Consider the following 56777-nt stretch of genomic DNA (forward strand, 5'->3'; position numbering starts at 1 on the left):
ATCGGGCGGTTGACCTCAAGCCGAGCCCGCTGGAGCTCGGCGCGCTTCCGGCACTGAGCGAGATCGCGCGCCGAGCGGGCGTCGCGCCTGTCCAGGCGGAGCTTCACACGACGCCGCGGGGGGGCGGCCTGGACCTTGAAGCCGGCGTCGGGCGAGCCAGTCGTCGTGTCCGCCGCGACCGGCCGGCCGTTCGGACCGATGTCGGCCGCCGACGCCTCGGCCTTCGCCCAGGGCGCGTACAAGGGCGAGGCGCGGGTTTCCGGCGCGGTTCTTCTGGCGACGGCGCCCGAGGCGACGGGACGCACCGGCCCGCTGTGGCGGGTAGACTTCGCCGACCGCGAAAAGACGGCCTTCTACCTGTCGCCAGCGACAGGCGAAGTGGTGACGCGCCGCTCGGGCGTGTGGCGGATCTTCGACTTCTTCTGGCGACTGCACGTCATGGACTGGAACGACGGCGAGGACTTCAATCACCCCCTGATCATCATCACTACCGCCTTGACCCTGAGCATTGTGATTTCGGGCTTCATCCTGCTGTGGATACGGATCTCCCGCGACCTGAAAATGGCGCGTGCGGTTCGCAAGCGGGAGCCATGAGGCAGGCGACGGCTCGATCACAGGAAGCTCTGCCAAGAGACAACGACCGGACTTCACCACCGCGTCTCGCCGCCCTGACCACCGCCTGGCCGCCGCACATCCTGCGGCAAGAGGACGTCGCGGCCAACGGGGCCGAAATGTTCGCCACGACCCACGGCGGTTTCGAGCGGCTGGCGCCTATCTATCGAAACGCCTTGATCGACACACGGCATTCGTGCGTCCCAATGGACTGGTATCTGCAGCCGCACAGCTTCGCGGAGCGGAACGACCTGTTCCTGGAACACGCAGTCGCCCTGATGGCCGAGAGCACGACGAGCGCGCTGGAGCAAGCGGGGTGATCGCGACCTTGGCCGGTTTTGGACCACTCGGATCATCACCTGCCCGGCGCGCCGCTAGTCCGATCCGGCCCTTCCGGGTCATTCGTCATCCCAACTACTGGATCGCATCTCTTGAGATCGCCATCCTGCCGCTGGTTTTCGGCCAGGTCTGGATAGCAGTGGTGTTCACCGCGCTTAATGCCATGCTGATCACCTGGCGGGTGCGGCTGGAGGATCGCGCTCTTGCCTATCAGGCCTGTGAGCCAGAACGACCTGGATGCGAGGCGGGCCAGTCACCGACGATCAGGTCACGCGGTGCGAAATCTCGGTCAGAGCCCTGAGACCGGTTCCGAAGCGGGCGATTGATGCCCGGTGCCGTTCCAGTTCTCCGTAGGGCAGATAGCGCACATTGAGATCGGCGATCCGGCTGAAGGCCGGACGTTGCAACTGCGCCCGCACATCGTTTTCGCGGCTGTCGGGAGCGACCAGGAAAAGGCCGGCGGAGATGTTTAGTTCGCCTGACAGGGCGAGGTCCAGCATTCGCACGACACCGGAGTAGATCGTGGTGGAATGCTCGACCTCGAAGGCGGCCGCCACGCGGTCCGCGTCTCCCTCCAGCCAGAGTACGTCGATCAGCCGGATGGACTCGGCGCCTGGACCGTTCGCCAGCGACGGCGGTAGTTGTTCTAGGCAGCCCTCGCTCAGGCGTGCGCCCTCGTGCTGGCGCCCGCGGTCATTGGACGCGATCCAGACCCTGTAGCCCAGCGCGCGACCCAGATCACGGACCCAGGCCTGGATCTCTGTGTGGGTCCGGTCCGTCTCGCCCTGCTGGAGCGCGGTCTTCTCGAACTTGACCGCTTCGGCGCGCGCTTCGGCCAGCCGCGCGTCCCAGCCGCTGGCGGACAGACTCTCGTCGTCCAGGGGCGGCGCGGGATAACGGCCGGAGCCCACGTCGAACAGGAAGCCCGCGATCGCCCCGAGATCGTTGGACAGAAGATCGCTGTAGCGAGCGTTGAGGGCCAAAATTCCTTGCCGCATCGCAAGGTAGTGCTCCCAGCTCCCGAGCTTGACCTTTGATCCGGTGATCGCGTTGTAGCCGTTGACGATCGCGGTATTGAACGGCGAAACGTGGGTGGGATGGAGAAAATAGATCAGGTTGGCCACTGCAGGCCCGAGTCCCTTGATTCGGAGTTGGTCGATCGTGCGGATGCCCGCGAGAATTTCCGTTGCTGTCGAACAACAGCTGCAGTGATGCAGGAGCCGGCCGAAAGCGCGTTGATTGGCCGGGTTTTCGTAGATGTCCGGGATGCGAAGTTTGGGCTTCCAGAGGAAGGCATGGTCCGCGCCCTTGAAGATCTGCCGTTGTTCGGCCACCGAATGAACGATCGTCTCCAGCGACGACCCGCGATAGGCCACGCCGAACCGGCCTGCTTCGATCTCCTTGACGACCTGGCCGATGCCGCGACGGATGGAGCGGAAATTCTTCAGACGCTCGTCCCACAAGAACCAGGTCTGGTAGGTCGCAGCCGGGTCGCGCCGCCACTGTTCAATAAGATCACGAACTCGATCTGACACGGCGCGCCCCCTCAATTCTTGAGCAGTCTAGGCGGGTCCAGGTCGCTGGGCCAACGGCCATTCGCAGCCGGTCCCAAGAGCGCGTGCGACGCACCTGGCTCCAGCGCGTTCGGCGCGCGCCAACGGCTACATCGCCATTTCCATGGCCGAGACCGGAGCCAGGGTTCCCATGATGGACACCAGGGCCAGCAGCCCCAGGGCGAGGAGGGTCTCCATCACCAAGCTGCGTTTCAGCCGTGAAATGGCGGGGCCAAGATACTCGGGATCGTCCAGGGCGCTGCCGAGGTGGGGCGTCAGATAAAAGCGGTTCGCGGCCGCCAGAACCAGCATGAGCGCGAAGAGCACGAGCTTGCCCGTCAACAGCAGACCGTAGGGCGTGCTCAAGAGGCCAGCGATACGATCGGGTCCGACCATGAACCAGCTGTTCACCAGTCCGCTCAGAACCAGGACGGCGACCGATGCGGTTCCGACGCCGGCAAATCCGTGAAGCGCTCGATGAAGGATCCTGTCGCTATCAACCGTTTTTGACCGTCGCCCGAAGGTCAGGATAAGCAGCGCCGCGAGCGCGCCGAGCCACACCGCCGCCGCCCAGCTGTGCAAAATAGCGGCCGTCAGATGCACATAGCGCCCGGCGCCTTCGGTGGCCGCGCCGTGTCCCGTCCAGGCGAAGCTGGCGCCGACGATCAGACCGGCGACGGCGACGAATCCCCACAGGCCGCGGGACGGCTTGTCTTGGATGAGCGCAAGAAGCGCGAGCAACGCGGCCAGCGTCCGGACGAGAAAGGCGGGTCCGAGGCTCGTGCCCGTGAGCATGAAGCCGAGCGTCGCCGGCTTGAGACCTTCAGTCAGCGAGCCCGCCATCACAGCGGTCTGGGCCGCGAAGGCGGCGGCGGAGCCTATGGCGACCACGGCCGCCGCGCTGACCAGCAAGGATCTCGTCCAGCCGAGGGCCACCGCGTCCGACCCGCGCAACCCGTAGAGGAGGAACAGCGGCGTCCCGAGCAGGACGACAGCGCCGCCGTACTGCGCGAGCCGGAGCAGGATGACCAGAACGTCGAGCACGATGGGTCAGCGCACCGTGAAGGCGATGGCGCCGGTCATACGGTGGCCGTCTGCGGAGGCGGCGTGCCAGTTGAGGCTGTAGGCGCCGGCCGCGAGCGGTCGCGCCGTCCGTCCCGAAACGGTCATGCCGTCATCGGAGACGGTGGTCGCGACCGGGAATTTGGCACCGGCGGCGTTCACGACCTCGAGGCCCGAGAAAGCGGGAACGACGCGTTCGCTGAAGGTGACCGTCAGCGAACGCGGCGAGGCGATGCTCGCGCTCGCCGCCGGGTTGGAGGCGACGACGCGCGCGTGGGCGGCAGCCTGCGTCGCCCCCAACAGCAGGGCGCCGACGGCGCCGACGACGGAAAGGATTTTGCGAGTGGTCATAGGGAGGCTCCGAAACCAGAGGGGTTCAATGAGTTATACGGGCGCCGGGGTTGAATCCCTCGTTCGAACTGCGGGCGGGCGCGCGCTGATCCGGAGCATTGCGTTGCGCGCGCCCGACGCCAGCCCGTCGGTCGCTTGACACGGCCGGCCGACGGGCGTGGGATGACCGCGCATGTGGAACCTCGTCCGCACCCTTCTGTTCGCCCTGGCGGTGGCCGGCTTCGTCGGCCAGTCGTCCGCGCACGCCACGCCGTTCCAGGTATTCGAAGCGACGGGCGGCATGGCGGACATGGATTGCGCCGAGATGATGGTGATGGCGGACGGGCCTTCCGGCGGCGCTACTAGCCCTTGCGACGAGATGACGCCCGACTGCATCGCCAAGATGGGCTGCGCCGCCGTCGCGGCGCCCATGCCGCCGGCGCCGACCGTTCAACGGCCTTCGGCTCCGCGGGGACTCCGGTTCGCAGCCGTCGATGTCGTGCGAGAGGGCGCAGGCCCGCTTCCACTGAAGAATCCGCCGAAACGGCTGGCTTAGAACGCTTTCGCTGAACGGTAGGCCGTGCGCGACGTTACGCCGCGGTAACCGATCGATCTGAGCCCTTCGCCGGTGTCCTGCCCTCACGGCGGGTCCGATGGTTTCGAGGAATTTCATGACCATTCGTTTGAGGACGGCGACACGCGCGTCTGCTTGTCAGCCGCCCCGTGTCCGCCTGCCGCGCGTCACGACGCGGCGAGCCGAGGCTTCGGCGCCCACCCGGTGCCGTGAGCTAACCGCAAGCTGGGCGATCCTTCCCGCTTCCGTTCTGCTCCTGAGCGTCTGGACCGCGCCGGCCCAGGCTGACCCCCAGACGTTCGACGAGGCCCTGGCCCGCGCGGCGTTCAGCGCACCCAGTCTGCGCGCCAGCGCATTGGGTGTCGACGCCGCTCGTGCGGCCGTTCCGGCAGCGGGGCTTCTGCCGGACCCCCGGCTCTCCGTCGGTCTCGACGGATATCCGGTGACCGGGCCGTTCGCGGGGCAATTCGATGAAGACTTCACCATGCTCAGGATCGGCGTCGAGCAGGAGGTGCCCAGCCGCGCGCGTCGTCGCGCCGAGCGAGACATCGCCGAGGCGGCGATCGGCGTCGCCGGCGCTGAGGAGTCCGTCGCGCGACGAGAGGTCCGGGTCGCCGTGGGCCTTGCGTGGATCGACCTGTTCTATGCCGAACGCCGCTTTGCGGCGTTGGAAGAGCTGCTGGCGACGTTGCAACCCCTGTGGGACGCCGCCCCGGCCGGAGTCGCGTCCGGCGCCTATCGGCCCGCCAACGCTCTCGGGCCCGTTCAGCTCAAAGCCGATCTTGACGATCGCCGCAGCAGTCTCGCCGCCGACATCGAGAAGGCGCGAGCCGAACTCGCCCGGTGGACGGGCGACGCCGATCCCGAGACGGTTGGCCCGCCGCCGCAGGACGATCTCGACCTGACCGCCTTGCGGAACGGCATCGCCCAGCTGCCGACCGTGCGGGCCTATGGAGCCGCCGCGCGCCGCGCCGAAGCCGAGGTCGACCTGGCCCGCGCCGGACGTCGCCCGGACTGGTCGTTCCAAGCCAGCTACGCCCGCCGCGATGAGCGGTTCGGCGATCTGTTCTCCGTCGGAGCGAGCGTGCGGCTGCCGATCTTTCCCGGTCGAAGGCAGGATCCCGTCATCGCCGCGCGCGCCGCTGATGCGCTGCGGGTCACCGCCGAGCGTGAGGACGCTGAGCGCGTGTTGACCGCGTCGCTGCGAAGCGCCCTGGCCGAATACGCGACCGCTCACGATCAATGGGTCCGGTCGCGCGACGTCGTTCTGCCCAGTGTCCTTCAGCGTTCCGATCTCGAAACCGCGAGCTATGCGGCGGGTCGGGCGGGCATCGTTGAAGTTCTCGAAGCCTTCACCGCCGTGGCCAACGCCCGGCTCGACACGCTCGATCGCGAGGCCGCCGTGATGCGTCAAGTGGTCGAGATCACTCTCACCTATGGGAACGACGACCGATGAACGCCCTTCGCAACAAACGCCTGGGCATCGCCATGGGCGCGCTTCTTTTGGTCGGGGTCGGCGTCGGGGCCGGCATCGTCGTCGCTCCGCGGCTGGATGGGGCCGGCGGTGAGACCGCCGAGGGGGGAGGGGAGCGCGAGATCCTCTATTGGTACGATCCCATGGTTCCAAACGAACGCTACCCGGGGCCGGGGAAGTCGTCCATGAACATGGAGACCATCCCCAAATATGCCGATGAGGGGGGAACGACCGCCACCCCCGGCGTTCGAATCGATCCGGCGCTGGCCCAGAATTTGGGGGTCCGGTATGCCACGGCTCGCCGTGGCGACCTTGAGGGCGATCTGAGCGCCACGGCGGTGGTCGATTACAATGAACGCGACATCGCCGTGGTCCAGTCGCGGGCCGACGGCTTCGTGCAGCGAGTCTACAACCGCGCGCCGGGCGATGTCATCGCTGCGGGCGCGCCTCTGGTCGATTTGCTCATCCCGACCTGGGGCGGCGCCCAGACGGAATATCTGGCCGTACGGCGCACCGGCAACACGCCCCTGATCCAGGCGGCGCGGCAGCGACTGGTGCTGATGGGCATGTCCGAGAGCCTGATCGCCTCGGTGGAGCGCAGCGGGCGGGCGCGAAACACGATCACGATCTCAACGCCCACTGGCGGCGTGATCAAGACCCTGGGCGTGCGCGCCGGCATGAGCGTGACCCAAGGCATGACCTTGGCCGAGATCAACGGCCTGGCCACCGTCTGGGTCAATGCCGCCATCCCGGAGGCGCTGGGGAGCCGGCTAAGGGTCGGACAGTCCGTCGAGGTGGCTTTGACCGCGTTCCCGGGAGAGCGGTTCACGGGTCGTCTGACCGCCCTGTTGCCGGAACTCGTCGGCGACAGCCGCACGGTCACGGGACGGATCGAAATGGCCAATCGCGGGGGCCGTTTGCGCCCCGGCATGTTCGGCCGGATCACCTTCGGCGGCGGTTCGACGACGGCGTTGCTCGTGCCGACCGAGGCGGTGATCCGAACGGGTGAACGGGACATTGTCATGCTCGCCCGGCCGGAAGGCCGGTATCAACCGGCCGAGGTCCGTGTCGGGCGAGAAGCCGGGGGGCAAACCGAGATCCTCGCCGGTCTCAGGGAAGGCGAACGGATCGTCGCGTCGGGGCAGTTCCTGATCGATTCCGAAGCCAGCCTGTCAGGCGTAACGGCGCGGCCGATCGGCCCGACGTCCCGGCCCGCCACCGCCGCCCCAACGGGCGCATCCATGGCCGCGCCCGCCTCGCGCGGGAGGTCGAGCCAATGATCGCCGCGGTCATTCGCGCCTCGGTCAAGGGGCGCTTCCTCGTCCTTATGGCCGCCGTCGCCCTGCTCGCCGCCGGCCTGTTCGCGGTTCGCAGCACGCCGGTCGACGCCTTGCCGGACCTGTCGGACGTGCAGGTCATCATTCGCACCAGCTACCCGGGGCAGGCGCCCCAGATCGTCGAGAACCAGGTCACCTATCCTCTGGCGACCACCATGCTGTCCGTACCCGGCGCGCGAACGGTTCGAGGCTATTCCTTCTTCGGCGACAGCTTCGTCTATGTGCTGTTCGAAGATGGGACGGACCTCTACTGGGCGCGTTCCCGGGTCCTCGAATACCTCAGCCAGGTGCAGGCGCGGCTTCCCGCGACCGCCCAACCGGCACTTGGTCCGGACGCCACCGGCGTAGGCTGGGTCTATGAATACGCCCTGGTCGATCGCACAGGCCGCAACGATCTGGCGCAATTGCGAAGCCTGCAGGATTGGTTCCTCCGCTACGAGCTGAAGACCGTGCCGGGGGTCGCCGAGGTCGCCAGCCTGGGCGGCATGGTGCGGCAATACCAGGTGGTGCTCGACCCCGTCAGGCTCGCGTCCTACGGCGTCACCCATCAGGCGGTGGTGGACGCTCTCCAGCGCGCCAACGGCGAGACGGGCGGCTCGGTGCTCCAGCTCGCCGAAGCCGAATACATGATCCGCGCCAACGGCTATCTGACCGAGCTCGACGACTTCCGGGCCGTGCCGCTCCGCACGGCGGCTGGAGGCGTGCCGATCAGCCTCGGGGATGTCGCGACCATCCAGATCGGCCCGGAGATGAGACGCGGCATAGCCGAGCTCAACGGCGAAGGCGAGGTCGCGGGCGGCGTCGTCATCCTTCGATCCGGCGCAAACGCCCGCGCCACGATCGCGGCCGTGACCGAGAAACTCGAGACGCTCAAAGCCGGACTGCCCCCGGGAGTCGAAGTGGTGACGACCTACGATCGCTCGCAGCTCATCGACCGGGCGATCGACAATCTGAGCGGCAAGCTGATCGAGGAGTTCATAGTCGTCGCCCTGGTCTGCGGCCTGTTCCTCTGGCACGCCCGGTCGGCGCTGGTCGCCATCCTGACCCTGCCGCTGGGCGTCCTGGCGGCCTTCCTGATCATGAATCTTCAGGGCGTGAACGCCAACATCATGTCGCTGGGCGGCATCGCCATCGCCATCGGCGCCATGGTGGATGCGGCGGTGGTCATGATCGAGAACGCCCACAAACACATCGAACGATGGGAACACGATCACCCGGATGAAAAGCTGGCGGGCGAAGATCGCTGGAAGGTCATCACCGAGGCGGCCGTGGAGGTCGGCCCCGCGCTGTTCCTGAGCCTGCTGATCATCACCCTGTCGTTCATCCCGGTGTTCAGCCTGCAGGCCCAGGAGGGCCGGCTGTTCGCGCCCCTAGCCTTTACCAAGAGCTATGCGATGGCGGCGGCGGCGATCCTGTCCATCACTCTCGTGCCGGTTCTGATGGGCTATCTGATCCGCGGACGGATCCCGGCCGAACAGAGCAATCCGATCAATCGCTGGCTCACGCGCATCTATCGCGGGCCATTGGACTGGGTGCTGCATCATCCCAGAAAGACCTTGGTGGCAGCCTTGCTGATCTTCGCCACCACCGCCTGGCCTCTTAGCCAGCTCGGCGGCGAATTCATGCCGGCGATGGACGAGGGCGACCTGCTGTATATGCCTTCGGCCCAGCCGGGTCTCTCCCCGGCCAAGGCCGCGGAACTGCTGCAACAGACGGACCGGATGATCCGCACCGTGCCCGAAGTGGCGACCGTGTTCGGCAAGGCGGGCCGGGCGGAAACCGCCACGGATCCGGCTCCGCTGGAGATGTTCGAGACCACCATCCAGTTCAAGCCGCGCGATGAATGGCGGCCGGGCATGACCCCGGAAAAACTGATCGAAGAACTCGATCGCGCGGTTCAGGTCCCCGGACTGTCCAACGTCTGGGTCCCTCCCATCCGAAATCGCATCGACATGCTGGCGACGGGCATCAAGAGCCCCGTCGGCGTCAAGGTGTCCGGCTCTGACCTGGCCGCGATGGACCGTATCGCGGCCCAGGTGGCCGATGTCGCCAGGACCGTACCGGGCGTGACCTCCGCCTTGGCCGAACGCCTGACCGGCGGGCGTTATGTCGACATCGACATCGACCGGCGCGCGGCGGCCCGCTACGGCCTGAACATCGCCGATGTCCAATCGATCGTATCGGGCGCCGTGGGCGGCGAGACGATCGGACAGACGGTGGAGGGGCTCGCCCGCTATCCGATCAGCGTCCGTTACCCGAGAGAATTGCGCGACAGTCTGGAGCAACTGCGCGCCCTGCCGATGCTGACGCCGTCGGGCCAGCAGATCACCCTTGGCACGGTCACCAATATCCAGATCGCGGACGGCCCGCCGATGCTCAAGTCCGAGAACGGCAGGCTGACCACCTGGGTCTATGTCGACACTCGGGGGCGCGACCTCGCGTCTGTCGTCGCCGATCTGCGTCAGGCGGTCGCCAGCGAGGTGGATCTCGCGCCGGGCGTCAGCATCGCCTACTCCGGCCAGTTCGAATATCTGGAACGGGCGGCCGAGCGGCTAAAGATCGTGGTTCCGGCCACGCTCGTGATCATCTTCATCCTGCTCTATCTGACCTTCGGGCGCTTCGACGAAGCCCTCCTCATCATGGGCACCCTGCCATTCGCCCTGACCGGCGGCTTCTGGTTGCTCTATCTGATGGGCTTCGATCAGTCGGTCGCGACCGGGGTTGGCTTCATCGCCCTCGCTGGCCTGTCGGCGGAGTTCGGCGTCGTGATGCTGATCTATCTCAAACATGCGCTGAAGGATCGAGGACCTGATCCCGACCGGGAGCAGGTCGAGGAGGCCGTTCGCGAGGGCGCCCTTCTGCGGGTCCGGCCCAAGGCGATGACGGTCGCCGTGATCTTGGGCGGTCTGTTCCCGATCCTGATCGGCCACGGCGCGGGGTCGGAGATCATGACCCGGATCGCGGCGCCAGTCATTGGCGGCATGATCACCGCGCCCCTCCTGTCGATGCTCGTCATCCCAGCCGGCTATCTCCTCCTGAGACGCCGGAAATCACGTCCCACCCAAACCCCCACCCAAGGAGCTACCCTATGAAAAACCTGTTCGTGAAGTCGGCCAGGCTCGCCCTCGGCCTGAGCCTGTCAGCCGGGGCGGTCATTGCCCTGGCGGCCTGCAGTCAGCAGCCGGCGACGGAGACGGAAACCCCAGCCGCCACCGGTTCCGCCGTTGCCCCCGCGGCGCCGGCGGAGATGGACGCCATGTCGTCGGCGGCCGGAGAGGAGTCCGCGACCGCGCGCGGGGTGATTTCGGCCATCGACGCGGAGGGCGGCAAGATCACGATCGAGCACGAGCCGATCGCCAGTCTGGAATGGCCCGCGATGACCATGGGCTTCGCGGCGTCACCCGCCCTGATTGACCAGGCGAAGGTCGGCGACCGGGTCGAGTTTGATCTGGTCGTTACAGGCAGCGCGGGCGAAGTGAAGGCGATTCGGCCGCAGTAATCCCCTGCTGCCGGACTGTCGTCGCACGGGGCGGCGGCGTCCGGGTTGACGACGCGGCGGGGAACCTTTGGCTTCTCCGCCGCGTCGAGCCTTTATGGGTTCAGCAGACGGCTTCAAAGCGGCGTGAAGATGGACAGTGCCGACTGTCCGAGTTGTTTCGGTCCGAACCCGAATGGGCTTCGAGGCGGCGCTCGGCGCGGGGATGTCGTGCGAACAAGCCGAACCGTGGACTGAGGGACCGCAGCGTTGGAACTCGCCTTGGAGTACCCGAGTTCGATCTTGAAGGAGGTGGGTGACATGAGCGACATGAACGGAATGCCCTCAAGGTCGGGCGAGGCACGCCTGTCGTGCCTGCTGAGGTCCATCGATCTGACTCCTCAACGACGGGCGCCCGCGTCGGATCTTCTTGGGCGGTCCCGCCGGGGCTCGGTGGCCGCCGCCCTGCTGCTGGTGCTCCTGGTGGTCGCCGTCGTGAGCTGGCGAATCGGTCCCGCCGGCGTGGCGTCCGGGGCGCGGGAAGAGCGCCTCGAGGACGACGCCGACGAGCCCGCGCGATCCGACCGCCGCGACGAGCGAGATCGCCGCGGCCGATCCGGGGGCCGGGACCGTGACTGACCCCATCCGGCGTCGTTTCCCGCCTGTGGCGCGCCGGTGAGCCCTGACGGCGCCTGGCGCGGGGGTCTGCAGATCGGCCCGGGCTGGGCGCGGTGGCGCGGCGCGGTCGGCGACAACGCGCTTCACCGGCACCTCGCGGCGCAGGCGGTGTTCGCCGACCGGCCGATCGCCGTCGGGACTGCGGGCGGCCGCGTCCTTCGCGCCACGGCGTTTCTCGTCGATCCGCTCGTGGGCCATCGGCTCGGCGCCGCGGCGCAGGCCGAGATCCTGTTTTTCGAGCCGGGAAGTCTGGGCGTGGAGGCGCGCGCGGCGCTTCGGGCCGTGCTCGTCCGCGCGTCCAGCGCCCACGTGCTGGCGGCCGAGGGCCGTCGGCGGTTCTGGTCGGACCAGGCGGGCGGAGCCGGAGGCGAGCCGGCCGCGCCCGCGGTGTCCTGGATGGCCGGCGTCCTGACGTTCATCGACGCCGCGCTCTCGGAAGGCCCCGTGCGGCTCGATGCGGCTGCGGGCCGCGCGGGTTTGTCGGCCGACCGGTTCCGTCACGTCTTCGCCGAAGCGCAAGGCTTGTCGTTCAAGCGGTTCGTCCTCTGGCGGCGGCTGCAGCTTGCGGCGACACTGCTGGCGGGCGGGGTCGACGTGACCACCGCCGCCCATGAGGCCGGCTTCTCCGACGGCGCGCACCTCGCGCGGACGATGAAGGCGATGTTCGGGGTGCAGCCGCGGCGCCTGGTCCCCTCCGGCTGAGCAGCCGCTTCGTTCAAGCGGCGAGCCCGAATCCAGGCGATGCTCGTCGCCATGAACCAGGACAGAGACTTCGTCCCCGCGCTCGGTCGCCACGAGCTCACCGGCGCCTACGACAGGGTGCTGGCCGTCATGACCCGGGAGCGTCGCTGGCGGTGCGCCCTGCTGTCGGAAGCCGATCCGCAGCCTGGCGAGACAATCCTCGACGTCGGCTGCGGCACCGGGACCTTCGCGATCCAGCTCAAGACGGCGTCGCCGGGATCGCGCCTCATCGGCGTCGATCCCGACAAGGCGGTGCTGGAGATCGCGCGCGACAAGGCTCGCCGGGCCGGGGTCCACGTGGAATGGCGAGCCGGCTACGGGGACGCGCTGACCGCGATCCTGCCGGGCGCGGCCGCGGACAAGGTGGTCTCGAGCCTGGTGCTGCATCAATGCCCGATGCCCGTGAAGCGGGCGATCCTCGCCGCCTGCCTGGGCGCGCTTCGACCCGGCGGCCGGCTGCATATGGCCGACGCCGGCCGCCAGGCGAATCCCTTGATGCGCCTGCTCTTCCGGCAGGTTCAGATGCTGGACGGCTTCGAGCACACCGAGCCCAATGCGCTCGGCGTGCTCCCGGACCTCATGCGCGAAGCCGGCTTCGAGGCCGTGAGCGAGACGCGGCGGATTCCCACCCCGACCGGGTCGATCTCCCTCTACGCGGCCGTGCGGCCGTAGGCCGCCGTCGGGGGCGCCGCGACGCCCTCGACAGCGAGCTCCGCCTGCCCGCGATGACGGCGGGCCCGAGCTCGGGCGGCCGCGGCGCGCGACGGAGGGCGCAACTTGCCGGGCGCCGGGCCGCTCCTGTACCGGTCGACGCCAAAGGAGGCCGAGCGCATGAACTCTATTCCAACCGGGCGCAGGGGTTCGTGCGTGTGGCGGTTTGCACGCCGCGCATCGCCGTGGCCGATCCGGCGGCCAACCTCCTCGAGACCCTGAAACTGGCGCGGGAGGGACACGCCCGCGGCGCCGACCTCATGCTGTTTCCGGAGCTGGGCCTGTCCGCCTATGCGATCGACGACCTCCTGCTCCAGGACGCCCTCCTTCAGGCGGTGAACGCCGCGCTCGCCGAGCTCGTGCAGGCGAGCCGGGACCTGCAGCCGGTGCTGGTGGTGGGAGCGCCCCTCGTCCGCAACGGACGGCTCTACAATTGCGCCGTCGCCCTCGCCCGGGGCCGCGTCCTGGGGGTCGTGCCCAAGAGCTTCCTTCCGAACTATCGGGAGTATTACGAGAACCGCTGGTTCGCCCCCGGCGCCGGCGTGCGCGGCCTGGACATCGCCGTCGCCGGGCAGAGGGCGCCGTTCGGGACCGACCTGATCATCGAGGCCAGCGACGTCCCGGACTTCGTCTTCCACATGGAGCTCTGCGAGGACTTCTGGGCCGCCACCCCGCCCTCGACCCTGGCGGCGCTGGCGGGAGCCACCCTGCTCTGCAACCTGTCGGCGTCCAACATCGTGGTCGGCAAGGCCGACGAGCGCGCGCTGCTCTGCGCCTCGCAGTCGATGCGATGCCAGGCCGCCTACCTCTACGCCGCGGCCGGGCCCGGCGAGAGCACCACCGACCTGGCCTGGGACGGGCAGGCGACCATCCACGAGCTCGGCCGTCTGCTGGCCGCGACCCGCCGCTTCCCGGACGTCGCCCAGATGGCCGTGGCGGACGTGGACGTCGAACGCATGCGCCTCGAGCGGCTGCGGACGCCCACCTTCAACAACGCCGCCGCCGCCGCCGGCCACCCCGAGCACGCTTTCCGGCGGATCGCCTTCGAGCATGCGGCGGAGCACGTCGATATCGGGCTGCTGCGGCCGCACGACCGGTTTCCGTTCGTGCCGGACGATCCGGCCCGGCTGGACCAGGATTGCTATGAAGCCTTCAACATCCAGGTGCAGGGCCTCGCCAAGCGCCTCGACGCGGCGGGCGTCAGGCGCGTCGTGGTCGGCGTCTCCGGCGGCCTCGACTCCACCCACGCCCTGATGGTCGCGGCGAAGGCCTTCGACGCCCTGGGCCGTCCGCGCACGGACATCCTGGGCTTCACCATGCCCGGCTTCGCCACCAGCGAGGGCACCAAGCGCAACGCCTGGGCCCTGATGCGAAGCCTCGGGGTGACGGGCGAAGAGATCGACATCCGGCCCGCGGCGCGGACGATGCTGGAGGCGATCGGCCACCCGTTCGCCCGCGGCGAACCGGTCTACGACGTCACCTTCGAAAACGTCCAGGCCGGGCTGAGGAGCGACTTCCTGTTCCGGCTCGCCAACCAGCGCGAGGGCCTGGTGCTCGGCACAGGCAACCTGTCCGAGTCGGCGCTGGGCTGGCAGACCTACGGCGTCGGCGATCACATGAGCCACTACAACGTCAACGGCTCGGTCCCCAAGACCCTCATCCAGCACCTGATCCGCTGGGTCGCGGCCACCGGGCAGTTGGACGAGGCGGCCTCGGCGACCTTGCTTGGCGTGCTGGGCACGGAGATCTCGCCCGAGCTGGTGCCGCAGGCCGCCGCGGACGCGCTTCAGAGCACGCAGTCCAGGATCGGGCCCTACGAACTGCAGGATTTCAACCTGTTCTACCTGACGCGCTACGGCCTGCGTCCCTCCAAGGTCGCCTTCCTGGCCTGGCACGCTTGGCGGGATCTCGAGGCGGGGGCGTGGCCGGCCCACTTCCCGGCCGCCTCGCGCGCCGCCTATGATCTGCCGACGATCAAGCAATGGCTGGAGGTGTTTGTCACCCGGTTTTTCGCCCTCAGCCAGTTCAAGCGCTCCGCCATGCCGAACGGCCCCAAGGTGATTTCGGGCGGCAACCTTTCGCCGCGCGGCGACTGGCGGGCGCCCTCGGACGCGAGCGCCCGGGTCTGGCTGGACGACCTGAAGCGCAATGTCCCATAGTTCGCCCCGCACGACGCCCCGCCGGTTTTCGGGCCAGGGCGGTCTGCTCGCGTCCTGGGGGCGCCAGGCCTGACGGCGGCCCGCGACATCGTCAGCGTCGTCAACGCCCGGCGATCCGGCTAGGATCGTCGCCTCGCTCGCCAGGATGCCGTCATGCCCGCCTCTTCGCCCTCCCCCTCCCGACGCGCCCTTCTGACGGCGCTGCCGGCCCTCGCCTTCGCCGGCCCGGCCCTCGCCGCGCCGCCGAAGCGGATGACCGCCTACAAGACGCCCTGGTGCGGCTGCTGCGGCGGCTGGATCGCGCACATGCGCCAGGCCGGCTGGACCGTCGAGGTCGTCGAGCGCGAGGATCTGGCTCCGATCCGGGCGCAGCACGGCGTTCCGGACCGGCTGGCCTCGTGTCACACGGCGGTGGTCGGCGCCTACGCCATCGAAGGCCACGTCCCCGCCGGCGATGTCGATCGGCTGCTCAGCGAACGCCCCGCCGCCAGGGCCTTGAGCGCGCCCGGCATGCCGGCGGGCTCGCCGGGCATGGAGGCCGCCGGCCGCGAACCCTATACGACGGTGCTGATCCTCAACGACGGCTCGACCCGCGTGTTCGGCCGACACAACGGCACCTGACCGCCGACCCGCGGCCGGAGGGCGTCAGGCGACCGGTTCACGGCCTGTCGGGTTGGCCCGCCCCAGCCGCTTCCGCCGGGTCGTCGCCGCCATCGGCGCCTCGCGAAAAGTCAGCCTGATGCGGGTGACCGCCGTGCTGGGCGCGATACTCGGCCGGGCTGAGACCCCTGCCCGTCATATGGAGCTTCGGCGGCGTCGCGGGAGCGTCCGGATCAGTCTCGCCGCGGGTCCTCGCGGTGTCGGGGCGCTCGCCATCGACATCCGGTTGATCGCCAGTCTGTTCGCCCATGACACCCTGCGCTCCGCTCCGGCGTCGCTTGCCGTGTCGGGATGCAATCCGCGAGCGGAGGCAGGGTTGCGCGGCGCCGGATAATCCCTGACCTTCGCTGGCCAGGGGCTGACCCGGATCCCTCCCGGCGCGGCCCTTCGAGCCCGGCTCTCTCCCGTCAGGCCTGTCGACGCGGCGTCCAGCGCAGCAGGCGCATGGCGTTGGCCGTGACCAGGACCGTGGCTCCGGTGTCGGCGAGGATGGCGGGCCACAGGCCCGTCACTCCGATCACGGTGGTGACCAGGAAGACGGCCTTCAATCCCAAGGCGATGGTTATGTTTTGCCGGATATTGCCCATCACCCCGCGGGACAGGGCGATCATGTCGGGAATGTCCCTGACCCGGCCGCGCAGGACGGCGGCGTCCGCGGTCTCCAGGGCCACGTCGGTGCCGCCGCCCATGGCGATGCCGACATCCGCCTGGGCCAGGGCCGGGGCGTCGTTGATGCCGTCCCCGACCTTGGCGACCACCAGCCCCTCGGCCTGCAGCGCCTTGACGATGACTAGCTTGTCCTGCGGCAGCAGTTCGGCCCGGGGCTCGATGCCCAGGCCGGCGGCGACCGCCTCCGCCGTGCGGCGGTTGTCGCCCGTCAGCATGATGGTCCGGATGCCCCGCGCCTTCAGGTCGGCCAGACCCTGGACTGCGTCGGGCCGCGCCTCGTCGCGCATGGCGAGGAACCCGGCGACGCCATCCCCGACGACAAGGACGGAAACCGTCTTGCCCTCGGCGTTCAGGGCGGCGATGGCCGCGTCCTGGGCCGGCGTGATCGGGGCGCGTCGGGCCGCGGCCTGCGGCGAGCCGAGGAATATGCGTTCGCCGCCGACCTCGCCTTCCACGCCCTCCCCCGGAATGGCCTGGGTGGCCGAGGCCGGCGGCGCCGTGATCTTGTCCGCCTCAGCTCGGGCGAGGATGGCGAGGGCGAGCGGATGGCTCGATCCCGTTTCCAGCGCGGCCGCTAGGGTCAGCAGGGCGGAGGCATCCCGCGTTCCGGCGACGACGTCGGTGACGACGGGCTTGCCGGCGGTCAGGGTCCCCGTCTTGTCGAAGGCGATCGCCGTGATCTTGCCCAGCGTCTCCAGCACGGCCCCGCCCTTCATGAGCAGGCCGCGCCGGGCCCCCGCCGACAGGCCGGCGGCGATGGCGGCCGGCGTGGAGATGACGAGGGCGCAGGGGCAGCCGATCAGCAGCACGGCGAGGCCCTTGTAGACCCATTCGCTCCACGTCCCGCCGAACAGCAGCGGCGGCGTGACCGCGACGAGGGCGGCGAACACGAGCACGCCCGGCGTGTAGATTTTCGAGAAGCGGTCGATGAACCGTTCGGTCGGCGATTTCGATTCCTGCGCCTCCTCGACGAGACGCACCACCCGGGCGATGGTGTTGTCCGAGGCTGAGGCCGTCACGCGCACTCGCAGGACGCTGCCGCCGTTGATCGTGCCGGCGAACACAGGATCGCCCTCGACCTTGCGCTTGGGCACGCTCTCGCCCGTCACCGGGGCCTCGTCGAGGTCTCCCGCGCCCTCGATGATCTCGCCGTCCGCCGGAACGCGGTCTCCGGGCCGGACGAGGATGATCGCGCCCACCGCCACGGTCTCGGCGGCGACCTCCGTGGTCACGCCGTCCACCTCGACGAAGGCGGTCTTGGGCACGAGGGTGGCGAGCCCCTGGATGCTCTTGCGCGCGCGACCAGCCGCCACCCCTTCGAGCATCTCGCCGACGAGGAACAGCAAAACGACGGCGGCGGCCTCTTCCGCGGCCCCGATGAAGACGGCGCCGACGGCGGCGATGGTCATCAGCATTTCGATGGAGAAGGGCGTGCCGTGGCGCGCCGCCGAAAAAGCGCGCGACGCGATCGGAATGAGCCCCACGGCCAGGGCGGCGAGGAAGGCGTATCGTTCCAGGGAGGGGAACAGCGTGCCCAGTCCATAGGCGGACAACAGCGCCAGGCCGCAGAGCGCGGTGAGGCGGGCCTTGCCGGTCCACCACCACGGGGCGCCCCCGGCCCGGGCGGCCGCCGGAGGTGGGCCCGCCGCCGCAGCGACGGCTCCGGACGTCGGCGCGGCCGCTTCTCCGCTGTAGCCGAGGTTGCGCAGTTGCTGCAGGACCGCCTCGTCGGCGAGGTCTCCGCCATGCCGGATCTTGAGCACGCCGGTCTGCACCGCCACCGAGACGTCCTCGACGCCCGGCAGCCTGCGGATCGCCCTGTCGATCTTGCGGCCGCAGCTGGCGCAATCCATCCCGGTGACCCGGTATCGGCTTTCGAGAGTTTGCGCCGTCATGTCTGTTCCTTGTGATCTCTATAGGGCAAGGCTACCTCCTCCAGCGACTGTAGATGCAAGCTAAAAAATGAGCGCGCCGTTCGGTTGGAGTGGAGGGCGCCGTCCGACGAACCCCGGAGGCGAGCCCAGCCCCTTGATGACCTCGCCTTGTCCGCATGACCGGGAGACCGCGCCGCCGACGGCCGCACAGGTGGAACGCGCCCTGGACGCAGCCGCCGCCAGCGTCGCCGCCGCCGGGGACAGGCTGACGCGCCCCCGGCGCAGGGTGCTGGAGCTCCTGCACGTCGCGGGCGCTCCGGCCAAGGCCTATGATCTCGTGGCGACGTATCACCGGGAGGCCCGCGTCGCGACGCCGGCGACCGTCTATCGGGCGCTGCAGTTCCTCGAGACCCGCGGTCTGGTTCATCGTCTTTCCAGCCTTAAGGCCTATGTGGCCTGCGATCCCAAACGCCTCGGTTCGCCTGCGGTTTTTCTTCTGTGCGACTGTTGCGGCTTCTGTCGCGAGGTTCCCGCGCCCGACCTGGCTGCGCTGAACGCGGCCGCGACAGCGGCGGGCTACGAGATCGAACGGATCACGCTCGAAGGCCAGGGTCTGTGTTCGGCTTGCCGCCCGCCGCGCCCCGGCGCCGCCCGGGATCCGGTCCTCCAGACGGAGCCGGAGGCGGCCGCGGGGTCCGGGCCCGCAAGCATTGAGCCGCGCCCCTGATCAAGCCCGCGGCGGGTCGATGACGGCCTGGCCCGGGCGCCCGGCCGCGGCGACGCCGGGGCCCGCGGCCCATTCCATGGCCTGTTTGGTGGCGGCGGCCGACATTCGGGTCGCCCCCCCCCGTCGGGACGGACTAAGCCAGGTCTGGACCGGTCGGTCGAAGCCGTAGCGAAACACGGCGGCGGCCACGAACGCCCCGACCAAGCCGATCGCCCACAGGACCCAGCGAACGCCGGACGACCACGCCTCCTGTCCAAGGGCGTCGAGCAGGCCGAACCAGACGATGCGGCTCACCTCATTCGTGAGGAACATCGAGAACGACATTAGGGCCAGATGCTCGATCAGCCGTGAAGGACTGCGCACCGGCACGGCGCCGGCGGCCCAGATGATCACGGTCATCAGGCCGAGCGACACCAGGCTGAAGGCGCCGAAGGCCTGCAGCCCCACGAGCGCGAAGGCGGCGGCGAGGCCGATCGCCCTGGCCCGGTGCGGCGCGACACAGACCCGCGAACCGTAGAAGGCCGCCGCGACTCCGAGCAGGAAGAGCGGCAGGGCGCGCAGGATGCCGTAGCGCATCGGCAGGCGGTAGATCGGATCGCCGAGCCACAGCGAGGCGGCGATATCGGCGGCGACGACGAGGAGCGTCGCGCCGATCACCATTGCGACCGGCGGCCAGCGCCACAGGGCGCGGCAGATCCAGGGCAGCAGGAGATAGCAGCCGATCAGGGCCGAGAGGGTCCAGGTCGGGGCGTTCCACCCCTGCCCGCCCGGCACGCCATAGGCCTGGACCAGTAGCACCTGCGCGGGCAGTTGCGACCAGTCGAACCAGCGCGGATTGCTGGGCGCGATCCCGGCCAGGGCGGCGCCGCCGACGAGCAGCACCAGGACGAGGCTGACCGCCAGGTGGGCCGGAATGACCCGCAGCAGGCGCTGGCGCGCATAGGCGCGCAGCGAGGCCTGTCCGGACGCGAGGCGATCACCGTAGATGCGGGCCAGGACATAGCCGGAGTCGATGATGAAGAAGTCGGTGAGCAGATAGCCGCGCTCGAAGACTGGATGCAATTGTCCGAGAGGCACAGGCGCGGCCTCGCGGAAATGGTAGAGGATGATCAGCGCCCCTACGATAAAACGCAGCGCGTCCAGCCAGCCGCCGCGCGCGATCCGGACGGGGCGAGGCGATGGCTCGGTCAGCGCGGCTTCGGGCATTCAGTCAGCCTTCCGTGGCGCAGACTTGGCGGCGGCGCTGCGGTGCTCATGTGGACGCAGGACGATCTGGTCTCGCGAAGCGTAGAGGACGGCCGTTCCCAAAACCCAAACGACGACCAAGCCTCCGACGACCATCAGTCCGGGCCTATCGCGGGGTCCAAACACAAACGAGCAGCCGATCACGCCGCCCAGAATGGCCCCGTAACCAAAATGCAGCGGCACCTTGTGTGCGCCCAGCAGCAGAAGGGCCATGCAGAAGACCAGGCCTCCTGCGAACAGGCTGACCCCGATGGCGACGAGCGTATCGAGCACGGGCCGTGGCTTCAGCGGGCGCGCCTGGAGCCGCCGCCTACCTCGTTGGCGATAGCGGCCTTCCCGCCAACGAATGCTCCGGCCGCGCACGGTGAAGCGTTTGCCGGCCATGCGTCAGGGCCTTGCGTTGGGCGCGGGCGTGTCCTCATGGCGCGCAAGAAGGATTCTCATCCGGACAATTTCGGATTCCTGGGCCGCAATGATCTCATCGGCCAGATTACGCACGTCGCGGGCTTCGCCATGCTCGACGGCGACCTTGGCCATTGCGAGCGCACCCTCGTGGTGGGCGATCATTCCGCGCAGGAAGTCGATGTCGGCGTCGCCCGTGTAGTTGATGCTCATGGCCTGGTGCATCTTCGCGCTGGCCTCGCGATAGGCGCGAGTCGATGGGCTGTCCGTGGTCTCGCCAGCGTGGCTTGCCTCGGTGTCGCTCGGGCGAGAGTCAGCCGCCGACGGCGCCGCAGGGACCTCGCGGGTTTGCCGCGAGATCATCCCGAAGGCGAAGACCGACAGGGCGAGAAAGACGGCGATGACGGAAATCCATCCGAAACGCTTCATGACGATGTCCTCGAGAGAGCCGGCGGGGCCACGGGGGCGGCCGGGATTGCACTGGGAAGGATGGGCGCCGTTCGGTCGCGGTAGCCGAGCAGGCGCAGAGCGTTGAACACCACCAGCAGGGTCGACCCCTCGTGGAGCGCCACGGCAGGGCCGATGCCAAGGCCGAGGATCGTCGCCGGCACAAGGAAGGCGACGATTCCGAGACTGACGTAGAGATTCTGGAGAATGATGCGCCGCGTCTGTCGGCTGAGACCGACGGTGAAGGGCAGCTGCGACAGGTCGTCGGACATCAAGGCGACGTCGGCGGTCTCAAGCGCAACATCGGAGCCAGCCGCGCCCATCGCGATACCGACGGTCGCCGTGACCATGGCCGGGGCGTCGTTCACCCCGTCGCCGACCATGGCAATCTTGCCGTCAGCGCGAAGGCGTTTGATGGCGTCGACCTTGTCCTCGGGCATGAGGTCGCCCCAAGCCTCTGTCAGGCCGACCTGTCCGGCGATCGCCTGTGCGGCCTTCTGGTGATCGCCCGAGATCATGATCATTCGCCCGATGCCGAGGGCGCGAAGAGCGGTCAGCGTCGGCCGCGCTGCTGGGCGAGGCGTATCAAGAAGCCCAATGACACCGAGATCGCGCGTGCCGCGTCGCACCACCATCAGGGTTCGCCCCTGCAGTCGCAACTGAGCGACGACAGAGGTTGTTTCGTCGCCGAGCGGCGCTACGCCGTCGACGCCGAACATCTCCGGCTTCCCTATCCAGATCGTCTCGCCGTGCAGCTGGGCGGTCACGCCCTTGCCCGTCAGGCTCTTGAGGTCGATCGCGGCCGGGATGATCGTATCGCGCAAGCGTGCGCCACCGTCGCGCGCGATGGCCTCCGCCAACGGGTGGTCGCTGAGCCGTTCGACCGCCACAGCGACCGCCAGAAGATCGCCCTCCTTCGTCCCGCGCACCGTCATGACGTCGGTGATCCGCGGCCGTCCCTCGGTCAGGGTGCCGGTCTTGTCGAAGGCGATGGCGTTGAGCGAGCCGAGGTTCTCCAACGGCGCGCCGCCCTTGATCAGGACACCGGCGCGCGCCGCACGGGCGACGCCCGAGAGGACGGCGCTCGGGGTGGCGATGGCGAGCGCGCAAGGACTCGCGGCGACCAGCACGGCCATGGCGCGATAGAAGCTGTCGCGGAACGGCTCATCGACGACGACCCAGGCGAACAGCAGGACAAAAGCGAGCGCCAGCACCACAGGCACGAAGATGCGTTCGAACCTGTCCGTGAAGCGCTGGGTCGGCGACTTCTGCGTCTCGGCCTCACTCACCATCCGAACCACCTTGGCCAGGGTGGTGTCGCTCGATGTGCGGGTCGTCTCAATCTCGATGGCGCCTGAGCCATTGATGGTGCCCGCGAAGACGAGAGACGGCGATCCGACCTGGGCCGGTCTCGCCCGCGCCGCCTCGGGATCCGCGACGGGCTGCTTGTCGACAGGCATGCTTTCGCCGGTCACGGGGGCTTGGTTGATGCTTGTGGTGCCGACCACGACAAAGCCATCAGCGGGCAGTCGTTCGTTTGGACGCACCACCACGGTGTCGCCGACGACCAAATCTTCGACAGGCAATTCGACGACCTGCCCGTCGCGTCGCACATGGGCTGTCCGGGGGGCAAGCTCGGCCAGGGCCTCGATCGCGCGTTTGGCGCGGCCCATGGCGTAGTGTTCGAGCGCGTGGCCGATGCTGAACAGAAACAGCAGGAGAGCGCCTTCGGCCCAGGCCCCGAGCGCCGCCGCACCTGCGGCTGCGACGAGCATCAAGGTATCGATCTCGAAGCGCTTCTGGCGGAGGTTCTCGAACGCTTCTCGCACCGTAAAAAAGCCGCCGAAGATGTAGGCGATCAGGAAGAGGGCGAGGGGAATCCAAGCGGGAAGGCCCGTTGCGAGTTTCTCGAGGGCGAATCCAAGGCCCAGAGCAAGGCCACTTGTCAGGGCGAAGATCAGCTCCGTATTGGAGCCTAGAACGCCACCGTGATCGTGCTCCTCGGACTTGGTGTGGAGATGGTCCGGCAGTGTTGTGCTGGTCATAAATAGGGTCCCGTTGCGGGTTGGGAATCGCGGCTGCTTGCGGCGACCGCCGCGATCGAGGGGGCGGGATAGCGACACGGGCGAAGGCGCGCCGGGCCAGCGGGTTCCAGCGCGATCCGCTCGCAGGTGGTCATCCCGGTTCTCCCGACCTCAGGGCACGGGCACGACGGCATTAAAGCCCCCGAGCCGCTGGAGCTGCTCAATCGCTTCGAAAAGCGGAAGCGCTAGGAGAAAGACGAAGCCGTCGCGCACCGTGCGGACGAAGAATACCGGCCGGATCATGATTTCCGCCTCGTCGCGCCATAGGGAGAGCTTGGGCAGGAACCGAGGGGTGCGCTCACGGTAAGCTTGGTAGTCGTGTCCAAAGGCGTCGGAGAGGAAGCGTTCTTCGCGGCCGACCACGATGCGAAACACCACCCAGCAGGCTAATCCGAAGACCAAACCGACGCTAAGGCTGCCGGACTGGGCGCCGATGCCAAACGCGCCGATGAAGCTGAAGACGTACAGCGGATTGCGGCTGACCGAATACGGTCCTGCGGATATGATCTCCTGTTTCTTGCGGCCACCGATGTAAAGGGAACACCAAGCCCGACCGATGATGCAAACCATGATGGCGATCAGGCCCAGATGCTCGACAGGATGTTCGAGCAAGGGCCAGGATGTGACGAGCGCCGCGCAGACGACAAGAAGCAGGCCCCCGACGAGAATGCCCGCCTTGCGCCATCGTTGAACGGATTGGATATCGACCGCTGATCGACAGGCGTCATCAGGGGGCGAGGAGCCGGACAAAGCGGGGCTTGCGGGCTTGGAGACGCTGTCGGAGGGCTCGAGCGGCATCATTGCCCCTCCCCCTCAGCCGGACGATCCTTAGCCGCATCGCGCAGGATATCCACGCCGCCCTTCAACGCGATGGCGGCCACGAGGACGCCGACGACGAGGTCCGGCCACGCCTGGCCGAGCCAGAGCACCAGGGCCCCGGCGACGAGGATTCCCCCGTTGGAGGCGAAGTCGTTAAAGCTGAACGTCTCGGCAGCCTTCATGTTGACGTCGCCGCTGTGCTGACGGCGGATCAACTGCAGGCAGATCAGGTTGATGATCGCTGCGACGACCGAGAGTCCCATCATGGTCGGGCCGATCGGTTCGGTCCCGATGAGGAATCGACGACCCGCGTCCAGAAGGACGCCAGCGCCGAAGATAAGGAGCATGACGCCCGAGAGGCGCGCCGCCCCCCGCTTCCACGAACCAGGCCGACCGATCGCGAGAAAGCTGATCAGATAGACAGCAGCGTCCGAGGCGTTGTCCACTGCATTGGCCAGCAGAGCGCTGGAATCGGCGGACAAGCCGCCGATCCCGAGCGCTAATGCCAGGCCCGCGTTGAGCGCGAGAACCGTCAGCAACGTGCGTCGCTGCTGACGGTCATCCTGAGTGCGAGCAATCAATCCTCAACCCCCTCGTCCTTGCGATGACGCACCGCCTTGGCCGCGAAGGTCGGCAGGACCAGCAGGGTCAGGGCCGTCGCGGTCAGAAGGCCGCCGATGACGACCGTCGCCAGAGGCTTCTGAACCTCGGCCCCCGCGCCGTGGGCGAGCGCCATCGGGATGAAGCCGACAATGGCGACCAAGGCTGTCGTCAACACCGCACGCAATCGGCTGGACGCCCCTTCGATCGCCGCGTCCCGGGGCGCGAGCCCCGCCTGCAATCGCTCGCGAATGGCCTGCATCAAAACAAGTCCGTTCAGGGTCGCCACACCCGAGACGGCGATGAAGCCAACGGCCGCAGACACCGAGAACGGCATCCCTCGCATGAGAAGCGCCAAGGCGCCGCCGATCAAGGCCAAGGGCACGCAGGCGAAGACCAGCCCAGCCTCGGAGAACGACCCCAGAGCCATAAACAGCAGCACACCGATCAGGACGAAGACGATCGGAATAACCAGGCCCAGCCGTTGTTCGGCCCGTTTGAGGTTCTCGAACTGACCGCCCCAGGTCAGGCGGACGCCCGGCGGGAGCTGGATTTGGTCCACCTTGGTTTGTGCGTCGGTGACGAAGCCGCCCAGATCCCGGCCGCGAACGTTGGCCTGGACCACCATCCGTCGGCTACCGTCGTTGCGGCTGATCTGGTTCGGCCCCTCGGCGCTTTGGATACGGGCTACCGAAGACAGCGGCACGGTTACGCCTGTCGAAGAGACGATCGGCAGGGCCGCGAGCGCCGCCGGATCGTTGCGCGCATCGTCCGGAAGACGGACGACGACGTCGAAGCGACGGTCGCCCTCGAAAATCCGGCCGGCCTCCGCGCCGCCGATGGCGGCCGAGACCGCTTCAGAAACGTCGGCTGCGGACAGGCCGTAGCTGGCCGCCGCGAACCGATCGACGCTGACCGTGAGCGTCGGCAAGCCCGACGCTTGTTCGACGCGAACGTCGGCGGAGCCGGTGGTCTGCCGCAGTACGCCGGCCACCTCATCAGCGACCCGCTGCATGGTGTCGAAGTCATCGCCGTAGACCATGACCGCGAGGTCGGTCCGGACCCCGGAAATGAGTTCGTTGAAGCGGAGCTCGATGGGTTGGCTGAACTCGAAATTATTCCCGATCTGTTGGTTGGCGAGCTCTTCGAACCGCTCGAGCAAGGCTTCCTTCTCGAGACCTGAATCCGGCCAGTCCTTGCGGTCCTTCAGAACGATGACGCTGTCCGAAATGTTGGGCGGCATCGGGTCGACGGCAGCCTCGGCGGTGCCGGTCCTGGAGAACATGGTCTCGACTTCCGGCTGGGCGGTGATGACCCGTTCCAACGCCATCTGCATGGCGAGGGACTGTTCCAGCGACGCCGAGGGAACACGCAGCGCCTGCATGGCGATGTCGCCCTCGTCCAGAGTGGGGATGAACTCCCGTCCCAGGGACGAGAAGGCCAGACCACCGACAACAACCGCGCCGAGTGCCGAGATCAGCACGATCTTAGGACGATCGACGGCGGCGCGGATGGCCGGCTGGATCCAACGCCGCGCGTGGCGGAGCAGGAAGGTCTCATGTTCGTGGGCTTGGCCGTGTTCGTCGGTCTCGACCTTCTTGGGGTCCCGCACCAGCAGGGCCGTCATGGCCGGAACGAAGGTGAAGGAGAAGATGAAGGCGCCGACGAGCGCCAGCATGACCGTTGCGCCCATGGGGACGAACGTCTTGCCCTCGACGCCCTCGAGCATCAGCAAGGGGGTGAAGACGAGCAGGATAATCAGCTGACCGAAGGCGGCTGGCTTGACCATCTTGCGAGCTGCGGCCACGGCGACATCAAGGCGTTCCCGACGGGTCAGAGCCCGTCCCAGATCGATCCGCCGCTGCGACAGCATCAACAAGGTGCTTTCAACGACGATGACCGCCCCATCGACCAGAAGGCCGAAGTCCAGCGCGCCCAAGCTCATCAGGTTTCCACTGATGCCAAACCTATTCATGCCGATGACGGCGAACAGGAAGCTGATCGGGATCATCAAGGCCGTGATGCTGGCCGCACGAATGTTTCCGAGCAGCAGGAACAGCACGACGATGACCAGAAGGGCGCCCTCGGTGAGGTTGCGGGCCACGGTCGAGATGGTCGAGTTGACCAGGGCGCTACGGTCAAGGACCGTCACCGCCTCGATCCCTGCGGGCAGAGTCTTGCGAACCTCATCGAGTCGCTCCCCGGCCGCCTGGGCCACGGTGCGGCTGTTGCCGCCCGCGATCATCAGCGCCGTTCCGAGCACGGCCTCGTGGCCGTCACGGCTGGCGCCGCCCAGGCGCGGAGCCTGGCCGATCTCGACCGTGGCGACATCGGCGACCCGCACGATCAGGCCGTTCCGGTTGACGACCGGCGCCTGAGCCAGATCTTCCACGGTGGAGGCCAAGGCGTCGGTGCGGACCGTCAGAGCTTCGCCAGCGCGCTGGATATAGCCTGCGCCGGCCTGAGTGTTGGCGCGATCGAGGGCCTGGATAAGGTCGCCCATGCCCAGGCCGTAGGCGGAAAGGCGCGCCGCGTCCGGACGGACCGCATACTCCTTCACATAGCCGCCGACGGTGTCGACGCCGGCGAGACCGGGGGCGGTCCGCATTTGCGGCGCGACGATCCAGTCCTGCACGGTGCGCAGATAGGTGGCGCGCTGCTGCGGGGTCGAAAGCAGATCGCCTTCGGGCGTCAGATAGGCTCCGCCCGCCTGCCAGCCCGGCTCGCCAGGCTTGGCGAGGTTCTGACTGTTGAATGGCTTGTAGTCGATCGTCCACATCAGCACTTCACCGAGGCCCGTGGTGATCGGGGCCATGGTCGGCTCCACCCCGTCAGGCATGGCCTCCCGGGCGCCCGCGAGCCGTTCGGCGACCTGCTGGCGCGCGAAATAGATGTCGGTCTGGTCGGTAAAGATGACCGTGACCTGGCTGAAGCCGTTTCGGCTGAGGGATCGGGTCGTGGTCAGGCCGGGAATGCCGGCCATGGCGGTTTCAATCGGGTAGGTGACCTGTCGTTCGATCTGTTCAGGCGCGAGCGCCGGAGCGACCGTGGTCACCTGGACCTGGCGATTGGTGATATCCGGCACGGCGTCGATGGGAAGCCGTGTCAGCTCGAGGAGTCCGTAGGCCGCGACAAGCGCCGTGGCGAGAACCACGAACCATCGGAATTTGACCGAGAGTTCGATGATGAATTTGAACATGCGGTGCGCCCCTAGTGACCGTGCTCGGCCTCGCCCTTGGCGAGCTCGGCTTTGAGGAGGAAGGCGTTCGTGCCGGCGACCCGTTCAGCCCCGGTGAGGCCACGCAGGATTTCAGTCCGCCCCCCGGCCTGACGACCGGCGAGCACCGGACGGGCCTGGAAGCCGTTCGGGACCTGAACGAAGACGACGGTGTTGCCGTCGACGGTCTGGACGGACTCGGTCGGCACGGTGAGACCGCCGGTCGTCTCGCCCGTCACGATCGCCCCCGTGACGGCGGAACCGGCCGGCGGGAGGACAGAGCCCGTCGGCCGGGCCCGAATGACCGTGGCGCCGCTTTCGCCGCCCGCGCCTGCGGCAACGCCGGTGACGATGGCGTCGAAGTCGCCGCTGGGGCTGCTGACCCGCAGAGGCGCCCCGGCCCTTACATTGGCGGCCAAAGCAGGCGGCGCGTTGAAGACGAGCTCAACCCTGGCCGGGTTGGTGACCTCGGCGACAACGCCGCCAGGGGCGACGAAGCCGCCCGGTCCGACCTGGACGCTGGTCACGACTCCGGTGATGGGGCTGGTGACGCTGAGGCGGCCCGAAGCGTTGGGCGAGCCCGCCGCGCTGGACCGCGCGCGAGCCGCGCGGGCGCCGGCTTCGGCGCTGAGCAGTTGCGCGCGGGACGCCTCGACCTCCTGTCGGGCGACAACGCCCTGGTCCGCCAGATTGCGGTTGCGTTGATAAGCCTGGCGCGCCACTTCAGTTTCGGCGGCCGCCGCGTCTGCGTCCGCGCGGAACGTCGCCGCTTCACCGCTGACGACGCTCGCCAGGGGCTGACCGATCCGGACCGACTGGCCCGGAGCTACGAGAACCCGCTCGACCCGCCCGCCGACGGACGCCGCCACAGCGGCGCGCGCGTCGACCATGGGCTCGACCCGCCCGGAGAGCCGGGTTTCGGCGCCCCCTCCCCGACCGACGCCGACCACGATCAGGTTGGCGGCCTGGGCCTGGGCCGCGCTCAGAGCGACGAAGCCTTCCGGCGCTTCGGCCTCGCCTTCGTGGCCGGCTTCGCCCTCGGCATGAGCGCCCTCTTCTTCAGCGTGACCCGCCTCACCCTCGGCGGCGGCTGGAGCGGCGTCCGGCCCGCGCGTGAGCAGGAACAGCCCGCCTCCGCCAAGCAGAACGACGGCGGCGGCGCCGCCGATCAGCAACGTCTTGTTGGATGTGCGCTTGCGCATCATTGGGCTCCTTGGAAGGGGGCGCGGCCGTCCTGGCGCGCGAGTTCAATCTCGGCCTGGACACGTGCAAGGCGTGCATCGACGGCCGAAGTCCGAGCTGAGATCAGGGCGGTGCGTGTGACCCGCAGTTCGAGCTGGGAGATCCTCCCGGCTTCGGTTCCAATCCGCGACAGACGGTAGGCTTCCTCAGCGGACGCCACCCCTGCATCGGCGGCGGAGACCCGGCTGACGGAGGCGGCAAGCCGCGCCCGCGCCGCGGCGCGATCGGCCTGGGCTTCCTGACGGGCTCCAAGAAGCCGCGCGTCCGCAGCCCGGAAGTCGGCCTGCGCCGCGTCTATGTTCCCGCGGTTGCGGTCGAACAGGGGCAGCGGCATGCTGACGCCGAAAGTCAACGCCGTCGCGTCCTCCATCTCGTATCGACGGACACCGACGCTGGCGTTGATGTCCGGGCGCGAGCGGATTCGCTCCACGTCGATCCGGCGTTCGGCGGCCGCGCGGTGAGCCTCGGCGACGCGAACGGTCGGCGCATCCGCCGGGGCCGCGAAGGTGGCGGCAGGCGCGAGGTCCAGCAGGCTGGCGTCGATGGTCGTCACCGGAGCCGCCAGCATGGCGACTGCGGTCAGTCGCGCGAAGGCCGCGTCGCGCTCCGCGACGGCCTCATCGCGCGAGGCACGCGCCGCAGCCGCTTCGCTTTCACCCTGGATGCCGCGCAGCAGTGGCTCACGGCCTTCTTCGACAAGAACGAGGGCGGCCCTCGCATCGGCGATGGTCAAGGTAAGGCTTTCCTCGGCGAGCACGGCCCGCCGTTGAGCGGCTTCCGCATCGGCATAGACCTGTGCGAGTCGTCCGGCGGCGTCGATGATGGCGAGGTCCCGTTGCAGCGCCGCGGTTCCGGCTTCCGCGCGGGCGACATTCACCCGCGCGGTTCGGCGTCCCCAGAGCTCAAGGTCCTGACTGATCGACAAGGTGGTTTCTGCGTTGGCGTAGCCTGAGAAGGGCCCCGTGCCGAACGCGTTTTCGGCGTCGAGAGCGATCGTCGGATTAGGCCTGACACGGGCCTGGCGGACACGCGCTTCAGCGGCGTCGGACAGGGCGCCGGCTTCAAGGGTGGCCGGGGTTTGATCGAGCTGGGCGAGCAGCTCGGCGAACGACGGAGCGGGGTCAGCCCAAGCGGGACTGGCCAGCACGGCCGCAAATGCGGCCAGCGCGCAGCCGACCGCGAAACGCGGCGGCCTGCGATGTGAGGGAGGCATGATTCATCTTCCAGAAATTTGACACGAGATCGCGCGCACGGCGGCGCAGACGTCGTGTCAGACTCTGGGCGGACGCTTCAGGCCGTCGGGCGAGATCGACGACGGAAAATCACTCGAGGGGAAGGCGTGAACCGGCCTTGCGTGGATTTGCATCGCGATGTCGTCGGCGACATCCGCACGGGCGGTTCCGTTGTGGTGGCAGTGGCCGTGGGTGCAGACTCCGTGCCCACCGCCAAGGTCGCCCTGGTCGCTATCGCCTGCATCCTGAGCGACAATGGCGTGAGCCGAGGTCGTCTCTGGGGCGCAGGTCGCGGCGTCAGCGATCGGGGCGACGAAAAACACGGCGGAGACCAGGGTCACCGCCAGTATCAGTCTTGCCCATGTCGCAATTGGCCACGCCATCGCGTGGTGGATACTTTCATTCGGGCGATCAAGCAATCTGTTACAGTGTTCGGGGGCTGCGACTGTTTCGAGTGACCACCAATCCGCGGTGAGGGAGAGGGAAAGTCGACATGCAAGGCCGAGAGTGGCGCGTCGTCGGCCATCTCGACCTATTCAGCAACGTCGAGCGATCTTTAAGCGAGCGCACGCTGATCGCGTCCGATTCTTTCGCTGCGTCTGCAGGTGGATCGAGATTGCAGAATGCGCAATCTTCACCTGAGTAGCGCTCCCGCTATCAGGTCGGGCCATCGTGAACCGGTCAGCCAGACCGCTCCGCCGGTCGCCGCGACGCCAGGCTCTGGGTAAGGTCGTTGCGCGCGCATAGCCAGAGCGAGCGGACGTTGGCGTCGCCTGCGCAGTGGCTTACCAGCAGTAAGCCGGCCAGGGCGTTGGCGAAGAAGCCCAGAGGGCCCAGTCCGGTGATGCCACGGGACGGCGCCCCGGAGGTGGCTCGCGAGATCGCGTAGCTGAGGAATAACAGCACCAACGCAACGAGGCTGGCGCCTTGGCCATTGGCCGCCCCGGACTGCACGGCGACCGAACGTCCGATCACGGCCAGGCTGATGCCGTAGGTGGCGCGTCGGCCAGGAAGTTGAGCACATTGGCGCCCAGGGGGCGCCGAGCCTTGCAGGGACACGCCGCTGGCTATGGCCATAAAGGCGGCGCAGTTGACGGCGATCACCGCGATCATGATGCGCCGGTAGGCGGGGTGGCGCTGTCGAACCTGGAGGCCACGCCGCAACTGCAGCCGGGCGAGGAAGTGCACAGGACGAGAGGGGGTTCAGTCATCGGATTACCCTTTCGCGAGAAGCATGCATCTCCCAATGGCTAGACGATCATGCCGAGAATGCATGGCTTCCATGAAAGAAACGCCTGTCAGATAAAACCAGCTTGATCCTCTAGTAACTAGAGGGCCCAAAATCAGTTGAAATCCATTGGAGGCTTCATGATCACCATGCACCCGACGCGACGCGTTCCCGGCCGCCTGCAGACGATCGCCTTCGCGCTCGCGGCGCTGATCGCCGTCGTGGATCAGGCCGCCAAGGCCGCGGCGCGCGCTCAGCTGGACGCTCCGATCAACCTCACGCCGTTTCTCGCGCTGCGTCTCGGGTTCAACCCCGGCGTCACCTTCGGCCTGTTCGCCGGCTCAGGCGCCGTCGGCCGCTGGGCGCTGAGCGCCGTGGCCTCCCTGATCATCGGCGCCCTGCTGGCGTGGATCTGGCGCACGCGCAGCGCCGTGACGGCGGCCGCCGCAGGCCTCATCGCCGGTGGAGCGATCGGGAACCTCGTCGACCGGCTACGCTTTGGCGCGGTCACCGATTTTATCGATCTTCATTGGGGGGCGGCGCACTGGCCGACCTTCAACCTCGCCGATGCGGCCATTGTCTGCGGCGTCGCGCTGCTCCTCCTCACCGTCCGGGGCTCGGACAGCCGCGCGGCGTCCTCGACCCTGGGACGGGCGGCGCGATGAGGCTTCCCGCCGAACAGAGGGCGATCGCCGTCCGCTCGGCGCCGGCGATTCTCATCACCGCCTCAGCGGCGGCCTCCGCCTGGCTGCGGCTTTCCCCGCCCCTTCTCGGCGCGGCGCGCGACATGGCGACGGCCGATAGGCTGGCCTATGCCCTGCAGGCGAATCTCCCGGTCTTCCTGTGGCTCGCGGGGTGTTTGAGGGTGGTGGCCAGCATCCGGTTCCGGTCCGACGCCGACCGGCCGGGTCCGCCGATGCGGCGCCCGGCGCCAGGCTCGCCCTACCCGCCGCCGTGCTACAGAACTCGCTTGAACAGACCGTTCTGGCGGTGAGCGCCCACCTGGTGCTCGCCACCGTGCTGCGCGGCGAGGAGATGATCCTGCTGCCGGTGTTGGTCCCTCTTTATCTGGTTGGTCGGGGTTTCTTCGCCCTGGGTTACGCGCAGGGCGCGGCGGCCCCGGCCTTCGGCATGGCGCTCACCGGCGCCTCCACGATTGCCGCCTTCGGCATCGCCGTCGTCCTGATGGGGCTGGGCCGATGATCCCTCCCCGCCCCAGATGCCTTTCACCCGCCGTTACGAGCTGACGCGATGCCCCTCCCCTCTCCCGCCTCGTCCGGGTTGCGCCCCATCGGCAAACTGGCCGCCGCCACGGGCGTCAAGGTTCCGACCATCCGCTTCTATGAAGAAATCGGCTTGCTTCCGCCGCCGCCGCGCACCGCCAGCGACCGGCGCATGTATGACGACGCGGCGGAGCGCCGCCTGTCATTCATCCGGCATGCCCGCCAGCTGGGCTTCGATCTGGATTCGATCCGCTCCTTGCTTGATCTGTCGGATCACCCCGATCGGCCCTGCGCCGAGGCCAGCACCCTGGCCGAACGTCATCTCGCCGATGTGAAACAGAAGATCGCCCGGCTCCGCGCCCTCCAGCGCGAACTGTCGCGGATGACGACGGAATGCGCCGGGGGCCGGGTCTCCGCCTGCAAGGTGATCGAGGCGTTGCACGATCCATCCGCGCCGCTTTGACCCTGTGGAAGATCCGGAAGGCGCAAAGACCCCGGAGCCATTAGCCCACCGCGACGTTTGGAGGCGATTGGCGGCTCCCGTCGCGGACCGCCCGTCCTTCTGGAGGATTTCGATGACGCATCGGCCGACCTCGCGACACGGCGACCAGACCCTGGCCCTGCTGACAGACCCTTATCGGCGCCTTTCCCACCTGTTCGAGCAGGCCGGCGCCGACGTCGTCGAGACCCGCCTGGCGCTGAAGGAGACGACCTGTCTGAGAGGCCGCGAGGCGGCGCGGATCTTCTATGACGAGACCCGCATCGTGCGGGCGGGCGCCATGCCGGCGCCGGTCCGCCGCACGCTGCTCGGCGAGGGCGGCGTCCAGGGGCTGGACGGCGAGGCCCACCGCGCCCGCAAGGGCGTGTTCATGTCCCTGATGTCGCCAGCCCGTGTCGCGCGACTGGGCGAACTGTTCGAAGCGGAGTGGCGGCGCGCGGCCGTCGAATGGGCCGGCGAGGACGACATCGTGCTGTATGACGCCTTGCAGCCGGTGCTAACGCGGGCCGTCTGCGCCTGGGCCGGCGTGCCGCTCGAGCCGCACGAAGAGGCGAAACGGGTCCGTCACCTGAGGGCGCTGTTCGACGCGGCGGGATCGCGGGGCCCCCGGCATCTGTGGTCGAGGCACGCGCGTCGCCGCGTCGACGCCTGGCTGGGCTCGATCATTGAAGACATTCGCGCCGGCCGTCTGTCGCCGGATCCGGACACGGCCGCCCACGCCTGGGCCTGGACCCGCGCCGCGGACGGCGAACCGTTGCCGATCCACACGGCGGCGGTCGAACTGGCCAATGTATTGCGGCCGACTGTCGCGACCTCGGTCTACATCGTGTTTGTGGCGCACGCGATGCAGGCTCACCCGGATGCGGCCCGTCTGGCCGACGCCGACGCCGGACGTCGCCGCGCCTTCGTCCAGGAAGTCCGACGCTTCTATCCGTTCTTCCCGGCAGTGATCGGGCGTGTGCGCGCGCCGTTTCGCTGGCGCGACCTGGTCTTCCCGGAGGGCCGTCAGGTGGTCCTCGACCTCTATGGCTCCAATCACGATCCCGCACACTGGACTGATCCCGAGGCGTTCCGGCCGGAGCGGTTCAGCGACGGCTCCGGAGATCCGTTCGGTCTCATCCCCCAGGGCGGTGGGGATGCGGCGACCGGTCACCGTTGCCCTGGCGAAGGGATCGTCGTGGAGCTGATGGAGCGCGCCGTCGGCCTGCTCGCCGACCTGAACTACCGGCTGCCGGATCAGGATCTGGAGATCGACTTCCGCCGCCTGCCGGCCCTCCCCGGAAGCGGGTTCCGAATGGAGACGCGCGACGCGGCCCTCAATGAGGGGGGCGCCTGATGCCGCTTCCTCGGGCTGGCCGGGGCCCTTCTCTCCCATCCACTCGCAGCAAAGGCTGACGCCATGAGCCGTTCGACGACCTCCTACGACCTGGTGATCATCGGCGGCGGGCCGGGCGGATACCCGTGTGCGATCCGGGCGAGCCAGCTCGGCCTGTCGGTGGCGGTCATCGACGACCGCGAACTGCTCGGGGGGACCTGCCTGAACATCGGGTGCATTCCGTCCAAGGCGCTGCTCCAGGCCACCGAGCGGCTGGAGATGGCGCGCAATCTCGAAGCGTTCGGCGTCATGGTAGACAATGTGCGGGCCGATCTTGACGGTGTCATGCGGCACAAGGGCAAGGTGGTGACCGAGCTTGGCGAAGGGGTCGCCTACCTCCTGCGCAAGCACAAGGTCGCCCGCTTCCAGGGCCGCGGGCGGCTGCTGGCGCGCGACCGGGTGGAGGTGCGCGCCGCGGACGGCGCTTTCGAGGTGCAGGCCAGCAAGGCGGTGGTCATCGCCAGCGGATCGGAAGCGGCGACCTTGCCCGACCTGCCCATCGACGAGCGGCGAATCGTCACCTCCGCCGGCGCCCTGAGCCTGACGGCGGCGCCGCGCCATCTGGCGGTGATCGGCGGCGGCTACGTCGGACTGGAGCTGGGGTCGGTCTGGCGTCGGCTCGGCAGCGAGGTCACGGTCATCGAGGTGCTCGACCGGATCGCCTCCGGCGTCGACTCGGAGATGTCGGCGGCGCTGCACAAGGTGCTCGAGGCCCAGGGCTTCCAGTTCTGCCTTGGGCATAAGGTGGTCGGATCGCGGATGGAGGGCGACGACGTCGTCCTCGACGTCGAGCCCATGGGCGATGGCGCGCGAGGAACCATCAAGGCCGATGTCGTGCTGGTCTCCATCGGCCGACGGCCCGCAACCGCCAGGCTCGATCTGGAAACGGTCGGCATTGCGCCCGACCGCAGGGGCTTTATTCCGGTGGACGAAGGGTTCCGGACCAGCGCCGACGGGGTCTACGCCATCGGCGACGTCATCGGCGGCGCCATGCTGGCCCACAAGGCGGAGGAGGAAGGGATCGCCCTGGCCGAACGCCTGGCGGGGGGCGCGGGCCATGTGGACTACGGAACGATTCCGGCGGTCGTCTATACCTGGCCGGAACTGGCCTCAGTCGGGCGCACCGAGGACGACCTCAAGGCGGCCGGCGTGGCCTATCGCGTCGGGCGCTTTCCGTTCTCGGCAAACGCCATGGCCAAGGCGCGGTTGGAGAAGAACGGGTTGGTCAAGGTGTTGGCGGACGCCAGGACGGACAAGATTCTCGGCGTGCACATCCTGGGGCCGGACGCCGGCAGTCTGATCCATGAAGCGGTCGCCGTCATGCAATTCGGCGCGGCGGCCGAGGACGTGGCGCGGACGAGCCATGCGCATCCGACGCTTCCGGAAGCCTTGCGCGAGGCATGCCTGGCTGTGGCCGACCGCACGATCCACCTGTAACGAGCGCCGCGCCGCGTAGCTGCCCGGGCTGGCCACGCAGCGCCGTGGCGTCTCGGCGGACGGGGAGCCGTCGCCGCCTGCGAGCCCGGCCGCGTCGCGAATAAAGCGCGACAGTGCCGTCGCCTGAATGCTATTGCGAGCCGCTCACAACTAGGTCTCCCATGCGCCCTCTGCTCCGCCTTTTCGCCCTGATGCTTGCGATGGGGCTGTCCGCACCCGCCCTGGCCCAGGCGCCGTCCGCCTCCGAGGCCCAGGTCGCCTGGCGACTGCTCGACTATGTGGCGGTCGACTATGCCGGCGCGGTTGCCAATGGTCAGGTGACCAATCCGGCCGAATACGGCGAGATGATCGAGTTCGGCGGCCAAATCCGGACCCGCCTGGACGCCCTGCCGCCGAACCCGGCCAAGGCCGGCCTGATCCGTGACGCGGAGGCCCTGCAGGCGGCCATCCTCGACAAGGCCGACCCGGGGGTCGTCGGGGCCCGGGCCAAGGCGCTGGCCGGCGCGGTGCTGGCGGCCTATCCGAGCCCGCTCGCGCCTTCGTTCCCGCCTGATCTGGCCCGCGGCGCGACCCTCTATGCCGAGCAATGCTCGGTCTGCCATGGCGTGACCGGACGCGCCGACGGCCCGGGCGCCGAGGGGCTCGACCCGCCTGCGATCGCCTTCGCGGATGTGGAGCGCGCCCGTCAGCGCAGCGTGTTCGGCCTCTACCAGGTGATCGATCAGGGGCTCGAGGGCACGGCCATGGCCAGCTTCGCCCATCTGCCGGCCGAGGATCGCTGGGCCTTGGCCTTCTACGTGGGCCGGTTCGCCTTCACCGACGCCGAAGCCGCCGAAGGTCGACGCCTCTGGGAGAGCGACGCGGCGATCCGCGCCGCGTTCCCTGACCTGGCCGCCCTCACCCAGGCCACCCCGGCGGAGCTGGCGACAAGGATCGGCGAGACGAAGGCGCGGGCGGTCATCGCTCACCTGCGTCGCCATCCCGAGGCGACGGTTCGCGCCGAGGGATCGACCCTGACCCTGGCCCGGACGCGACTGGCCGAAAGCGAGGCCGCCTATCGCCGGGGCGACCGCAAGGCCGCGACCGACCTCGCCCTCTCGGCCTATCTCGACGGCGTCGAACCGGTGGAGCCGGCGCTCGGCGCTCGTGACGGCGCCTTGCTGCGGCGGGTCGAGACGGCCATGACCGACCTGCGCATCTCGATCAGCAGGCGCGCGCCGACCCAGGAGGTCGCGGACCGGGTCGCCCGCGCGAACGCCCTGCTGGACACGGCCGAACGCGCCCTCGCGCCCCAGGAGGCGGACAATCTCGCCAGCTTCCTCGGCGCTTTCACCATCCTGCTGCGCGAAGGGCTGGAAGCCATCCTCATCGTGGTGGCGATGATCGCCTTCCTGAGGAAGGCCGAACGGCCCGAGGTGCTGCGCTACGTCCACGGCGGCTGGGTGGCCGCGCTGGTCGCCGGCGGCGCCACCTGGGCGGCCGCGACCTTCTTCATCTCCATCAGCGGCGCCAGCCGGGAGCTCACCGAAGGATTCGGCTCGCTCCTGGCGGCCGTGGTGCTCGTCTCGGTCGGCATCTGGATGCATGGGAAGTCGCACGCCGACGCCTGGCAGACCTATATCCGCGACAAGCTCTCCCACGCGCTGTCGAAGCGGTCGGCCTGGTTCCTGTTCCTGCTGGCCTTCATCGTCGTCTATCGCGAGGTGTTCGAGACCATCCTCTTCTATGCGGCGATCTGGAGCCAGGGCGGCCATCTCGGCATGCTGGCCGGCGCCCTGACGGCGGTGGCCATCCTGGCCGTGGTGGCCTGGGCCTTGCTGGCCTACAGCATGCGCCTCCCGATCGGCCGGTTCTTCTCGCTGAGCTCGATCCTCATGGCCATCCTGTCGGTCGTCCTCGTCGGCAAGGGCGTGGCTGCGCTGCAGGAGGCGGGCTGGCTCGATGTCCATCCGCTGGAGTGGATCCCCCGCATCGAGATCCTCGGTCTTTATCCGACGGTCGAGGGCGTCGCCGTTCAGCTTCTGACGATTGCTATCCTCGTGGTCGGCTTCTCCCGGCATGCGGCGCCGAAGGGCGCGCGCCCAGCCTCTTGAGCGGGCGTCTCCGCCTGAGGCCCAACTGCGGCCCGCGGGTTTCGGAGCTCCTTGGGCGCCGATAGCCGCGCAGTCCGCGGATACCCAGGGTGCGGGGGCCGCCTATAGTGTGCGAGGCCTCCCTTGGTGCGGAGATTAGGCGTCCTATTCTCCGCACTTCACGCGGAGAACAGCCTTGCTCCTGCGGCGCATAACGCCCATATTCCCCGCAAGGAGTGCGGGGAATGGCGCAATACATCCATGAGATCGAAGGCTGGCCGCGTCTGGAATGGCGCGCTGACGCGCTTGCCGATCGCCTCCCAGCCGTCCGTCATCGCCAAGGCCTTCTGCTTGGCCGGATGCACACGCTCGGCTTCGACCTCCGCGCTGAAGCCGTCCTCGAGACCCTTACCGAAGATGTCCTGAAATCCAGCGAAATCGAAGGCGAGCTGCTCGACAAGGATCAGGTGCGATCCTCCATCGCCCGCCGCCTCGGCATGGATATCGGGGCCCTCGCCCCCGCGGATCGCAACGTCGAAGGCGTCGTCGAAATGATGCTCGACGCGACCCAGAACTTTGCGTCTCCGCTCACCGAGGAACGGCTGTTCGGCTGGCACGCCGCCCTGTTTCCGACCGGACGCAGCGGCATGACGAAGATCGTCGTCGGCGCCTGGCGCAACGAGAGCTCCGGCCCGATGCAGGTCGTCTCGGGCCCCTTCGGACGAGAGCGCGTGCACTATGAAGCGCCGCCCGCCGCCCGTCTGCAGGACGAGATGCGCGCGTTCCTCGACTGGTTCACTGACGAGCCGCGGACGGATCCGGTCCTCAAGGCCGCGATCGCCCACCTGTGGTTCGTGACCATCCACCCGTTCGACGACGGGAACGGCCGGATCGCCCGGGCGATCGCCGACATGGCGCTCGCCCGTTCCGAGAAAAGCGCCCAGCGGTTCTACAGCATGTCCGCCCAGATCCGGCTGGAGCGCAAGGACTACTACGCGACCCTGGAGACGACCCAGAAAGGCGCGCTGGACGTGACCCTCTGGCTGGACTGGTTCCTCGGCTGCCTCGATCGCGCATTCGACGGCGCGGAAACCACCCTGACCCATGTGATGCGCAAGGCGCGCTTCTGGGAGGCGCTCGCAGGTCAGACGTTGAGCGAGCGCCAGAGCACGGTCATCAACCGGCTGCTCGACGGCTTCGAAGGCAAGCTCACCTCGACCAAATGGGCGGCGCTGACGAAGTCCTCGCCCGACACGGCCTTGCGCGACATCAAAGATCTGGTGGACCGGGGCATCCTCGTGAAGGATGACGGCGGGGGACGCAGCACAAGCTATTCTCTGGTCGATCGAGGATAAGCGCCTCCCCATGGCGCCGGCGAGGCTCTGCGCCGTGCGGCTCCACTGAAGACCCTGCCTCGACAGGGAGGATCGCAATTCGCCAGTTCTGGCGCGTTACCGCCAAAAACGCAGCCTCAGGCCTGGCGTGCGATAGCAATGGCCGAGAGGTCGGACGCGGCATCCACCAAAACTCCGGCCGCCTTGCGCTCCGAATAGCGGTCCACGAGCTGAACGGCGTGGGGCCGGACCAGGATGGTGAAGCGCACCAGTTCCTCCATCACATCGACAATCCGCTCATAGTAGGCCGAGGGTTTCATCCGGCCGGCCTCGTCGAATTCCTGGAAGGCCTTGGCCACGCTCGACTGGTTGGGGATGGTGACCATCCGCATCCAGCGGCCCAGAAGGCGCAGAGTGTTGACGGCGTTGAAGCTCTGGGACCCGCCCGACACCTGCATGACGGCGAGCGTCCGGCCCTGGGTCGGGCGCATGCCGCCCAGGCTCAACGGCAGGTGATCGATCTGCAGCTTCATCAGTCCGGAGACCTGGCCGTGCCGCTCCGGGCTGCACCAGACCATGCCCTCCGACCACAAGGCGTGTTCGCGCAACTCGCGCACCGCCGGGTGGTCGTCGTCGCCGGGCGCGCCCGGCAGGGGCAGGTCGGTGGGGTCGAAGATGCGGGTCTCGCATCCCATTTGCTGCAGCAGGCGGGCCGCTTCCTCGACGCAGAACCGCGAATACGACCGCTCGCGCAGCGATCCGTACAGGAGAAGGATACGCGGCGCCGGCTCGGTCGGGCCCAGTCCACGGGCGGGATCGGCGGACAGATAGGCCGCGTCCAGAGCCGGCAGATGATCCGGGTCCGGCAGCGAGCGCAGGCGGGTGAAGGTCATCACAGGTCCTTGGTCAGACAGGCGGCCGACGCCGGCCAGACGTCCGCGAAGTCCGACGTGCGGACGAGCGATAGACCGGGCCGGTCCTATTAAGGTCACTACAGGACGGTGAACAGCAATCGCTCGGGACCGCGCCGAGACCGCGACACCCTGACCGTCGCCAAACCCCGCGGGATCCTTCAGAGAGTCAAAGGCGGCGGTTGACGGATACGAGGCAAGAAGCTGCGGGCAACAACATTCCAAGGCACTATTTTCCCGTGACCTGCTCGCGGGTCGATCTCCGCAAAAATTAGTTCGGTGTTTTCAGCAGATTTCAGGGGCCTTCACCGCAATGCGCCATGCCAATGGACAGGCGAGCGCTCGCCAGCAAAAGATTTTTGGTAGCGGTGTGGTAGCGGCGTAAAAAATAGGGTGGGCGATCCCGTTGGGATCGCCCTGCCATAACCTATTGATTGCCTTGGCAATCTCGACTGGAGCGGGCGAAGAGATTCGAACTCTCGACCCCAACCTTGGCAAGGTTGTGCTCTACCACTGAGCTACGCCCGCACTCCGTAGGAGCTAGGTGCGCTCCCCGTCGAGGAGGGGGCGTATAGCGGAGGGTTGAGCGGTCCTGCAAGAGTGAATTTGCAAAAAGCGACCAAGCCCTGCCCACGCCCCCCGCGCGTCAGCGCGGCGCCAGCCTGATCGCCCCGTCCAGGCGGATGCATTCGCCGTTGATATAGACGTTGCGGGCCAGTTCCAGCACCAGCGACGCATAGTCGGCGGGCGTGCCCAGGCGGCTGGGGAAGGGGATGGCGGCGGCCAGGGCGTCCTGGATCTTCTGGTCCATGCCGGCCATCATCGGCGTCCACATGATGCCGGGCAGGATGGTGTTGCAGCGCACCCCTTCCTGGGCCAGGTCGCGCGCCACCGGCAAGGTCATGGCGTAGACGCCGCCCTTGGACGCCGAATAGGCCGCCTGACCGATCTGGCCGTCCTGGGCCGCCACAGAGGCGGTGTTGACGATCAGACCGCGCTCGCCGTCCGCCATGGGCTCCAGCGTCACCATGCCCGCCGCCGACTGCGACAGGACGCGGAAGGTGCCGAACAGATTGACCCGCACGGTGCGCTCGAACTGGGCCATGTCATGGGCGCGGATCTCGCCGGTGTCCTTCTTGCGCGAGACGGTCTTCTGGCCCGTGGCGATACCGGCGCAGTTGACGGTCAGCCGCTCCTGGCCGTGGGCGGCGCGGGCTTTTTCGAAGGCCGCGGCGACCGAGGCGTCGTCGGTGACATCGACCTGGCAGAAGACTCCCCCGATTTCCCTGGCGATTTCCTCGCCCCGCTCGGCGTTCAGGTCGAACAGGGCGACCCGTGCGCCCGTGGCGGCGATGGCGCGCGCGGTGCCTTCGCCGAGGCCGGACGCCCCGCCCGTGACCACGGCGGCGATGGTGTTGTCGAGTTTCATCCTGGTCGTTCCTATGTATTGTTTGAACCTGAGTTTCTTTTGAGGATTTAGCGGCCATGACCGCCAAAGCCAAACCCGCCGATCCGTCTGACGCCCTGGACCCGAAAAAGGCCCTCGTCCCTTCCGTCGTGAAGGTCAACGAGGCGCGCGTGACCAGGGGCTTCTGGCCCAAGATCACCCGCACGGCCGCCCGCATCCCCTTCGCCGACCAGGCCCTGGCCGCCTGGTACGCCGCGCGCGATCCCGAGACGCCGATGGCGGCCAAGGGCATGATCTTCGCCGGCCTGGCCTATTTCGTCCTGCCGGTGGACGCCATCCCCGACATCTTCGCGGGCATCGGCTACACCGACGACGCCGCCGTGATCACGGCGGTGCTGGCCATGGTCGGCGCCAGCATCAAACGCCGCCACCGCGACAAGGCCGAGGATGCGGTGCAGCGGTTGAAGTCGAAATAATGATCCTCCCCCGAGAAGCGTAGCGGAACGGGGGAGGATTAGCTCTCCACCGTCACCACGATCTTGCCCAGCGCCTGACGGTCGCCCAGCGCCTTGATCGCCTCGCCCGCCTTTTCCAGCGGGAAGGTCTTCGACACGCGCGGCTTGATCTTGCCGTCGGCGTACATCTGCATCAGTTCGGCCATGTTGGCGGCGTGGCCCTTGGGATCGCGCGCGACGGCGGCGCCCCAGAAGACCCCGATCACCGACACCGACTTCAGCAGGGTCAGGTTCAGCGGCAATGACGGAATGCCCGCCGGGAAGCCGACCACAAGATAGCGTCCGTTCCAATCCATGGCCCGCAACGCCGGATCGGCATAATCGCCGCCTACCGCGTCATAGACCACGTCGGCGCCGTCACGGCCGGTCGCCAGCTTGAACTCGCCCGACAGTTCCTTCTGCGCGGCCTTGTCCATCGGCCCGCTCGGATAGATCAGGCCGTTGTCGGCCCCCAGGTCCAGGGCGAACTGGACCTTGTCGTTGGTCGAGGCGGCCGCCACGACCCGCGCCCCCATGGCCTTGCCCAGTTCGACGGCGGCGGCGCCTACGCCCCCCGCCGCGCCCAGAACCAGCAGGGTCTCGCCCGGCTGCAGTTTCGCCCTGTCCTTCAGCGCATAATAGCTGGTGCCATAGGTCATGATCAGGGCCGCCGCCTCCTCGAAGCTCATCGCTTCGGGGATCGGAATGACCGTCTCGGCCCGCACCGCCAGCCGTTCGACCAGACCGCCCCAGCCCGGCACGGCGATGACGCGGTCGCCCTTGCGCACGCCCTTGACGCCCTCGCCCACCGCCTCGATCACGCCCGCAACCTCGGCGCCGGGCGAGAAGGGCCGTTCGGGCCGGAACTGGTATTTGTCCTCGATGATCAACGTGTCGGGATAGTTGATCCCCACCGCCTTGACCTCGATGATCACCTCGCCCGCCTTGGGCGTCGGATCGAGCACGTCCTCCACGACCAATGTTTCAGGACCGCCGGGAGCCTTGGACAAAACAGCGCGCATCAAGATTTCCTTTCTTGGCCTATCGCGCTTCGCGCTGCTTGAGGCCGTTTCCCATCGACCGACATGGCGCGGCCTTCATCGCGACGCTAAACAGCGCCACGCCCGATTGAAAGAGGCGACGAAAACCAGGCTCAGGAAGACCCCATGACCGCCCTCATCCTTCACGGCGGCGCCGGCGCCCGGCGCGAACGCAACTACGACGCCGAGGTCGTGCACATGCGCCAGGTGGTCGAGGCCATGAAGGCGCGGCTGGACGCGGGCGACTGCGCCCTGGACGTCGCCACCGCCGCCGTCGTCATGCTGGAGGATTCCGGCCTCTACGTCGCCGGCAAGGGCGCTTCGCCGAACCTGGCCGGCGCCTATGAGCTGGACGCCAGCATCATGGAGGGATCGACGAAACGCGCCGGCGCCGTCGCCGCCCTTCAGGGTTTCAGAAACCCCGTCGTCGCCGCTCGCGCCGTGATGGACCGCACGCCCCACGTCATGCTGGTGGGCGAGGGCGCGGCCCTGTTCGCTCACGACCAGGGGCTGGAGCCAATCGCCGACGAGGCCGCCTGGTTCACCGGCGCCGGCCAGGGCGAAGACAACCACCCGCCCGGAACCCTCAGCCACGGCACAGTCGGCGTCTGCGTGCTGGACAGCCAGGGCCGTCTCGCCGCCGCCACCTCGACCGCCGGGGTCTTCGGCAAGATGCCGGGCCGCGTCGGCGACACCCCCATCCCCGCCGCCGGAACCTGGGCCGACGCCAAGGCCGCGACCTCCTGCACTGGCCAGGGCGAATACTTCATCCGCGTCGCCGCCGCCGCCCAGGTCGCCTGGCGCGTCGCCGCCGGACAGACTCTGGCCGAGGCGACCCAGGCCGTCATCGATGAGATTGGATCCATGGGCGGCGACGGCGGCATGATCGCCCTGGACGCCGCCGGAAACATCGCCGCACCCTTCAACAGCCAGGGCATGAAACACGCCTGGCTGACGCCCGCCGGCGAGATCGGCGTCGAGGTCTTCAGGGACTAGGTTTTCGCCGACATCACGTCGGAGATGGTGGTCAGCAGCACCTTGAAATCGATGGGCTTGCTGACCACCGCATCCATGCCCGCCGCCAGATAGGCCTCGACCTGCTCCACCATCGCATTGGCGGTCAGGGCGATGATCGGCGTCCGCGCCCGCGCCTCGTCGGCCTCGCGTTTGCGAATGATCTTCGTCGCCGTCGGCCCGTCCATGTTCGGCATCTGCACGTCCATCAGGATCAGGTCCCAGACGCGCGCTTGCGTCGCCTTCACCGCCTCAAGGCCGTCATCGACGATCTCGACCTTCATCCCGACCTGGCCCAGCAGGCCGCGGATCACCTGCTGATTGACCGGATGGTCCTCGGCGACCAGCACCCGCAGCGCGGTCTGCGGCGGGGCGTCCAGCGCATCCTCGCCGACCTGCACAGGCTCCACCCGCTTCAGCGGCAGGGTGACGACGAAGGTCGCCCCCTCGCCCGCCTCGCTCTCGACCTCGATCCGGCCGCCCAGCAGATCCACCAGCGCAGCCACGATCGACAGCCCCAGCCCCGCCCCGTCGCGGCGATCGACCGCCGCCGCCTCGATCTGGGCGAAGCGCGTGAACAGATGTTCGATCTGGTCGGCCGGTATGCCCCGCCCGGTGTCCGAGACCCGCAACACCACACCGGCGTCCGTGCGCGCGACATCCAGCGTCACCTCGCCCTCGGCCGTGAACTTGATGGCGTTGGACAGCAGGTTGAACAGAATCTGGCGCAACCGCACCGGATCGGCGCTGACCCAGTCCAGACCCGCCGAGCGCACGTGGAAGGCCAGTCCCTTGCTGTCCGCCAGCGGCCTCAGCGTCTCGGTCACCTCATGGATCAGGACGTCGGCATCGATGGCCTGATCCACGATCTCCAGCCGCCCTTCCTCGATCCGCGACAGGTCCAGAATCTGGTTGATCAGGTCCAGCAGGGTGTGGGCCGACCGGTCCAGGATCTCCAGCCGCCGCTTCTGCCGGTCCTCCAACCCATCGCCGGCCATGATCTGCGCCATGCCGATGACGCCGTTCAGGGGGGTGCGGATCTCGTGGCTCATATTGGCCAGGAAGCGGGACTTGGCGGCGTTGGCCTCGTCCGCCTCCCGCCGCGCATCCTGGGCCGCGTCGCGGTCCAGAAGCGCCGCTGCATGCGCCGCCTTGACCTCGGCCAGCAGGCCCTTGTTGCGTTGATCGGCCGCGAACAGATCGCACCACAGGGCGTGCATGGCCCGCGAGATGATGACCAGGATGATCGCCAGCATGACGAAGGCGGCCGCGACCGCCAGCCCGTGCGGCCCCAGCAACGCCGGATAGATCACCACCAGCACGGCGACGCCGATCGGCGCCGCCGCCAGGCCCAGCAGCCTCGGCGCCGCGCTGAACTGGACGAAGGCCACGCCGATCGACCAAACCTGGATCAGGATGACCACGAGCCGGACATCGGGGGTCGGGCTCGACAGCCAGGCGATCATGGGGCCCGACACCCCCAGGGCGAACCTCGTCGTCACGATCGTCATCAGCACCGGGGGCCAGCCGGACGCCGGGGCCTCTTCGCGCTGGTAGCGTTTCACCCGTCTCTGCGCCCAGGCGTCGAAGCCCATGCCGACGGCGGCGAATCCCAACCCCAGCCAGGGCTGCCCCAGGGCTGCCAGGATCAGCCCCGCCGCCGCCCAACTGCCGTAGAGCACGGCCGGCGGAGTAACCATATTCTCCAGGACGAAGGCCCAGACCGCGATTTTTTCGTCGGAGACAGAAGTCGCTTTCGCTCGTCTCGGCACGCGTCCTCGGCATGGGGTGGCCGCTGGAATGCGGCATTCGGCGAATAGATCGCCGTCATGAACTTGTCCACCAACGACCTGGCCGACGATGCGGTTCATTACATCTCGGTAAGGTGCAAGTCGGCCAATCGCTGATACGGTCGGCCCCGCCCGGCGTTCCGGGCCTGGGAGCCCCGCATGAAATTCCGCCTGACCGCCACACTCAAAGTCGGGGCAGCCGCCTCGGCCCTGATGCTGGGCCTCGCCGCCCCCGCCTTCGCAGAGGGCGCCGCCGCCCCCGCCGCCGCCGTCCAGGCGCCCCAGGGCGTCACCGTCCCGCCGCTGGGCTTCGCCAAACGCGTCCTGCCGAACGGGCTTGAAGTCTACACCTCGCGCGACGCCGACACGTCCAACGTCACGGTCCAGGTCTGGTACAAGGTCGGCTCAAAGGACGATCCGGCGGGCCGGTCGGGCTTCGCCCACCTGTTCGAACATCTGATGTTCAAGTCCACCAGGAACCTGCCGCCCGAGACCTTCGACCGGCTGACCGAGGATGTGGGCGGCTCCAACAACGCCTTCACCGCCGACGACACCACCGCCTATTTCGAAACCGTGCCCGCCAACCACCTGGAGCGGATGCTGTTCGCCGAGGCCGACCGCATGGGCTCGCTGGTCGTGGACGAGCCGACCTTCGTCGCCGAGCGCGACGTGGTGAAGGAGGAATACCGCCAGCGTATCCTGGCCAACCCCTATGGCCGCCTGTTCGGCCTGTTCGTGCCCGAGACCATCTATCAGGAAAGCCCCTATCGCCGCCCCGGCATCGGCTCGATCGAGGAGCTTGAGGCCTCGTCGCTGGAGGACGTGCGCCGCTTCCACGCCACCTACTACCGGCCCGACGCTGCCTATCTGATCGTGGCGGGCAACTTCGACCAGGCCCAGCTGGACCGCTGGATCGACCAGTATTTCGGCCCGCTGAAGAACCCGACCACGCCGATCCCGGTCAACAATGTGGTCGAGCCCGAGCCGACAGGCCCGCGCAACGTCACCTATTATGCGCCGAACGTGCCGCTGCCGGCCGCCGTCGTCGCCTGGCCGACCGTCAAATACGCCGACGCCGACCGCGCCGCCCTGACCGTGCTGGACGGCATCCTGTCCACCGGCGAGTCGAGCCGCCTCTATCGCTCGCTGGTCTATGACAAGCAGATCGCCGCCCAGATCGGCTCGACCCCCGACTTCTCGCAACAGGCCGGCAACCTGTCGGCCCTGGCCATCATGGCCCAGGGCCATACGGCCGAGGAGGGCGTCGCCGCCCTGAACGAAGAAATCGCCAAGCTGCGCGACGCCCCCGTCACCGCCGAGGAACTGTCCGAAGCCAAGAACGAGATCGTCGCCGATGCGCTGCGCAGCCGCGAGACGGTGGACGACCGCGCGACCGCCCTCGGTTTCGCCCTGATCAACACCGGCTCGGCCGCCGCCGCCGACGACGAGGTCGCCCAGATCCAGGCCGTCACCGTCGCCGACGTCCAGCGCGTGGCCCGCAAATATCTGACGCCGCAACGCCAGTCGACGATCACCTTCCTGACCGCCGACGACCAGAACCCCGCCTCGGTCCAGAAGATGAATGTCGGCGCCCCCGTCACCGTCGCCGACCTGGCGCCGGCCGGTCCGCCCGCCGTCCTCCTGCCCGAGGCCGAGCGCACCCCCCTGCCCCAACCGGGCGCAGAGGTCGCGCCCGTGACGCCCGCCGTCGCGGACTTCCGCCTGGACAACGGCCTGCGGGTCCTGGTCGCCCCGACCGACGGCGTGCCGCTGGTCTCGGCCCGCCTCAGCTTCGACGCCGGCTCGTCCGACGATCCGACGGGCAAGGCCGGCATCGCCGCCATGACCGCCGCCCTGCTGACGCAAGGCACCAAGACCAAGACCGCCCCCGAAATCGCCACCCAGATCGAGCAGCTGGGCGCTTCGATCGGCGCCGGGGCAGGCGTGGACTTCTCCAACGTCTACGCCAACGCCCCGTCCAACGCCTTCCCTGCGACCGTCGCCCTGATGGCCGACCTGGTGAAGAACCCGACCTTCGCCGGCGAGGAACTTGAGCGTCAGCAGGCCCAGACCCTGGATGGCCTGCGCGTCGCCCTCAGCCAGCCGGCCGCCATCGCCGGCATGACCGTGGGCCGCGTCATCTATGGCGACGCCCCCTATGGCGCGACTATCACGCAACAGACGGTGCCGACCATCACCCCGGCCGACGTCGCCGCATTCCACGCCGCCCGCTATCGGCCGTCGGACGCGACCCTGGTCTTCTCGGGCGACATCACGCCTGACGCCGCCCGCGCCCTGGCGCAACAGGCGTTCGGCGACTGGAACCCGGCCGGCGCCGCGCCCGCCGCCACCGCCAACCCCGCCGGTGAGGCCCTAGCGCCCCGCATCGTCGTGGTGAACCAGCCCGGCGCGGGCCAGGCCGCCGTGGTCGCCGCCGTTCGCGGCGTCTCGCGCACCGACGCCGACTTCTTCCCGCTGACGGTCGGCAACACCCTGCTGGGCGGCGGCTTCTCGTCGCGGCTGAACCAGGAAATCCGCATCAAGCGCGGCCTGTCCTACGGCGCCTCGTCGTCGCTGGGCGTGCGGGCGGATGCGGGCCTGTTCACCGCCTCGACCCAGACCAAGAACGAGACCGCCGACGAGGTCGCCTACCTGATCCTGGCCGAGATCGCCAAACTGGGCGCCGAGACCCCGAGCCAGGCCGACCTGGCCCCGCGCCGCGCCACCCTGATCGGCGGCTTCGGCCGCTCTCTGGAGACGGTGGACGGCCTGGGGACGCTGGTCGCCAACCTGGCGCTCTATGATCTGCCGATGAGCGATCTCGCCGACTACGCCGGCCGGGTCCGCGCCGTGACCCCCGAACAGGTCCAGGCCGCCTTCGCCGAACACCTGCCGGTCAATCGCGCCAGCCTGGTCATCGTCGGCGACGGCTCGCTGTTCCTCGACGCCCTGCGCGCCAAACATCCGAACCTCGAAGTCATCGAGGCCGGGGCCCTGAACCTGAACAACGGCGCGCTGAAGTAAGGGCCGCACAAACCCCTCTCCCTCCCCGTTCCGGGGAGGGTGGTCGCGCAGCGACCGGGTGGGGGCGGCCCGGCAAGGCCGCATTCCCTAAAAGCCAGACAGGGTCTGTGAACGGTCGCCCTGCCGCCCCCACCCGACCTCGCTCCGCTCGGCCACCCTCCCCCGCTGGGGGAGGGAGATGCGCCGGCTCATATTCGCCAGCCATCGTACTTCGGCCGGCGCCGCCCAATCTTTTCAATACCTTGAAGACCCGCAGCGTCTTTCACCCATACGCGGTCCCGACCGGGGTTATGATCCATCCCCCGGTCTTTGACATCGCGATCCCGCCGACTTGGACTCGTTGGACGACTTGGACTGTTTTTTTCGCAGTCCAACTTCGAGTCCAACTCGCCTTCAAATTGCACAGCGCAATTCGAGTGCAACTTTTTCTTTCAACGATTACAGTTTCTTGACGAAGAATTGCACTTCGTTGCACTGCTTTTCGCCGAGTGCAATTTCGTCGCCTAGACCGACAGGCAGACCACCTGGGCCACGCGCAGATCGCGCCTCAGCTGGTTGGACACCCGGCCATAATCCTCGGTCGTCACGGCCTGGCCCCGCGCATCCTCGCCCGCCGTCTGTTCGCCCCGGATCGCCGGACCGAAGGTTTCGGGCGCCGTCGTATAGATCCGCCCCCGTCGCGGCGCCTCGGCGATGGTGACGCCTACGACCCGGCCTTCAGGGTCCAGCGCAGGCGCCCCCGACAGGCCCGACAGCGTGCCCTCCAGCCCATTGGTGCGCCCGACCTCGGCCCAGGCCAGGACCGGCTCGTCGCGCGCCCCGCGTCCGAACACCTTCAGCGTCTCGCGGCCCAAGAGGCGCGACGTGACCTCGCCCGGACGCCCTTGCGGGAAGCCGGGATGGAAGGCCCGCTGTCCCTTCCTCAACGGCGCTTCGGCCGCGACCGGCAAGGCGGGCGGCCCCCCGTCGGTGATCAGCAGGGCGATGTCCGCGCGGGGCGCCAGACGCACGTCGGCGGCGACGGCGCGGCCCTGGCCCACGACCAGCGCCGGCTTGCGACACCCCTCCACCACATGGCGCGCGGTGATCCAGCGGCCCCGGCCGGCGATGGAGAAGGCGGTCCCTGACGAGGGCTTGAATGGGGCATCGCCCGCATCGACGGTCACGGCGGCGTCGAAGGGAGTGATCGGTCCCAGCAGCGGCCCTTCGGCCTCGGACACGGGCGCCGAGGCGGGCGGCGCATCCGCATTCTCGCGCCGCCCCAGCGACACCGCCAGAAACACGGCCGCCACCGCTCCGTAGATGGCCCAGTCGGGCAGGCGGGGAAATTGCATGACCCCGGCCGATCAGCCGGTGAGCGCAGCGGACAGGATCACGGCCGTCGCCAGCTTGGCGCCCAGCAGCACCACCGCCGCCGAAATCTCGCCATGCCTGATCCGCTCGGGCAAGCCCGTCAGCAGCAGATCCACCACCCGGAAGGCCAGAAGTTGCAGCACCACCGTCGCCACGCCCCAGATGGCGATGTCGCGCACCGACGTCGAGACCGACAGGGACACCGCCAGCGGAATGGCCAGCCCCACCAGGATACCTGAAAAGGCGATGGCGGCGGCCGTATTGCCCTGACGGATCAGGGCCACCTCCTTCCACGGCGTCAGCAGGGCATAGACCGTCGCCCCCGCCGCAAGCAGCAGAAGGGTGACGATCAGGTGCATGACCATGACCGGGAAGCCCGAGGCGAAAGCCTGCACCTCGGCGCTGGAAAGGACGTTCGACAGAGACGGGTCCATACCCAGACGCCTTGCCCGATTGTCGCCCCAATCCGCAAGCGCGGCCGGGACACAGTGCGTGACATTATGTGTCGGAAGAACAGCAGTCTCCTCCCTATCGCGCAGCGATGGGGAGGTGGCTCGAAGCGAAGCGGAGACACGGAGGGGCTCTTCACCACATCACAGGGGCCTGTGGGACTTCAACAATCCCTCCACCACGCTACGCGCGGTCCCCCTCCCCACGATGCGGGGAGGATAAACGGATCAGGCCGCCTCAGCCCCCGCCGCCTGCTCCGCCTTCCTGAGCGTGCTGGCGCGGACCTTTTCGCTTTCGGACTTCAGCTGACCGCAGGCGGCCAGGATGTCGCGGCCGCGGGGGGTGCGGATAGGCGAGGCGTAGCCGGCCTTGTTCAGGATGGCGGCGAACCGCTCTATCGTCTTCCAGTCCGAGCATTCGTATTCGACGCCCGGCCAGGGGTTGAACGGGATCAGGTTGATCTTGGCCGGGATGCCTTCGATCAGCTTCAGCAGGGCCCGCGCCTCTTCCGGACTGTCGTTGACGCCCTTCAGCATCACATATTCGAACGTCACCCGGCGCGCATTGGACAGGCCCGGATAGGCCCGGATGCCGGCCATCAGCTGTTCCAGCGGATATTTCTTGTTCAGCGGCACCAGGACGTCGCGCAAGGCGTCGTTGGTGGCGTGCAGGCTGATGGCCAGCATGGCCGCCGTGCGCGTGCCCAGCGCGTCCAGTTGCGGCACGACGCCCGAGGTCGAGACGGTGATGCGGCGACGCGACAGGGCGATGCCCTCGTTGTCCGAGATGATGTCGATGGCGTCGGCGACATGGTCCAGATTGTAGAGCGGCTCGCCCATGCCCATGAAGACGATGTTGGACAGGCGACGGTCTTCTTTCGGAGACGGCCATTCGTCCAGGTCGTCGCGGGCCACCTGGACCTGGGCCACGATCTCGGCGGCGGTCAGGTTGCGGACCAGCTTCTGGGTGCCGGTGTGGCAGAAGGTGCAGTTCAGGGTGCAGCCGACCTGGCTGGACACGCAAAGCGCCCCGGCCCGGCCCACGTCGGGGATATAGACGGTCTCGATCTCGATGCCGGGCGCCGTGCGGATCAGCCATTTGCGGGTGCCGTCCTTCGACACCTGGCGTTCGACGATCTCGGGACGGGCCAGGGTGAAATGCTCGGCCAGTTTGGCCTGCATGTCCTTGGCGACGTTGCTCATGGCCGAAAACTCGGTCACGCCATAATGGTGGATCCAGCCCCACACCTGACTGGCGCGCATCTTGGCCTTTTCGGGCGGGCAGACGTCGGCGTCGATCAGGGCCTGTCGCAGGCCCGCGCGCGTCAGACCGCTGAGGTTGACGGGGGCCTTGACGGCGGCGGCGTTCGAGACGCGCGAAAGGTCGAGCGTGATGCTCAAGGCGGCGATCCTGCGTGAGGTTGACCCGACCTATATAGCACGGATCCCGGCGATTGCATGGCCGGGGCGGATTCGACGACTTTAGAGGCCGACGTCCCAGACGCCGGCGTCGCGCATCCGGGTCTCTCGCGCCTCTTCGGCCCGGCCGCCCATCTCGCCCGCCATGCCCCGGATCGCGGTCGAGACGGTGGTCTTGTGCACGCCCGGCACGACCGCGTGGGCGAAGGCGGCGCCCGCCAGACGCAGCAGCTTGAAGCCGAAGGCGGCCGAGGCGGCCATATGTTCGAAATAGGTCTCGCCCACTTCGCGCGGATGATCGCGGAACAGCCGGGCGAAGGGCGTGAAGCCTGAACGGGCCCGGTCGATCGTCGTCTGGCTCATGGCGCGGGCTCCCTGCTTCGGCGCCCTTATGGTCACGCCTGACGGCGCCGGACGCAACCCCTGTCGCGATCCGTTCATTCCGTCCGTCCATCGCCCATCAGGGCCATCGTCAGAAGCGAAAACTCGGGCTAGGGTCGTCGTTCGCTCAAGGGAATGCTCATGCCGATCCGCCTCAAGGCCGTCTCCTCCGTGACCGTCGCGCTGGTCCTGCTGGCCTCGGCGTCGCCGGTTCTGGCCCAGTCGGGCGCCGCCGGACTGCCCTATGACGCCCGCCGCGGCGTGTTCAGCTTCTCGTCGGGGCTGGAGGGTTCGCTTCCGGCGGTGGTGCAGGTGACGACCCTGGGCCAATCGCGCGGCCCCAGTTCGGACGCCGCCGATCCCAAACCCTACGCCTCCGGCTCCGGCGTCATCGTCGATGCGGCCGAGGGCCTGCTGATCACCAACAATCACGTGGTCGAGGGCGGGCGAAAGTTCACCGTGGACCTGACCGACGGCCGCCTGTTCGACGCGGTTCTGGTCGGAGCGGACAAGGCCACCGACATCGCCGTGCTGCGCATCGTGCCGGACGGACGGCCGCTGAACCTGAAACAGGTCCAGACGGTGGATTCCGACACATTGCGCACCGGCGACCTGGCCTTCGCGGTCGGCTATCCGTTGGGACTGGACCAGACCCTGACCATGGGCGTGATCTCGGGCCTGAACCGCTCGGGCCTGGGCGATGCGGTCGAGGACTATATCCAGACCGACGCGGCCGTGAACTCGGGCAACTCCGGCGGACCGCTGCTGGACAGCCGGGGCCGGCTGATCGGCATCAACACCTCGATCCTGTCGGGCGGCCTGGGCGGGGGCAACGACGGGATCGCCTTCGCCGTGCCGACGCGGATCATGCTGTATGTCGCCGACCAGCTGAAGAAGAACGGCGAGGTCAAGCGGGGCCAAACCGGGGCCATCTTTGGCTCGCTGAACGCAGAGCGGGCGCGCGAACTGCACCTGGGCATCGTGCGCGGGGCGGTCGTCGCCGATGTCGCGCCGGGATCGCCGGCCGAGCGCGCAGGCCTGCGCCACAACGACGTCATCACACGCATCGAGGGCCGTCCCGTCGCCAACGCCGGCTCGGTCAACGCCACCATCGGCATCGCCGCGCCCGGCTCCGACCTCAGCGTCGCCTATCTGCGCGGCGGCCGCGAGGCTGCGACGTCAATGTCGGTCGAAACGCCGGTGGATCAGCCTGTGGTCGTCGGCGCCCAGTCAGTGCTGGCCTATGGCGCGACCCTGCGCAATCAGGACGGCGGCGCCCAGGTCGTCGCCGTCACCGCCGGATCGCCCGCCGCCCAGGCCGAGCTGACGGCCGGAGACCTGATCACCGCCATCGGCGGCGCAGCCGTGGCCGACGCCCAGGCGGCTGCGACCGCCCTGCAGGGCGCGACGGGCTCGGTCGAGGCGACCGTGCTGCGGAATGGAGAGACCCTGAGCCTGACCCTGGCGCTTTAGGCGGGGTCCAGACAGCGAAACGCCCGCCTTGCCAGGGAGGGGGAGGGGAAAGGCAGGGCGGGCGCTCGCTTGGAGGAAGCATCGGCCGCCGGAGCCCTTCGTGGAAACATCCAGGGGGGCTGGGGGGGCTGTTCAGGATCCGGGACGCTTCCGAACTCCGACGAGCCGATGATCGACATTTCGTCGCCCAACCGGGCGGGCGAAGGACCGAAACGGGGCCATTTCGTGTCTGCGCCGTTTTCTGTGCGCCCACTGGCGTCGGGCCGCCGTGTCCTTAAGTTGAGGGGCATGAGCATCAACCCTCACGAGGCGGCGCCCACCGCCGGCCCCGTCTTCTTCGACCGCCGCGAACTGGACCCCATCCTGCGCGTCTATGGCCGCATGGTCGCCCAGGGCGAATGGCGCGACTACGCCATGGTCGGACACAAGGATTTCGCCGAGTTCGCCGTCTTCCGTCGCTCCGGCGACGCCCCCCTCTACCGCATCGAAAAACGCCCCGCCCTCCAGACCCGCCAGGGCCAATGGGCCGTTATCGGCGAAGGCGGCCAAATCCTGAAACGCGGTCGCGACCTGGCCCAGGTGCTTCGGATCTTCGACGGCCGCAAGTTCCAGGTGGTGGATTAGGTCATCGGCGAGCGGGCGGCGTCACTTCACGAATGCGCGCGCCTTGAACTTCCCACAGCTTGTCGCCGGCCATCGCATAGATCGGCAGCCGGTTGAGCAGGGACAGGAAGACGTGAACCTCCAGCGGCTGTGGTGCGACCAGAATGCTGGTGACCAGGCCGACGGTCTGGCCGCCCTGCTGGGCCTGACGCCTGTCCATGTCCAGGCAGCCGCCGGAAAGCTGCTCGCGCTTCTCCACGGTCTTGCCGTCGGCGCTGACGTGGAAGCGGTAGTGGCCGCCCATCGGCACCACATTGGCCTGGGTCGTCGACGCCAGCAGCCAGACCAGCCAACCCTCGCCCTCCGGGTCTTTCAGCATCACCGCATTGTATCGCGCCGCGCAGCGCAGGGGACCAATGGCCTGGGCCGCCGTGTTCCGCGCCGCAAACTGTGCCCGCTCGTCAGGTGAAAGCTCAGGATCGGCGGCGTCGACGACCGCGCCGGCCTTCAGCTGCGCATCCACGACCACGTCCTTGAACGCACGCGGCGCATCGGGTTCGCCGGCCAGGAAGCGCACGCGCTGTGTGTCGCCTTCGGACGTCACGATCCAGCCGATCAGCCCTTGCGGCGCCTGACCGTCAGACTGGGCCAGTAGGGCGTCCGTGGCCCGAGCGGCGGCGACGTCCTGACGCCATATCGCCTGGCCCAGCCGTCCCGTCTCGGCGATTGAAAAGGCCTGAACGGGGGCTGGCCGCTCCTGAGCAGCGACAGGTCCGCCCATGACACAGAGCGCGATGACTAAGGACAGAATTCGACGGTTCATGCAGCGCCCTAATCCGATACGACCAATCCAGCACAACCCTGACGTATCCACATCGTCGCCCAAAAAGAAAGGGCCCCGCAAGGGGCCCTTTCCGTATCCGTCTTGCGACAGACCTTAGTTCCGGTTGCCGCCCATGAAGGCCAGCAGGAATTGGAACAGGTTCACGAAGTTGATGAACAGGCTCAGCGCGCCGAAGCCCGTGGCCACGCCCATTGCGTTCTGGTCGCCGCCCAGGGCGTAGTAGGTCATCTTCAGACGCTGGGTGTCGTAGGCGATCAGGCCTGCGAAGATCAGCACGCCCAGACCCGAGATGATCAGGTAGAAGGTCCCCGACTGCAGGAACATGTTGACCACCGAGGCGATGATCAGGCCGATCACGCCGAAGATCAGGAAGGTGCCCATGCCGGTCAGGTCCTTCTTGGTGGTGTAACCCACCAGGCTGAGACCGCCGAAGGCCGCCGCCGTGACCAGGAAGGTCGAGGCCAGCGAGGCGCCGGTGTAGCGCAGGAACACGATGCCCAGGCCCGCGCCGATGGTGGCGACCACGGCCCAGTAGAGCAGGTTCACGCCCTTGGCGGACGGGTTCTTCATGAAGAACATCGAACCGAACAGCATCACCAGCGGCGAAAACTGCACGATCATGCCCAGCATGGTCAGGCCGATCCGGCCGTCTGGCGTCTGCACGAACAGCAGCTGCTGCACGGCGGGCACATTGCCGGTGACGTAGGCCAGGGCGGCGGCGACCACCAGGCCCAGGGCCAGCTTGTTGTAGACGCCCAGCATGAAGCTGCGCAGGGCGGCGTCGACCGACATGTCGGCCGTCTGCGGCAGAGGACGGGCGTAGCCGTTGTTGAAATCGCTCATGGCGACGAACTTTCTCCGATTGGCCGGAGAGGCTTCTCCGGTCACAGGGTTTGAATATCGTGAGCCGAGGCCCTCGCTGCAAGGAAAACCGGACTTGGAGCCCGTTGTTCCTGCCGCTACCTTCGGTCGCATGCTTCGTCTGTTCACCGCCCTAACCCTGCCGCCCGATGTCGGAGACACGCTAAAGCGGCGCCAATCCGGCCTGCCCGGCGCGCGCTGGCGGCCGCTGGACGCTCTGCACGTCACCCTGTCCTTCTATGGCGAGACCGACGAACGGCGCGCCGACGACCTGGCCTCGGA

General features: G+C 68.3%; 52 protein-coding genes, 1 tRNA gene and 1 pseudogene (1 of these 54 running past the window's edge). 28 read left to right on the forward strand and 26 right to left on the reverse strand.

Going from position 1 to position 56777, the window contains the following annotated elements; all coding sequences use genetic code 11:
• The first annotated feature begins 165 nt into the window (after nt 1-165).
• The 3 genes from EGY25_RS05955 to EGY25_RS05965 are packed head-to-tail and all read left to right on the forward strand — an operon-like array spanning nt 166 to nt 1252.
• Nucleotides 166-594 (forward strand): PepSY domain-containing protein, encoded by a 429-nt coding sequence (locus tag EGY25_RS05955; protein ID WP_135194147.1) that lies wholly within the window; start codon nt 166-168, stop codon nt 592-594.
• Nucleotides 591-932 (forward strand): hypothetical protein, encoded by a 342-nt coding sequence (locus EGY25_RS05960; RefSeq protein WP_088582511.1) that lies wholly within the window; start codon nt 591-593, stop codon nt 930-932. Before EGY25_RS05955 ends, EGY25_RS05960 begins: the two co-directional genes overlap by 4 nt.
• A complete protein-coding gene (locus tag EGY25_RS05965) occupies nt 929-1252 on the forward strand; it encodes an isoprenylcysteine carboxylmethyltransferase family protein (protein ID WP_205678542.1) in 324 nt (107 codons plus the stop codon). The genes EGY25_RS05960 and EGY25_RS05965 overlap by 4 nt, the downstream gene beginning before the upstream one ends.
• On the opposite strand, the gene EGY25_RS05970 is transcribed toward EGY25_RS05965, so the two are convergent.
• The 3 genes from EGY25_RS05970 to copC all read right to left on the reverse strand — a co-directional run bounded on the left by EGY25_RS05970 (nt 1215) and on the right by copC (nt 3917).
• Nucleotides 1215-2486 (reverse strand): type II restriction endonuclease, encoded by a 1272-nt coding sequence (locus EGY25_RS05970; protein ID WP_088582921.1) that lies wholly within the window; start codon nt 2484-2486, stop codon nt 1215-1217. The two genes, EGY25_RS05965 and EGY25_RS05970, sit on opposite strands and share 38 nt — an antisense overlap.
• Before the next feature lie 126 nt (nt 2487-2612).
• On the reverse strand, nt 2613-3548 hold the full coding sequence (gene copD / locus EGY25_RS05975; RefSeq protein ID WP_135194143.1) for a copper homeostasis membrane protein CopD: 936 nt from the start codon (nt 3546-3548) through the stop codon (nt 2613-2615).
• A gap of 6 nt (nt 3549-3554) precedes the next feature.
• Entirely contained in the window at nt 3555-3917 is a 363-nt protein-coding gene (gene copC / locus EGY25_RS05980; RefSeq protein WP_088582513.1) for a copper homeostasis periplasmic binding protein CopC, read from the reverse strand.
• A 172-nt stretch (nt 3918-4089) separates the two neighbouring features.
• On the opposite strand from copC, the gene EGY25_RS05985 reads away from it, so the two are divergent.
• From EGY25_RS05985 to EGY25_RS06030, 10 genes and pseudogenes are all read left to right on the forward strand, one after another.
• Nucleotides 4090-4452 (forward strand): hypothetical protein, encoded by a 363-nt coding sequence (locus EGY25_RS05985; RefSeq protein ID WP_088582514.1) that lies wholly within the window; start codon nt 4090-4092, stop codon nt 4450-4452.
• A gap of 115 nt (nt 4453-4567) precedes the next feature.
• Entirely contained in the window at nt 4568-5926 is a 1359-nt protein-coding gene (locus EGY25_RS05990) for a TolC family protein (protein ID WP_135194144.1), read from the forward strand.
• Nucleotides 5923-7224 carry an efflux RND transporter periplasmic adaptor subunit gene (locus tag EGY25_RS05995; RefSeq protein ID WP_112863185.1) on the forward strand — a complete coding sequence of 434 codons (1302 nt, stop codon included), beginning with the start codon at nt 5923-5925 and terminating at the stop codon, nt 7222-7224. The genes EGY25_RS05990 and EGY25_RS05995 overlap by 4 nt, the downstream gene beginning before the upstream one ends.
• Nucleotides 7221-10373: an efflux RND transporter permease subunit gene (locus tag EGY25_RS06000; RefSeq protein ID WP_112863184.1), complete on the forward strand. Its 3153-nt coding sequence runs from the start codon at nt 7221-7223 to the stop codon at nt 10371-10373. Before EGY25_RS05995 ends, EGY25_RS06000 begins: the two co-directional genes overlap by 4 nt.
• Nucleotides 10370-10780 (forward strand): copper-binding protein, encoded by a 411-nt coding sequence (locus EGY25_RS06005; protein WP_035307582.1) that lies wholly within the window; start codon nt 10370-10372, stop codon nt 10778-10780. Before EGY25_RS06000 ends, EGY25_RS06005 begins: the two co-directional genes overlap by 4 nt.
• Before the next feature lie 297 nt (nt 10781-11077).
• The gene (locus EGY25_RS06010; protein ID WP_135194148.1) at nt 11078-11395 is read left to right on the forward strand and encodes a hypothetical protein; all 318 of its coding nucleotides are present in this window, start codon (nt 11078-11080) and stop codon (nt 11393-11395) included.
• A gap of 36 nt (nt 11396-11431) precedes the next feature.
• A complete protein-coding gene (locus tag EGY25_RS06015; protein ID WP_135194149.1) occupies nt 11432-12136 on the forward strand; it encodes a helix-turn-helix transcriptional regulator in 705 nt (234 codons plus the stop codon).
• Nucleotides 12137-12175: 39 nt separating this feature from the next.
• Nucleotides 12176-12847 (forward strand): class I SAM-dependent methyltransferase, encoded by a 672-nt coding sequence (locus EGY25_RS06020; RefSeq protein ID WP_230307678.1) that lies wholly within the window; start codon nt 12176-12178, stop codon nt 12845-12847.
• 167 nt (nt 12848-13014) lie between these two features.
• A pseudogene (locus EGY25_RS06025) lies at nt 13015-15045 on the forward strand (NAD(+) synthase); the annotation flags it as partial.
• Nucleotides 15046-15198: 153 nt separating this feature from the next.
• Nucleotides 15199-15666, forward strand: coding sequence for a DUF411 domain-containing protein (locus EGY25_RS06030; protein WP_035307575.1), 468 nt, complete (start codon nt 15199-15201; stop codon nt 15664-15666).
• A 446-nt stretch (nt 15667-16112) separates the two neighbouring features.
• On the opposite strand, the gene EGY25_RS06035 is transcribed toward EGY25_RS06030, so the two are convergent.
• Nucleotides 16113-18269 (reverse strand): heavy metal translocating P-type ATPase, encoded by a 2157-nt coding sequence (locus EGY25_RS06035; protein ID WP_135194150.1) that lies wholly within the window; start codon nt 18267-18269, stop codon nt 16113-16115.
• A 136-nt stretch (nt 18270-18405) separates the two neighbouring features.
• Here EGY25_RS06035 and EGY25_RS06040 point away from each other — a divergent pair, with 136 nt between their 5' ends.
• Nucleotides 18406-18975, forward strand: a complete 570-nt coding sequence (locus EGY25_RS06040) for a Fur family transcriptional regulator (protein ID WP_135194196.1) — start codon at nt 18406-18408, stop codon at nt 18973-18975.
• Here EGY25_RS06040 and EGY25_RS06045 read toward each other — a convergent pair whose 3' ends face one another.
• From EGY25_RS06045 to EGY25_RS16760, 10 genes are all read right to left on the reverse strand, one after another.
• On the reverse strand, nt 18976-20181 hold the full coding sequence (locus tag EGY25_RS06045; protein ID WP_135194151.1) for an acyltransferase family protein: 1206 nt from the start codon (nt 20179-20181) through the stop codon (nt 18976-18978).
• Complete coding sequence (locus EGY25_RS06050) at nt 20182-20493, reverse strand: hypothetical protein (RefSeq protein ID WP_040349351.1); 312 nt, start codon at nt 20491-20493, stop codon at nt 20182-20184. It lies immediately after the preceding gene.
• A 114-nt stretch (nt 20494-20607) separates the two neighbouring features.
• Nucleotides 20608-21051: a CopM family metallochaperone gene (copM, locus tag EGY25_RS06055; RefSeq protein ID WP_088582518.1), complete on the reverse strand. Its 444-nt coding sequence runs from the start codon at nt 21049-21051 to the stop codon at nt 20608-20610.
• The gene (locus EGY25_RS06060) at nt 21048-23192 is read right to left on the reverse strand and encodes a heavy metal translocating P-type ATPase (RefSeq protein WP_432417369.1); all 2145 of its coding nucleotides are present in this window, start codon (nt 23190-23192) and stop codon (nt 21048-21050) included. Before EGY25_RS06060 ends, copM begins: the two co-directional genes overlap by 4 nt.
• A 72-nt stretch (nt 23193-23264) precedes the next feature.
• Nucleotides 23265-23954, reverse strand: coding sequence for a methyltransferase family protein (locus EGY25_RS06065; protein ID WP_008264189.1), 690 nt, complete (start codon nt 23952-23954; stop codon nt 23265-23267).
• Nucleotides 23951-24553: a cation transporter gene (locus tag EGY25_RS06070; RefSeq protein WP_040349350.1), complete on the reverse strand. Its 603-nt coding sequence runs from the start codon at nt 24551-24553 to the stop codon at nt 23951-23953. The genes EGY25_RS06065 and EGY25_RS06070 overlap by 4 nt, the downstream gene beginning before the upstream one ends.
• Nucleotides 24550-27771 (reverse strand): efflux RND transporter permease subunit, encoded by a 3222-nt coding sequence (locus EGY25_RS06075; protein ID WP_112863180.1) that lies wholly within the window; start codon nt 27769-27771, stop codon nt 24550-24552. The genes EGY25_RS06070 and EGY25_RS06075 overlap by 4 nt, the downstream gene beginning before the upstream one ends.
• A gap of 11 nt (nt 27772-27782) precedes the next feature.
• The gene (locus EGY25_RS06080; RefSeq protein WP_040349349.1) at nt 27783-28991 is read right to left on the reverse strand and encodes an efflux RND transporter periplasmic adaptor subunit; all 1209 of its coding nucleotides are present in this window, start codon (nt 28989-28991) and stop codon (nt 27783-27785) included.
• Nucleotides 28991-30244 carry a TolC family protein gene (locus EGY25_RS06085; protein ID WP_135194152.1) on the reverse strand — a complete coding sequence of 418 codons (1254 nt, stop codon included), beginning with the start codon at nt 30242-30244 and terminating at the stop codon, nt 28991-28993. Before EGY25_RS06085 ends, EGY25_RS06080 begins: the two co-directional genes overlap by 1 nt.
• A gap of 57 nt (nt 30245-30301) precedes the next feature.
• Entirely contained in the window at nt 30302-30568 is a 267-nt protein-coding gene (locus EGY25_RS16760) for a hypothetical protein (protein ID WP_353738805.1), read from the reverse strand.
• Here EGY25_RS16760 and EGY25_RS16940 point away from each other — a divergent pair.
• Nucleotides 30452-30721, forward strand: coding sequence for a hypothetical protein (locus EGY25_RS16940; protein ID WP_353738804.1), 270 nt, complete (start codon nt 30452-30454; stop codon nt 30719-30721). The genes EGY25_RS16760 and EGY25_RS16940 overlap by 117 nt on opposite strands.
• Before the next feature lie 223 nt (nt 30722-30944).
• Here EGY25_RS16940 and EGY25_RS06095 read toward each other — a convergent pair whose 3' ends face one another.
• Nucleotides 30945-31451, reverse strand: coding sequence for a hypothetical protein (locus EGY25_RS06095; protein ID WP_050771603.1), 507 nt, complete (start codon nt 31449-31451; stop codon nt 30945-30947).
• A gap of 180 nt (nt 31452-31631) precedes the next feature.
• Between EGY25_RS06095 and lspA the strand changes: the two genes are divergently transcribed.
• The 7 genes from lspA to EGY25_RS06130 all read left to right on the forward strand — a co-directional run bounded on the left by lspA (nt 31632) and on the right by EGY25_RS06130 (nt 39452).
• Entirely contained in the window at nt 31632-32156 is a 525-nt protein-coding gene (gene lspA, locus EGY25_RS06100; protein ID WP_008258720.1) for a signal peptidase II, read from the forward strand.
• Nucleotides 32157-32346: 190 nt separating this feature from the next.
• Nucleotides 32347-32694: an MAPEG family protein gene (locus EGY25_RS06105; RefSeq protein ID WP_153923203.1), complete on the forward strand. Its 348-nt coding sequence runs from the start codon at nt 32347-32349 to the stop codon at nt 32692-32694.
• Nucleotides 32695-32742: 48 nt separating this feature from the next.
• The gene (locus EGY25_RS06110; protein WP_040349346.1) at nt 32743-33177 is read left to right on the forward strand and encodes a MerR family transcriptional regulator; all 435 of its coding nucleotides are present in this window, start codon (nt 32743-32745) and stop codon (nt 33175-33177) included.
• A 112-nt stretch (nt 33178-33289) separates the two neighbouring features.
• On the forward strand, nt 33290-34549 hold the full coding sequence (locus EGY25_RS06115) for a cytochrome P450 (RefSeq protein ID WP_008261169.1): 1260 nt from the start codon (nt 33290-33292) through the stop codon (nt 34547-34549).
• A gap of 63 nt (nt 34550-34612) precedes the next feature.
• Nucleotides 34613-36025, forward strand: a complete 1413-nt coding sequence (gene lpdA / locus EGY25_RS06120; protein WP_088582523.1) for a dihydrolipoyl dehydrogenase — start codon at nt 34613-34615, stop codon at nt 36023-36025.
• A gap of 161 nt (nt 36026-36186) precedes the next feature.
• Complete coding sequence (locus EGY25_RS06125; protein WP_088582524.1) at nt 36187-38118, forward strand: cytochrome c/FTR1 family iron permease; 1932 nt, start codon at nt 36187-36189, stop codon at nt 38116-38118.
• 224 nt (nt 38119-38342) lie between these two features.
• The gene (locus EGY25_RS06130; protein WP_035307547.1) at nt 38343-39452 is read left to right on the forward strand and encodes a Fic family protein; all 1110 of its coding nucleotides are present in this window, start codon (nt 38343-38345) and stop codon (nt 39450-39452) included.
• A gap of 116 nt (nt 39453-39568) precedes the next feature.
• On the opposite strand, the gene arsH is transcribed toward EGY25_RS06130, so the two are convergent.
• The 3 genes from arsH to EGY25_RS06145 form a co-directional block, all read right to left on the reverse strand.
• Nucleotides 39569-40324: an arsenical resistance protein ArsH gene (gene arsH / locus EGY25_RS06135; RefSeq protein ID WP_035307546.1), complete on the reverse strand. Its 756-nt coding sequence runs from the start codon at nt 40322-40324 to the stop codon at nt 39569-39571.
• A 471-nt stretch (nt 40325-40795) separates the two neighbouring features.
• Nucleotides 40796-40870: transfer RNA gene (locus tag EGY25_RS06140), tRNA-Gly, on the reverse strand.
• A 118-nt stretch (nt 40871-40988) separates the two neighbouring features.
• The gene (locus EGY25_RS06145) at nt 40989-41771 is read right to left on the reverse strand and encodes an SDR family NAD(P)-dependent oxidoreductase (protein ID WP_135194154.1); all 783 of its coding nucleotides are present in this window, start codon (nt 41769-41771) and stop codon (nt 40989-40991) included.
• Nucleotides 41772-41827: 56 nt separating this feature from the next.
• Between EGY25_RS06145 and EGY25_RS06150 the strand changes: the two genes are divergently transcribed.
• On the forward strand, nt 41828-42226 hold the full coding sequence (locus EGY25_RS06150) for a YkvA family protein (RefSeq protein ID WP_135194155.1): 399 nt from the start codon (nt 41828-41830) through the stop codon (nt 42224-42226).
• A gap of 38 nt (nt 42227-42264) precedes the next feature.
• Here the strand turns inward: EGY25_RS06150 and EGY25_RS06155 are convergent, their stop codons facing one another.
• Nucleotides 42265-43266, reverse strand: a complete 1002-nt coding sequence (locus EGY25_RS06155; RefSeq protein WP_135194156.1) for an NADPH:quinone oxidoreductase family protein — start codon at nt 43264-43266, stop codon at nt 42265-42267.
• A 144-nt stretch (nt 43267-43410) separates the two neighbouring features.
• On the opposite strand from EGY25_RS06155, the gene EGY25_RS06160 reads away from it, so the two are divergent.
• Nucleotides 43411-44280 (forward strand): isoaspartyl peptidase/L-asparaginase family protein, encoded by an 870-nt coding sequence (locus EGY25_RS06160; protein WP_135194157.1) that lies wholly within the window; start codon nt 43411-43413, stop codon nt 44278-44280.
• Here the strand turns inward: EGY25_RS06160 and EGY25_RS06165 are convergent.
• Entirely contained in the window at nt 44277-45998 is a 1722-nt protein-coding gene (locus tag EGY25_RS06165) for an ATP-binding protein (RefSeq protein WP_167762499.1), read from the reverse strand. The two genes, EGY25_RS06160 and EGY25_RS06165, sit on opposite strands and share 4 nt — an antisense overlap.
• 249 nt (nt 45999-46247) lie before the next feature.
• Between EGY25_RS06165 and EGY25_RS06170 the strand changes: the two genes are divergently transcribed.
• Nucleotides 46248-49112 (forward strand): M16 family metallopeptidase, encoded by a 2865-nt coding sequence (locus EGY25_RS06170; protein ID WP_135194159.1) that lies wholly within the window; start codon nt 46248-46250, stop codon nt 49110-49112.
• Nucleotides 49113-49615: 503 nt separating this feature from the next.
• Here the strand turns inward: EGY25_RS06170 and EGY25_RS06175 are convergent.
• The 4 genes from EGY25_RS06175 to EGY25_RS06190 all read right to left on the reverse strand — a co-directional run bounded on the left by EGY25_RS06175 (nt 49616) and on the right by EGY25_RS06190 (nt 52696).
• A complete protein-coding gene (locus tag EGY25_RS06175) occupies nt 49616-50446 on the reverse strand; it encodes a S1 family peptidase (RefSeq protein ID WP_135194160.1) in 831 nt (276 codons plus the stop codon).
• Between the two features lie 12 nt (nt 50447-50458).
• Entirely contained in the window at nt 50459-50899 is a 441-nt protein-coding gene (locus tag EGY25_RS06180) for a DUF350 domain-containing protein (protein ID WP_135194161.1), read from the reverse strand.
• A 243-nt stretch (nt 50900-51142) separates the two neighbouring features.
• Nucleotides 51143-52315, reverse strand: coding sequence for a 23S rRNA (adenine(2503)-C(2))-methyltransferase RlmN (gene rlmN / locus EGY25_RS06185; protein WP_135194162.1), 1173 nt, complete (start codon nt 52313-52315; stop codon nt 51143-51145).
• An 81-nt stretch (nt 52316-52396) separates the two neighbouring features.
• A complete protein-coding gene (locus EGY25_RS06190; protein ID WP_135194163.1) occupies nt 52397-52696 on the reverse strand; it encodes a DUF6356 family protein in 300 nt (99 codons plus the stop codon).
• A gap of 159 nt (nt 52697-52855) precedes the next feature.
• Here EGY25_RS06190 and EGY25_RS06195 point away from each other — a divergent pair, with 159 nt between their 5' ends.
• Both EGY25_RS06195 and EGY25_RS06200 read left to right on the forward strand, forming a co-directional pair.
• Complete coding sequence (locus EGY25_RS06195) at nt 52856-54187, forward strand: trypsin-like peptidase domain-containing protein (RefSeq protein ID WP_209308003.1); 1332 nt, start codon at nt 52856-52858, stop codon at nt 54185-54187.
• A 288-nt stretch (nt 54188-54475) separates the two neighbouring features.
• Entirely contained in the window at nt 54476-54811 is a 336-nt protein-coding gene (locus EGY25_RS06200) for a DUF2794 domain-containing protein (protein ID WP_135194165.1), read from the forward strand.
• Between the two features lies 1 nt (nt 54812).
• Here the strand turns inward: EGY25_RS06200 and EGY25_RS06205 are convergent, their stop codons facing one another.
• Together EGY25_RS06205 and EGY25_RS06210 are read right to left on the reverse strand one after the other, a co-directional pair.
• Nucleotides 54813-55613 carry a hypothetical protein gene (locus EGY25_RS06205; RefSeq protein WP_135194166.1) on the reverse strand — a complete coding sequence of 267 codons (801 nt, stop codon included), beginning with the start codon at nt 55611-55613 and terminating at the stop codon, nt 54813-54815.
• Between the two features lie 114 nt (nt 55614-55727).
• A complete protein-coding gene (locus tag EGY25_RS06210) occupies nt 55728-56477 on the reverse strand; it encodes a Bax inhibitor-1/YccA family protein (protein ID WP_135194167.1) in 750 nt (249 codons plus the stop codon).
• A 130-nt stretch (nt 56478-56607) separates the two neighbouring features.
• On the opposite strand from EGY25_RS06210, the gene thpR reads away from it, so the two are divergent.
• Nucleotides 56608-56777: the 5' end (the start) of an RNA 2',3'-cyclic phosphodiesterase gene (gene thpR / locus EGY25_RS06215; protein WP_135194197.1), read on the forward strand. Its footprint extends 370 nt past the window's final position; only the first 170 of its 540 coding nucleotides appear in the window; its start codon is at nt 56608-56610; the stop codon falls past the right edge of the window.

Source organism: Brevundimonas intermedia (genome assembly GCF_004614235.1).
In the GTDB taxonomy this organism is placed as follows: Bacteria; Pseudomonadota; Alphaproteobacteria; order Caulobacterales; family Caulobacteraceae; genus Brevundimonas; species Brevundimonas intermedia_A.

Coding starts and splice junctions, on each gene's coding strand:
- EGY25_RS05960 (WP_088582511.1), top strand. CDS start 591: ATGAGGCAGGCGACGGCTCGATCACAGGAAGCTCTGCCAAGAGACAAC.
- copC (WP_088582513.1), bottom strand. CDS start 3,917: ATGACCACTCGCAAAATCCTTTCCGTCGTCGGCGCCGTCGGCGCCCTG.
- EGY25_RS05985 (WP_088582514.1), top strand. CDS start 4,090: ATGTGGAACCTCGTCCGCACCCTTCTGTTCGCCCTGGCGGTGGCCGGC.
- EGY25_RS05990 (WP_135194144.1), top strand. CDS start 4,568: ATGACCATTCGTTTGAGGACGGCGACACGCGCGTCTGCTTGTCAGCCG.
- EGY25_RS05995 (WP_112863185.1), top strand. CDS start 5,923: ATGAACGCCCTTCGCAACAAACGCCTGGGCATCGCCATGGGCGCGCTT.
- EGY25_RS06000 (WP_112863184.1), top strand. CDS start 7,221: ATGATCGCCGCGGTCATTCGCGCCTCGGTCAAGGGGCGCTTCCTCGTC.
- EGY25_RS06005 (WP_035307582.1), top strand. CDS start 10,370: ATGAAAAACCTGTTCGTGAAGTCGGCCAGGCTCGCCCTCGGCCTGAGC.
- EGY25_RS06010 (WP_135194148.1), top strand. CDS start 11,078: ATGAGCGACATGAACGGAATGCCCTCAAGGTCGGGCGAGGCACGCCTG.
- EGY25_RS06020 (WP_230307678.1), top strand. CDS start 12,176: ATGCTCGTCGCCATGAACCAGGACAGAGACTTCGTCCCCGCGCTCGGT.
- EGY25_RS06030 (WP_035307575.1), top strand. CDS start 15,199: ATGCCCGCCTCTTCGCCCTCCCCCTCCCGACGCGCCCTTCTGACGGCG.
- EGY25_RS06035 (WP_135194150.1), bottom strand. CDS start 18,269: ATGACGGCGCAAACTCTCGAAAGCCGATACCGGGTCACCGGGATGGAT.
- EGY25_RS06040 (WP_135194196.1), top strand. CDS start 18,406: ATGACCTCGCCTTGTCCGCATGACCGGGAGACCGCGCCGCCGACGGCC.
- EGY25_RS06045 (WP_135194151.1), bottom strand. CDS start 20,181: ATGCCCGAAGCCGCGCTGACCGAGCCATCGCCTCGCCCCGTCCGGATC.
- copM (WP_088582518.1), bottom strand. CDS start 21,051: ATGAAGCGTTTCGGATGGATTTCCGTCATCGCCGTCTTTCTCGCCCTG.
- EGY25_RS06065 (WP_008264189.1), bottom strand. CDS start 23,954: ATGATGCCGCTCGAGCCCTCCGACAGCGTCTCCAAGCCCGCAAGCCCC.
- EGY25_RS06075 (WP_112863180.1), bottom strand. CDS start 27,771: ATGTTCAAATTCATCATCGAACTCTCGGTCAAATTCCGATGGTTCGTG.
- EGY25_RS06080 (WP_040349349.1), bottom strand. CDS start 28,991: ATGCGCAAGCGCACATCCAACAAGACGTTGCTGATCGGCGGCGCCGCC.
- EGY25_RS06085 (WP_135194152.1), bottom strand. CDS start 30,244: ATGCCTCCCTCACATCGCAGGCCGCCGCGTTTCGCGGTCGGCTGCGCG.
- lspA (WP_008258720.1), top strand. CDS start 31,632: ATGATCACCATGCACCCGACGCGACGCGTTCCCGGCCGCCTGCAGACG.
- EGY25_RS06110 (WP_040349346.1), top strand. CDS start 32,743: ATGCCCCTCCCCTCTCCCGCCTCGTCCGGGTTGCGCCCCATCGGCAAA.
- EGY25_RS06115 (WP_008261169.1), top strand. CDS start 33,290: ATGACGCATCGGCCGACCTCGCGACACGGCGACCAGACCCTGGCCCTG.
- lpdA (WP_088582523.1), top strand. CDS start 34,613: ATGAGCCGTTCGACGACCTCCTACGACCTGGTGATCATCGGCGGCGGG.
- EGY25_RS06125 (WP_088582524.1), top strand. CDS start 36,187: ATGCGCCCTCTGCTCCGCCTTTTCGCCCTGATGCTTGCGATGGGGCTG.
- EGY25_RS06130 (WP_035307547.1), top strand. CDS start 38,343: ATGGCGCAATACATCCATGAGATCGAAGGCTGGCCGCGTCTGGAATGG.
- arsH (WP_035307546.1), bottom strand. CDS start 40,324: ATGACCTTCACCCGCCTGCGCTCGCTGCCGGACCCGGATCATCTGCCG.
- EGY25_RS06145 (WP_135194154.1), bottom strand. CDS start 41,771: ATGAAACTCGACAACACCATCGCCGCCGTGGTCACGGGCGGGGCGTCC.
- EGY25_RS06150 (WP_135194155.1), top strand. CDS start 41,828: ATGACCGCCAAAGCCAAACCCGCCGATCCGTCTGACGCCCTGGACCCG.
- EGY25_RS06155 (WP_135194156.1), bottom strand. CDS start 43,266: ATGCGCGCTGTTTTGTCCAAGGCTCCCGGCGGTCCTGAAACATTGGTC.
- EGY25_RS06160 (WP_135194157.1), top strand. CDS start 43,411: ATGACCGCCCTCATCCTTCACGGCGGCGCCGGCGCCCGGCGCGAACGC.
- EGY25_RS06165 (WP_167762499.1), bottom strand. CDS start 45,998: ATGGTTACTCCGCCGGCCGTGCTCTACGGCAGTTGGGCGGCGGCGGGG.
- EGY25_RS06170 (WP_135194159.1), top strand. CDS start 46,248: ATGAAATTCCGCCTGACCGCCACACTCAAAGTCGGGGCAGCCGCCTCG.
- EGY25_RS06175 (WP_135194160.1), bottom strand. CDS start 50,446: ATGCAATTTCCCCGCCTGCCCGACTGGGCCATCTACGGAGCGGTGGCG.
- EGY25_RS06180 (WP_135194161.1), bottom strand. CDS start 50,899: ATGGACCCGTCTCTGTCGAACGTCCTTTCCAGCGCCGAGGTGCAGGCT.
- EGY25_RS06190 (WP_135194163.1), bottom strand. CDS start 52,696: ATGAGCCAGACGACGATCGACCGGGCCCGTTCAGGCTTCACGCCCTTC.
- EGY25_RS06195 (WP_209308003.1), top strand. CDS start 52,856: ATGCCGATCCGCCTCAAGGCCGTCTCCTCCGTGACCGTCGCGCTGGTC.
- EGY25_RS06200 (WP_135194165.1), top strand. CDS start 54,476: ATGAGCATCAACCCTCACGAGGCGGCGCCCACCGCCGGCCCCGTCTTC.
- EGY25_RS06205 (WP_135194166.1), bottom strand. CDS start 55,613: ATGAACCGTCGAATTCTGTCCTTAGTCATCGCGCTCTGTGTCATGGGC.
- EGY25_RS06210 (WP_135194167.1), bottom strand. CDS start 56,477: ATGAGCGATTTCAACAACGGCTACGCCCGTCCTCTGCCGCAGACGGCC.